General features: G+C 68.6%; 49 protein-coding genes and 1 riboswitch (2 of these 50 only partly in view). Of the genes, 20 read left to right on the top strand and 29 right to left on the bottom strand.

The window, feature by feature from the left end; translation table 11 throughout:
• The 10 genes from ACWF0M_RS19405 to ACWF0M_RS19360 form a co-directional block, all read right to left on the bottom strand.
• Window positions 1-1,192: the 5' portion of an amidase family protein gene (locus ACWF0M_RS19405; protein WP_452237064.1), read on the bottom strand. It extends 107 nt beyond the left edge of the window; the window shows 1,192 of its 1,299 coding nt (coding positions 1-1,192); its start codon is at window positions 1,190-1,192; the stop codon falls past the left edge of the window.
• A gap of 33 nt (window positions 1,193-1,225) precedes the next feature.
• Entirely contained in the window at window positions 1,226-2,377 is a 1,152-nt protein-coding gene (locus tag ACWF0M_RS19400) for an amidohydrolase family protein (protein WP_452237063.1), read from the bottom strand.
• Between the two features lie 305 nt (window positions 2,378-2,682).
• On the bottom strand, window positions 2,683-3,975 hold the full coding sequence (locus ACWF0M_RS19395) for a M20 family metallopeptidase (RefSeq protein ID WP_452237062.1): 1,293 nt from the start codon (window positions 3,973-3,975) through the stop codon (window positions 2,683-2,685).
• A gap of 323 nt (window positions 3,976-4,298) precedes the next feature.
• Window positions 4,299-5,882, bottom strand: a complete 1,584-nt coding sequence (atzF, locus tag ACWF0M_RS19390; protein ID WP_452237061.1) for an allophanate hydrolase — start codon at window positions 5,880-5,882, stop codon at window positions 4,299-4,301.
• Entirely contained in the window at window positions 5,879-7,831 is a 1,953-nt protein-coding gene (locus ACWF0M_RS19385) for a 5-oxoprolinase/urea amidolyase family protein (protein WP_452237060.1), read from the bottom strand. The genes atzF and ACWF0M_RS19385 overlap by 4 nt, the downstream gene beginning before the upstream one ends.
• A 2-nt stretch (window positions 7,832-7,833) precedes the next feature.
• Window positions 7,834-8,451, bottom strand: coding sequence for an urea amidolyase associated protein UAAP2 (locus tag ACWF0M_RS19380; RefSeq protein WP_452237059.1), 618 nt, complete (start codon window positions 8,449-8,451; stop codon window positions 7,834-7,836).
• A complete protein-coding gene (locus ACWF0M_RS19375; protein WP_452237058.1) occupies window positions 8,448-9,083 on the bottom strand; it encodes a DUF1989 domain-containing protein in 636 nt (211 codons plus the stop codon). The genes ACWF0M_RS19380 and ACWF0M_RS19375 overlap by 4 nt, the downstream gene beginning before the upstream one ends.
• Window positions 9,080-10,645: an amino acid permease gene (locus tag ACWF0M_RS19370; RefSeq protein ID WP_452237057.1), complete on the bottom strand. Its 1,566-nt coding sequence runs from the start codon at window positions 10,643-10,645 to the stop codon at window positions 9,080-9,082. Before ACWF0M_RS19370 ends, ACWF0M_RS19375 begins: the two co-directional genes overlap by 4 nt.
• Before the next feature lie 57 nt (window positions 10,646-10,702).
• Window positions 10,703-10,817, bottom strand: a riboswitch (guanidine-I (ykkC/yxkD leader).
• 97 nt (window positions 10,818-10,914) lie between these two features.
• Window positions 10,915-11,853 (bottom strand): NAD-dependent epimerase/dehydratase family protein, encoded by a 939-nt coding sequence (locus ACWF0M_RS19365; RefSeq protein WP_452237056.1) that lies wholly within the window; start codon window positions 11,851-11,853, stop codon window positions 10,915-10,917.
• Window positions 11,854-11,900: 47 nt separating this feature from the next.
• Entirely contained in the window at window positions 11,901-13,316 is a 1,416-nt protein-coding gene (locus ACWF0M_RS19360) for a serine hydrolase domain-containing protein (protein WP_452237055.1), read from the bottom strand.
• A 37-nt stretch (window positions 13,317-13,353) separates the two neighbouring features.
• On the opposite strand from ACWF0M_RS19360, the gene ACWF0M_RS19355 reads away from it, so the two are divergent.
• Window positions 13,354-14,247 (top strand): diacylglycerol/lipid kinase family protein, encoded by an 894-nt coding sequence (locus tag ACWF0M_RS19355; RefSeq protein WP_452237054.1) that lies wholly within the window; start codon window positions 13,354-13,356, stop codon window positions 14,245-14,247.
• A gap of 25 nt (window positions 14,248-14,272) precedes the next feature.
• Here ACWF0M_RS19355 and pulA read toward each other — a convergent pair whose 3' ends face one another.
• The 5 genes from pulA to ACWF0M_RS19330 form a co-directional block, all read right to left on the bottom strand.
• Window positions 14,273-19,924, bottom strand: a complete 5,652-nt coding sequence (gene pulA / locus ACWF0M_RS19350) for a pullulanase-type alpha-1,6-glucosidase (protein WP_452237053.1) — start codon at window positions 19,922-19,924, stop codon at window positions 14,273-14,275.
• A gap of 75 nt (window positions 19,925-19,999) precedes the next feature.
• A complete protein-coding gene (locus ACWF0M_RS19345) occupies window positions 20,000-20,722 on the bottom strand; it encodes an SIR2 family NAD-dependent protein deacylase (protein WP_452237052.1) in 723 nt (240 codons plus the stop codon).
• A complete protein-coding gene (locus tag ACWF0M_RS19340; RefSeq protein ID WP_452237051.1) occupies window positions 20,719-21,273 on the bottom strand; it encodes a GNAT family N-acetyltransferase in 555 nt (184 codons plus the stop codon). The genes ACWF0M_RS19345 and ACWF0M_RS19340 overlap by 4 nt, the downstream gene beginning before the upstream one ends.
• 13 nt (window positions 21,274-21,286) lie before the next feature.
• Entirely contained in the window at window positions 21,287-21,499 is a 213-nt protein-coding gene (locus tag ACWF0M_RS19335) for a sulfurtransferase TusA family protein (protein ID WP_452237050.1), read from the bottom strand.
• Window positions 21,496-22,611: a cysteine desulfurase family protein gene (locus ACWF0M_RS19330; RefSeq protein WP_452237049.1), complete on the bottom strand. Its 1,116-nt coding sequence runs from the start codon at window positions 22,609-22,611 to the stop codon at window positions 21,496-21,498. Before ACWF0M_RS19330 ends, ACWF0M_RS19335 begins: the two co-directional genes overlap by 4 nt.
• Window positions 22,612-22,705: 94 nt before the next feature.
• Here ACWF0M_RS19330 and ctaC point away from each other — a divergent pair, with 94 nt between their 5' ends.
• From ctaC to ACWF0M_RS19310, 4 genes are all read left to right on the top strand, one after another.
• Window positions 22,706-23,590 carry an aa3-type cytochrome oxidase subunit II gene (gene ctaC, locus ACWF0M_RS19325; RefSeq protein WP_452237048.1) on the top strand — a complete coding sequence of 295 codons (885 nt, stop codon included), beginning with the start codon at window positions 22,706-22,708 and terminating at the stop codon, window positions 23,588-23,590.
• A gap of 26 nt (window positions 23,591-23,616) precedes the next feature.
• A complete protein-coding gene (ctaD, locus tag ACWF0M_RS19320; RefSeq protein ID WP_452237188.1) occupies window positions 23,617-25,362 on the top strand; it encodes an aa3-type cytochrome oxidase subunit I in 1,746 nt (581 codons plus the stop codon).
• Complete coding sequence (locus ACWF0M_RS19315; protein WP_452237047.1) at window positions 25,359-25,754, top strand: cytochrome c oxidase subunit 4; 396 nt, start codon at window positions 25,359-25,361, stop codon at window positions 25,752-25,754. Before ctaD ends, ACWF0M_RS19315 begins: the two co-directional genes overlap by 4 nt.
• 229 nt (window positions 25,755-25,983) lie before the next feature.
• Window positions 25,984-27,234: a L,D-transpeptidase gene (locus ACWF0M_RS19310; protein ID WP_452237046.1), complete on the top strand. Its 1,251-nt coding sequence runs from the start codon at window positions 25,984-25,986 to the stop codon at window positions 27,232-27,234.
• 139 nt (window positions 27,235-27,373) lie between these two features.
• On the opposite strand, the gene ACWF0M_RS19305 is transcribed toward ACWF0M_RS19310, so the two are convergent.
• The gene (locus tag ACWF0M_RS19305) at window positions 27,374-27,742 is read right to left on the bottom strand and encodes a nuclear transport factor 2 family protein (RefSeq protein WP_452237045.1); all 369 of its coding nucleotides are present in this window, start codon (window positions 27,740-27,742) and stop codon (window positions 27,374-27,376) included.
• Between the two features lie 77 nt (window positions 27,743-27,819).
• Between ACWF0M_RS19305 and ACWF0M_RS19300 the strand changes: the two genes are divergently transcribed.
• The gene (locus tag ACWF0M_RS19300; RefSeq protein ID WP_452237044.1) at window positions 27,820-28,398 is read left to right on the top strand and encodes a sigma-70 family RNA polymerase sigma factor; all 579 of its coding nucleotides are present in this window, start codon (window positions 27,820-27,822) and stop codon (window positions 28,396-28,398) included.
• A gap of 28 nt (window positions 28,399-28,426) precedes the next feature.
• Here the strand turns inward: ACWF0M_RS19300 and ACWF0M_RS19295 are convergent, their stop codons facing one another.
• Window positions 28,427-28,777, bottom strand: coding sequence for a hypothetical protein (locus tag ACWF0M_RS19295; protein WP_452237043.1), 351 nt, complete (start codon window positions 28,775-28,777; stop codon window positions 28,427-28,429).
• Window positions 28,778-28,946: 169 nt separating this feature from the next.
• Here ACWF0M_RS19295 and ACWF0M_RS19290 point away from each other — a divergent pair, with 169 nt between their 5' ends.
• Both ACWF0M_RS19290 and ACWF0M_RS19285 read left to right on the top strand, forming a co-directional pair.
• Window positions 28,947-29,264, top strand: a complete 318-nt coding sequence (locus ACWF0M_RS19290) for a MarR family winged helix-turn-helix transcriptional regulator (RefSeq protein WP_452237042.1) — start codon at window positions 28,947-28,949, stop codon at window positions 29,262-29,264.
• A gap of 193 nt (window positions 29,265-29,457) precedes the next feature.
• Window positions 29,458-30,765, top strand: a complete 1,308-nt coding sequence (locus tag ACWF0M_RS19285; RefSeq protein WP_452237041.1) for a serine/threonine-protein kinase — start codon at window positions 29,458-29,460, stop codon at window positions 30,763-30,765.
• Window positions 30,766-30,813: 48 nt separating this feature from the next.
• Here the strand turns inward: ACWF0M_RS19285 and qcrB are convergent, their stop codons facing one another.
• From qcrB to ctaE, 4 genes are read right to left on the bottom strand one after another with little or no spacing between them, the layout of a single operon-like run.
• The gene (gene qcrB, locus ACWF0M_RS19280) at window positions 30,814-32,487 is read right to left on the bottom strand and encodes a cytochrome bc1 complex cytochrome b subunit (RefSeq protein ID WP_452237040.1); all 1,674 of its coding nucleotides are present in this window, start codon (window positions 32,485-32,487) and stop codon (window positions 30,814-30,816) included.
• A complete protein-coding gene (gene qcrA / locus ACWF0M_RS19275; RefSeq protein ID WP_452237039.1) occupies window positions 32,484-33,530 on the bottom strand; it encodes a cytochrome bc1 complex Rieske iron-sulfur subunit in 1,047 nt (348 codons plus the stop codon). Before qcrA ends, qcrB begins: the two co-directional genes overlap by 4 nt.
• Entirely contained in the window at window positions 33,527-34,393 is an 867-nt protein-coding gene (gene qcrC / locus ACWF0M_RS19270; protein WP_452237038.1) for a cytochrome bc1 complex diheme cytochrome c subunit, read from the bottom strand. The genes qcrA and qcrC overlap by 4 nt, the downstream gene beginning before the upstream one ends.
• Window positions 34,390-35,052, bottom strand: a complete 663-nt coding sequence (gene ctaE / locus ACWF0M_RS19265; protein ID WP_452237037.1) for an aa3-type cytochrome oxidase subunit III — start codon at window positions 35,050-35,052, stop codon at window positions 34,390-34,392. Before ctaE ends, qcrC begins: the two co-directional genes overlap by 4 nt.
• Window positions 35,053-35,134: 82 nt before the next feature.
• Here ctaE and ACWF0M_RS19260 point away from each other — a divergent pair, with 82 nt between their 5' ends.
• Genes ACWF0M_RS19260 through trpD form a run of 3 tightly spaced genes read left to right on the top strand, consistent with a single transcriptional unit; the run spans window position 35,135 to window position 37,567 of the window.
• Entirely contained in the window at window positions 35,135-36,052 is a 918-nt protein-coding gene (locus ACWF0M_RS19260; protein WP_452237036.1) for a cytochrome c oxidase assembly protein, read from the top strand.
• 46 nt (window positions 36,053-36,098) lie between these two features.
• Window positions 36,099-36,518, top strand: a complete 420-nt coding sequence (locus tag ACWF0M_RS19255) for an Rv3143 family two-component system response regulator (RefSeq protein WP_131342165.1) — start codon at window positions 36,099-36,101, stop codon at window positions 36,516-36,518.
• 5 nt (window positions 36,519-36,523) lie between these two features.
• Window positions 36,524-37,567 carry an anthranilate phosphoribosyltransferase gene (gene trpD, locus ACWF0M_RS19250; protein ID WP_452237035.1) on the top strand — a complete coding sequence of 348 codons (1,044 nt, stop codon included), beginning with the start codon at window positions 36,524-36,526 and terminating at the stop codon, window positions 37,565-37,567.
• Window positions 37,568-37,618: 51 nt separating this feature from the next.
• Here trpD and ACWF0M_RS19245 read toward each other — a convergent pair whose 3' ends face one another.
• On the bottom strand, window positions 37,619-38,197 hold the full coding sequence (locus ACWF0M_RS19245; RefSeq protein ID WP_452237034.1) for a hypothetical protein: 579 nt from the start codon (window positions 38,195-38,197) through the stop codon (window positions 37,619-37,621).
• An 882-nt stretch (window positions 38,198-39,079) separates the two neighbouring features.
• Between ACWF0M_RS19245 and ACWF0M_RS19240 the strand changes: the two genes are divergently transcribed.
• Window positions 39,080-39,424, top strand: coding sequence for a hypothetical protein (locus tag ACWF0M_RS19240; RefSeq protein WP_452237033.1), 345 nt, complete (start codon window positions 39,080-39,082; stop codon window positions 39,422-39,424).
• 547 nt (window positions 39,425-39,971) lie between these two features.
• On the opposite strand, the gene ACWF0M_RS19235 is transcribed toward ACWF0M_RS19240, so the two are convergent.
• The 3 genes from ACWF0M_RS19235 to ACWF0M_RS19225 all read right to left on the bottom strand — a co-directional run bounded on the left by ACWF0M_RS19235 (window position 39,972) and on the right by ACWF0M_RS19225 (window position 44,556).
• Window positions 39,972-43,313 carry a hypothetical protein gene (locus ACWF0M_RS19235; protein ID WP_452237032.1) on the bottom strand — a complete coding sequence of 1,114 codons (3,342 nt, stop codon included), beginning with the start codon at window positions 43,311-43,313 and terminating at the stop codon, window positions 39,972-39,974.
• Between the two features lie 128 nt (window positions 43,314-43,441).
• Window positions 43,442-43,729, bottom strand: a complete 288-nt coding sequence (locus tag ACWF0M_RS19230) for an Lrp/AsnC family transcriptional regulator (protein ID WP_130380065.1) — start codon at window positions 43,727-43,729, stop codon at window positions 43,442-43,444.
• 29 nt (window positions 43,730-43,758) lie between these two features.
• Window positions 43,759-44,556: an MmyB family transcriptional regulator gene (locus ACWF0M_RS19225; protein ID WP_452237031.1), complete on the bottom strand. Its 798-nt coding sequence runs from the start codon at window positions 44,554-44,556 to the stop codon at window positions 43,759-43,761.
• An 85-nt stretch (window positions 44,557-44,641) separates the two neighbouring features.
• On the opposite strand from ACWF0M_RS19225, the gene ACWF0M_RS19220 reads away from it, so the two are divergent.
• Window positions 44,642-45,061 carry a hypothetical protein gene (locus ACWF0M_RS19220; RefSeq protein WP_452237030.1) on the top strand — a complete coding sequence of 140 codons (420 nt, stop codon included), beginning with the start codon at window positions 44,642-44,644 and terminating at the stop codon, window positions 45,059-45,061.
• A gap of 8 nt (window positions 45,062-45,069) precedes the next feature.
• Here the strand turns inward: ACWF0M_RS19220 and ACWF0M_RS19215 are convergent, their stop codons facing one another.
• The gene (locus ACWF0M_RS19215; RefSeq protein WP_452237029.1) at window positions 45,070-46,875 is read right to left on the bottom strand and encodes a DEDD exonuclease domain-containing protein; all 1,806 of its coding nucleotides are present in this window, start codon (window positions 46,873-46,875) and stop codon (window positions 45,070-45,072) included.
• A gap of 183 nt (window positions 46,876-47,058) precedes the next feature.
• Between ACWF0M_RS19215 and ACWF0M_RS19210 the strand changes: the two genes are divergently transcribed.
• The 7 genes from ACWF0M_RS19210 (at window position 47,059) to ACWF0M_RS19180 (ending at window position 55,295) form a co-directional block, all read left to right on the top strand.
• Window positions 47,059-48,366: an NYN domain-containing protein gene (locus ACWF0M_RS19210; RefSeq protein WP_452237028.1), complete on the top strand. Its 1,308-nt coding sequence runs from the start codon at window positions 47,059-47,061 to the stop codon at window positions 48,364-48,366.
• An 81-nt stretch (window positions 48,367-48,447) separates the two neighbouring features.
• The gene (locus tag ACWF0M_RS19205) at window positions 48,448-48,723 is read left to right on the top strand and encodes a hypothetical protein (RefSeq protein WP_452237027.1); all 276 of its coding nucleotides are present in this window, start codon (window positions 48,448-48,450) and stop codon (window positions 48,721-48,723) included.
• A 213-nt stretch (window positions 48,724-48,936) separates the two neighbouring features.
• The gene (locus tag ACWF0M_RS19200; protein ID WP_452237026.1) at window positions 48,937-49,998 is read left to right on the top strand and encodes an NlpC/P60 family protein; all 1,062 of its coding nucleotides are present in this window, start codon (window positions 48,937-48,939) and stop codon (window positions 49,996-49,998) included.
• A gap of 109 nt (window positions 49,999-50,107) precedes the next feature.
• On the top strand, window positions 50,108-51,592 hold the full coding sequence (locus tag ACWF0M_RS19195; protein WP_452237025.1) for a hypothetical protein: 1,485 nt from the start codon (window positions 50,108-50,110) through the stop codon (window positions 51,590-51,592).
• A complete protein-coding gene (locus tag ACWF0M_RS19190; protein ID WP_452237024.1) occupies window positions 51,585-52,829 on the top strand; it encodes a M48 family metallopeptidase in 1,245 nt (414 codons plus the stop codon). Before ACWF0M_RS19195 ends, ACWF0M_RS19190 begins: the two co-directional genes overlap by 8 nt.
• The gene (locus ACWF0M_RS19185; RefSeq protein WP_452237023.1) at window positions 52,826-53,935 is read left to right on the top strand and encodes a glycosyltransferase family 4 protein; all 1,110 of its coding nucleotides are present in this window, start codon (window positions 52,826-52,828) and stop codon (window positions 53,933-53,935) included. The genes ACWF0M_RS19190 and ACWF0M_RS19185 overlap by 4 nt, the downstream gene beginning before the upstream one ends.
• Window positions 53,936-54,131: 196 nt before the next feature.
• A complete protein-coding gene (locus tag ACWF0M_RS19180; RefSeq protein WP_452237022.1) occupies window positions 54,132-55,295 on the top strand; it encodes an alanine--tRNA ligase-related protein in 1,164 nt (387 codons plus the stop codon).
• On the opposite strand, the gene ACWF0M_RS19175 is transcribed toward ACWF0M_RS19180, so the two are convergent.
• The 3 genes in view from ACWF0M_RS19175 to ACWF0M_RS19165 are tightly spaced (at most 45 nt apart) and all read right to left on the bottom strand, a layout consistent with a single transcriptional unit that may run on beyond the window.
• The gene (locus ACWF0M_RS19175) at window positions 55,288-56,253 is read right to left on the bottom strand and encodes an EamA family transporter (RefSeq protein ID WP_452237021.1); all 966 of its coding nucleotides are present in this window, start codon (window positions 56,251-56,253) and stop codon (window positions 55,288-55,290) included. The two genes, ACWF0M_RS19180 and ACWF0M_RS19175, sit on opposite strands and share 8 nt — an antisense overlap.
• A 45-nt stretch (window positions 56,254-56,298) precedes the next feature.
• A complete protein-coding gene (locus ACWF0M_RS19170) occupies window positions 56,299-56,970 on the bottom strand; it encodes a hypothetical protein (protein WP_452237020.1) in 672 nt (223 codons plus the stop codon).
• Window positions 56,971-56,996: 26 nt separating this feature from the next.
• Window positions 56,997-57,671, bottom strand: partial view of a DUF5937 family protein gene (locus ACWF0M_RS19165; protein ID WP_452237019.1) — the 3' portion only. It continues 303 nt past the right edge of the window; the window shows 675 of its 978 coding nt (coding positions 304-978); the start codon falls outside the window, past its right edge — the gene reads right to left on this strand; the stop codon is at window positions 56,997-56,999.

Here is a 57,671-nt window from a genome sequence, read left to right as displayed (position 1 = left end):
TGCTGAGCGCGGGATGACCGGTCAGCGACGCCTGTGCGATCCAGAACGCCTGCGCTTCGTAGGGTTGCCCGTCGATCGTCGTCGAACCGTGCGGGAACGCGACGGTGAAGCTCGTCGGGCACAGGAAGACGTCGACGTCGTCGAAGTACAGCTGCCAGCGCGCACGCGCCTGCATCCGGCGCCGCTCGAGGTCGCGTACGTCCGTGGCGGTCAGATCGCTGTCCGAGTCGCCGTGCAGCGCGAAGAACAGGTCGACCTGGCGGCCGAACTCCTCCGCCTGCTCGTTCGCGTCCACCCCGTCGGGCCAACCGTTGACGATCTTCGCGCCGCTGCGGGCCAGGCGGTCGATCGTGTCGGACAGCGCATCGCCGACTTCGCTGGTGACGGGCGCGGAGGGGTGATCGGTGACAACACCGACGCGGTAGTCCTGCAGGCGGTCGTGCCGGGGCAGGCGGAAGTTGTACGAGTAGGGCGCTTCGGGGCCGGCGGTCACGCGTAGTGCTGTTCGCAGGTCGGCGGCGGAGCGGGCGAGTGGTCCGATCGTTGACAGAGTGGGCAGTTCGCTCGGGAGGTACGGCGTACCGGGGATCTCGAAGCCGCGCAGCGGGACCAGGCCGTTCGTGGGCTTGAGTCCGTACACGCCGCAGTACGCCGCCGGGAGCCGGATCGAGCCGGCGAGGTCGGAGCCGTACTCCAGGTAGGTGAGGTCGGCCGCCAGCGCTGCCGCTGCGCCGCCACTCGATCCGCCCGGCGTACGGCCGAGGTCGGCGGGGTTGTTGGTCCGCCCGTAGATCTCGTTCGCGGTCTGGCCGAAGTCCGCGAGCATCGTGTGCACGTTCGTCTTCCCGACGACGATCGCGCCGGCGCGCTGCAGCCGCTCCACGACAGACGCGTCGCGGTCGGCGACGTACTCCGCGAACGCCGGATTGCCCCACGTGGTGCGCATCCCGGCGACGTTGAAACAGTCCTTGATCGTGATCGGTACGCCGTGCAGCGGCCCGATCGCCCCGCCCCGCCTGGCCATCAGCGCGTCGGCTCGGGCCGCTTCAGCCAAGGCGTGCTCGCGCCGTACCTCGACCACCGCGTTGACCTGTGTGTCGTCCGCGATCCGCGCGAGGAGCTCCTCCGTCACCTCACGCGACGTGACCTGACCCGTGCGGATCTGCTCCGCGACCTCTCCTGCTGTGAACATGCGCCCTGTCTATGGTCTGACACCGTGTCAGAGTCAACGCCCGACTTCGGTTCCGTTGTGGAAGACCCGTTGGACGCGCGTCTCGAGCGAGCTGCAGTCGAGGTCGACGCCCTCCAAGAGAACCAGGTCCGCCCGCTTACCGACCGCGATCTCACCGCGGTCGTCCGCGAGTCCCAGCAGCGTCGCCGCGTCGATCGTGGCCGCTCGCAGCGCGCCGGCGTCACCGAGTCCGGCGGCCGCGAGATGCCTGAGTTCCCACAGCACCTCGGTGTGCGGCCGGACCGGGTTGTCGGTGCCCATCGCGATCCGCACACCTGCGGCGATGGCGAGCCGCATGGATTCCCGATGGGCCTCGGCGGCGCCCTCCGGCGTGGATGACGGATCCGACTGCGTGACCGAGAGGGTCGGCACGTAGAAGGTCCCGTGGTCCGCCATCGCCTGTACGGCGGCCTCGTCGAGGTAGGTCCCGTGCTCGATGCTCCCCGCACCGGCGCAGGCGGCGAGTTCCGCAGCCCGGGCTCCGTGCGCGTGCACCATGACCCGCCGGCCTCCGCGCCGCCGCGCCTCGTCGACCAGCGCGGTCATCTCGTCCTCGGTCAGCTCGAGGTCCGCAAGGCCCTTCCCGAGCGCAAGGGACCCGGTGACAGTCACCTTGATCCAGTCCGCGCCGGCCCGAACCATCCGCCGTACGACGGCCCGCGCCTCGTCGGCGCCGTTGAAGATCGGATCCGGCAGCGAAGGATCCTCGAAGAAGTCGAGCGGCCCGGTCCGCGGCGCCCACAGGTCGCCGAGGCCACCCGTCGTACCCACCTGCCGCAGGCTGAGCAGCACCTGCGGCCCGTCGACCCAGCCCTTCTCGACCGCCATCCGCACGCCGGCGTCCGCGCCCCACGCATCGCGCACCGTCGTGACGCCGAGGCTCAGGAGGGTGCGCAGCACGGGTACGGCGGACAGCGGGCGCACCGATCGCGGCAGCCCGAACGGATCGATCCGCGTCTGCGCGATGCACAGATGCGTGTGGCAATCGATGAACCCGGGGACAAGCAACCCGCCGTCGCATTCGATCGCGTCGTCGCCGTCCAGCCCGATCCCGACCTCGACGATCCGGTCGCCTTCGAGTACGACGTCCGCCTGCTGCACGGCGCCGGACCCGACGTCGAGCACCGACCCATTCCGAAGCACCACCCGCCCGCTCACGGCACGGCCCGCCCGCTCACAGCACTACCCGCCCGCTCACAGGACCACCCGCCGCTCACAGGACCAGCCGCCCGCTCACGGCACGGCCCGCCCGCTCAGGGCACCAGCCGCCGGCTCAGGGCACCAGCCGCCGGCTCCCAGCACCATCCGCCCGGTCACAGCACCACCCGCTCGCTCACAGCACCACCCGCTCGCTCACAGGAGCAGCCGCCCGCTCACGGCACCAGCCGCCCGCTCCCAGCACCAGCCGCCCGCTCCCAGCACCAGCCGCCGGCTCACAGCATCCTCGCCGTTCACAGCAGCCGGAGTGCGGTGAGGGCGTACGCGCGCGCCGCGGTGACCAGTTCCGCGACGGCGACCGATTCGTCCGCGCGATGCGCCTGGCTGGTGACCGAACCGGGGCCCAGGACAACGACCGGTACGCCGAGGTCGCGCGCGACGTACCCGCCGTCGCAGGCCGCGGTCCACCCCGCGAGCGGCATCGGCGGCCCGCCGGCATCGAAGCGCGCGGCCTCGGTGACGCGGACCAGTTCTGCGTCCTCGGGGGTCTCGAAGGCGGGCATCTCCATCGGCATCGCGAGCTCGACGGTCAGGCCGCGGTCCTCCAGGTGCAGCGCGGCGATGCGGTGGTCGAGGTCGGCGAGAACCTCGGCGGGTGACTCGCCGGGAAGCAGCCGGCGGTCGGCGACGATCATGCAGTCGGCGGGAACGATCGAACCACCGGTGCCGCCGTTGATCTGGCCGACGCTCCAGGTCGCCGGGCCGAGCAGGGGATGGGGTGCGGCCGCGAGCTCCTGGTGCAGGCGTTCGATCTCGGCGACGACGGCGGCCGCGCCGTAGATCGCGTTGGCGCCGCCGTCCGGGTTGCCGGCGTGCGAGGCGCGACCGTGGACGGCGACCTGGAGGTACGAGTCACCGCGCGCCGCGACGATCGTCTGCAGGTCGGTCGGCTCGGCCGTGATGCACCCGACGTACTGACGGGACGGGCTGCTGGAGGGCGGGTTGCGGTCTGAGTCACCCCTCGCCCCTGTCCTTTCCGCTTCAAGTCTATCGAGGAACGGCTCGGCAGGTCCGGAGTTATCCACAGACGGCGGGCGCTGGTTGGCGGCGATGTAGGCGCGGATGCCCTTGCCGGTCTCTTCCTCGTCGATGACGGCGGCCAGTTCGACCGGACCGCTCAGCGTGCTGCCGCGGAGGGCGGCGAGTGCGACCAGGGCCGCGGCCAGGCCGCCCTTCATGTCGGACGCGCCGCGGCCGAAGATCCGGCCGTCGCGCAGGAGCCCGCCGTACGGGTCGACCGTCCAGCCGTCGCCGACCGGGACCACGTCGGTGTGACCAAGCAAGAGCAGGCCCGGATCGTTGCCACCGGCAAGTGTGATGCTGACGTTCTCCCGCCCGGGCTCGACCGCCGTGGTGGCGATGTCGAGCCCGAGCTGACGACCCGCCGCGGCGAGGACGGCCACCGTGGCGGCCTCCTCACCGGGCGGGTTCTGCCCGGGCGCCCGGACGAGATCCTGCGTGATTTGTACCAGCAGGTCCTCGTCGATGCGGTCCAGCACCTTCTGTTCGGCGGGCGTCAGGCTCATACCCACCAACCCTAGGCTCAGTCCCCGGCCACGAGCGCTCCCCGCCGCGTCGGCGGGATCGGTCGGGTGGGGAGTTCTGCTGGTCGTCTCAGGTGGGTAGGACTCCCCAGTCACCGAAATTGTGCGTGCACCGGAGCGATCGCGCCGTCGAGGGCGAAGCGGGGAAACTGATGGTCGTTGGGTGACGATTTATTACCCCACCGCGCTGTCTCGCACGGCCGGTGGTGCTGGTCGCCACGTCGAGCAGGCCGTGCCGGGATGGAGCAGGCCGTGCCGGGGCGGGAGGAGCTGCCGACCCCGGTGCACGTACGGCGCGGTCCAGCTCAGTCTCCGGCCAGGTACGCCCGCCAGCCGCCGGATGCGGTGATGTCACGCGCGGGGTCCGCGGCGTCCGCCGTACACAGGAAGCCGAGGACCTGTTGTCCGTCCGAGAGTTCGAGCGGCCCGATCGCCAGCGGAGGATCGATGGTCGCCGCGAAGCCGCCCAGTTCGGCGGCCGGCATGCTCCACACCTCGACTTCGATCCCCGGGCCGTCCGCACCCGTCAGGGTCCGGGTCAGTCCGGGACGCGGCCCGTCGACCAGATACATCCGGTACGACGACGCGGTCCGTGCGGTGCGGGCGAGCCGGGCGCCGCGCCGTACCAGCTGATCGTTGAGTGGCTGACCGGACAGGTGAGCGCCCGCTACCGCGAGCAGGATGTCGGAGGCCGGCACGTCCTCACCACACCAGAGAGCTGCCAGATCGATCACCGAGAGGTCATGGCCGGCCGGCGCCAGGAGCTGGATCCCGAACGGCAGACCATCGGCCCGATCGGGTCCCGGGAAGGCGACCGCGCACAGGTCGAGCAGGTTGACCATGTTCGTGAAGCGACCGAGACGACTGTTCACGCCGATCGGATCGGCCGCCACCTCGGCCAGCGTGGGATGCCCGGGCGTCACCGGCAGCAGGAGCGCGTCGAGCTGCGTCCATAGTTGCTCACTCGCACGCTTCAGTGTCGCGAGCCGGTCGAACCCCGCGAAGGCATCGGCCGCAGTCAACGCCGCCCCGCGCCGCACAATCGTCCGCACAGTCGGATCGACCGCCGAAGAGTCGTCCAACTTGTCCCCGAACGCCAACCAACGTTCAGCGAGCCACGGCCCGGAGTACAGCAGGTCGGCAGCTTCGAGCAACGGCTGTACGTCGACCTTCACCACGTCGCCGAGGCGATGCGCCTCATCAAGCGTTGCCTGCCACGCCAGCTCATACTCCGGATCCAGACCCAGCCCGACATCCGGTACGCCGATCACCGCCGCCGCCCCGGCGACCCGGCCCGGCCGCTGATGGGGGAGTGACGACGCTCGCCGCGACCAGGCGTCCTCGGGGTCGAAGGCGACCATCACGTCGAAGGCGCGGCGCGCAGTCGCGACCGAGCGGGCCATCACGGTGACGCAGTCGAGCGATCGGCATGCCGGTACGACGCCGCGCGCTGAGACCAGGCCACGACTCGGCTTGATACCAACGAGCCGGTTGAACGCGGCCGGAACACGCCCGCTCCCCGCGGTGTCAGTGCCGAGCGCAAAGTCGACCTGCCCGGTGGCGACCGCGACCGCGCTGCCCGAACTCGAGCCGCCCGACACATGCTCGGACGAGAAGACCGAGTGACAAGCGCCGTACGGTGATCGCGTGCCGACCAGACCGGTCGCGTACTGATCCAGGTTCGTCTTCCCCAGCGGTACGGCGCCTGCGGCGATCAGCTGCTCGACCACGAACGCGTTGTCCTTCGCGGGTTCCGTGGTACGCGGGTCGCCTGCGGTCGTCGGCACACCGGCCAGGTCGATGTTGTCCTTCAGCGCCATCGTCAAGCCGTGCAACGGTCCGGGTCGTGGCTCGATCGGGTTGACCCGGGTGATCCACTCGTTGTTCATGCGCCCCACCGGGCCCGCTCGGCCTCGAACGCGGCGCGGCGTCTGGCGCGCAAGGTCGCGATGTCCACAGGTGCCTCCTGCTCGATCCGGCGTACGTCGGCGATCGAGAACGTCGCCGGTGCGGTCTTCAGCTCGGCTCGCCCGGCCGCGATCTCGGCCCGCTCGTGGGCGAGTTGCTCCGCGCTCACCGGCGCGAATCTGATCAGGTCGAACTGTCTCAGCAACCAGGGCTGCTCGTCAGCGGGGGAGAGCCGCCAGACCGGGACCGTGCGTCCGACGAGCTGGTACCCGCCGGGGCCCTCCATCCCGTACACGCACAGGTAGATCCCGCCGATCCCAACCGCGTTCTGGGGCGTCCAGGTCCGCGCCGGGTTGTACTTGGTGGTGACGAGCCGATGCCGCGGATCGACCGGTACGGCGACCGGCGCACCGAGGTACACGTCGCCGAGACCGACCACCAGGTACGTCGCGGCCTGCACGATCTCGAAGACCTCGTCGCGCGTCTCGAGATCGTTGACCCGCCGGATGAACTCGACGTTGTCCGGGCACCACGGCGCGTCCGGCCGGACCGACGTGGCGTAGCGGCGCATCGCCTCGTGTGCCGCCGGATGATCGAACGCGATCGGCAGCACCACCTCCCGGGACGGCAGCACCACGGTCTCGGGATCGCCCAGGCCGGCGGCCAGGAACGCGAGCCGCTCGGCGAGTTCGGTGAGCACGAGCCGGGCTGAGTCGACCGCGACGAGCAACGACCGCACCCCCTCGACGATCTCCGTGATCCCGGTCGGCCGGTCGTCCCGCAGGGCCTGGGCCAGCAGGTGGATCCAGACCCGGACCGTGAGGTCCAGTTCGGCCGGCCCCGCCTCGACCAGCACGTGCCGCTCGCCTGCGCACCTGATCGTGTACGACGGTGCCGTGCCGGCCTGCTCGCCGTGGTGCAGGACCTTCGGGCGATGCGGCGTACCGGTCGAGACGGGGACCGGTGCGGGCTCTTGGCGGAGATCGGTCAGCCAACGACGGCGGTCCTCGATCGCCTCGCTAGCTGCAACTAGTGTCACTGGAACTAGTTGCACTGAATCGCCGGCGCGCAGCTGGCCGAGCATCCATCGGTCGGCCTCGATCACGACGGCGGGTACGACGAACCCGCCGAGTGACGGGCCGTCCTTGCCGACGATGACGGGGGTGTCGCCGGACAGCATGATGCCGCCGACCGGGTACGCGGAGTCGTGCACGTTCGACGGATGCAGACCAGCCTCGCCGCCGTCGGTCCGTGCCCAGCCGGGGTTCGGCCCGATCAGCCGGACGCCGGTGCGATCGGACCGATGGTCGACGATCCACTCGTTGGCAAAGAACGCCTCGACGCCCTCGGCGGTGAGATGTTCCGGCGCTCCGTGAGGCCCGGGGATCACGCGCACTTGCCAGGAGTCCGACATCGCCGGCAGCTCCACCGACAACGGCGTGAGCAGGTTCTCCTGCCGGCCAAGCGGAACCTGGTCGCCGGCCGCGAGCGGCTTGCCGTCGTGACCACCGAAACCGCCGAGGATGAACGTGGACCGACTGCCCAGCACCCGCGGCACGTCCAGTCCGCCTTGGATCGCGACGTACCCGCGCATCCCAGGACCGTCGAGCGGGCCGACGTCCAGCACCGTTCCAGCCGGCCATCGGACGACCATCCCCGGTCTGAACGGCACGTTGTCGACAGTCGGATGGCGGGCAGCGCCTCCCACGCAGATCAGCCGATCCTCGTCACAGGTGAGAACCGGTCCGTTGAGGACGCATTCCAGCCCGGCGGCACTGTCCGGATTGCCGACCGCGGCGTTGACCAGCGCGAACGTGAGCTCGTCGGCCGCCCCGGACGGCGGTACGCCGACGTCCCACAGCCCCGGCCGGCCGGCCAGATCCTGCACCGTCGTTTGGATGCCCGGGGCAACAACTGTGACCACGGCCACCGTCACCACCGGCCCAGGAGCTGGATCGGCGTCGGATCCCAGCCGTTACAAGGATTGTTGACCTGCGGACAATTGCTGATCAGCACGAACAGATCGCGGCTCGCGGTGATCTCGACGTACTTGCCCGGGGCGGACAGGCCGTCCTCGAACGTGAGTCCGCCGTTCGACGTCACCGGCACGTTCATGAAGAAGTTGACGTTGTGGGTGAGCTGACGCTGCCCGATACCCGCCTTCACTCCGTAGCGCAGGAACGTCTGCCGGCACGCGTGCTGATGGCGCGTGAACTCGCCGTACCGGATAACGTTGCTCTCCTGCGAACACGCGCCGCCGACGGTGTCGTGCCGGCCGCAGGTGTCGTCGGTGATGACGGCGAGTTCGTCGAGCCTGGTCGATACCAGGCGCGAACCGGTGGTGAGGAACACGGCCCGCTGCTCGCGGATCGTGTCGAAGGCGGAGTACCGGTTGTCGATGTCGTGGGCGTCGTAGAACAACGTGTCCACGGCTTGATTGCCGTGCAGGTCGACGATCCGCAAGCGTCCGCCCGAGGGCACGGTCACGAGGGCGCCGTCACCGGCTTCGACGACGGTGTCGAGCGCGACGGTCGTTGCCGTGATGGTCATGCGATCAGCTCCCGGGTCAGGCGCAGCGCGCGGATCGCTTCCTCGCGGAGCTCGGGATCTTCTGTGTCATCTGGTGTTTCGAGTTGTACGGCGACGCTCGCGGCGGGGCCGTCGGACAGGGCGTGGGGTGCGGTCGAGATGAAGACCAGGAGGTCTTGGTCGGCCCGGAGGGTGACGGTGTCGCCGGTGTGGGCGTGGTCGGGGACGAAGGTCAGGGAGGCGCGCGGGTCGTCGGCGACGGAGACCTTGCTGAAGAAGTTGATGCAGGCGTGCAGATCAGGTTCGCCGAACCCGTGCTTGGTGAGTTCGAGCAGGAGGAGTTGGTCGGGGAGGGCGCCGGTGAGGCAGTCGTGCCAGTCGAGGGTCGAGGCGATGACAGTCGCGAGCGCCAGGCCGCGATCCGACATCAGAACCATCCCTGGCTTGATACGGGCCGACATCTGGGACTTCAACGTGTCCGGGATGTTCAGGCGATCGAGGCGGTCGGCGCCGATGATCAGCATCGTCGCGTTCGCACCGTCGCCGAGCGCGGTCAGGGTGATCGTGCGTCCGGCCCGCACCAGCACAGACCACGCCGCGGCGGCCGGGATCTCGTGCTTGTGAGCAGGCGCGGATGTGGCAGCCGGGGTCATGCGCTGGCGCCTTCGACGGCTGGTGTCGTGGTGGGCAGGGGTACGCCGATCGAGGCGTAGTACGCGGTGCGCTGGGCGCGGTAGGCGAGGAGACCGCCGACTGCGACGACGGCGAGGGTAATCAGCGGGAGGTACTGCAGGTACCAACCGTCACCCGCCGGGTCGTACACGTCGGCGCGTGGCCAGCCGAGATTGATCGCCATCGCGAGTCCGTAGGCGACCGCGACGATGTTGACGATCAGACCGAACCGCCCGAGCGAGAACAGCGGCCGCCCGTTCTCGTCCACGCCGCCAGGCAGTCCGTTGCCGGTCAAACGCCGTACCAGCAAAGGCGTCGTGACCATCAGATAGGCGACGTACAGCAGCATGATGCAGACGCTGGCGAGGCCCAGGAACAGGCCCGCGTTGCCCACGTTCACGACCAGGCAGACACCGGCCAGCACACCGGGCACCACCGTCGCGGCGACTGGCGTGCCGGTTCGCGTCGACACCTTGCGCAGCTGCCGTGATCCCGGCAGCACGTTGTCGCGCGCCATCGAGAAGATCATCCGGGCCGCCGCGGTCTGGATCGCCAGCGTGCACACACAGACCGCGAGGGCGACGTCGAGGAGCAGCAGCTTGCCGGGCGTCGTACCGAGCCGGCTCGTCAGCACGTAGGGGAGACCTTGGGTGGCGAGATCACCGTCGGTCAGCGACGGCGCGGCCATCAGCGCCGCGACGATCAGGAACGCGCCACCGATGCCGGAGGCAACGACCGCGCGGATGATCGTCCGGGGCGTCGTCGCGCGCGGCTTGTGCGTCTCCTCCGACAACTCGCCCGCGCTGTCGAACCCGACCAGCACGTACGCCGCCATCAACGCCGAGATGAGCAGCGGTCCGACGTACCCGGTCGTGCTGTCGAGGTTCGTCGTGTGCAGTACGACGGAAGGACCGCGCTCGGCGCGGGTTGTCAGCAGAACGACGATCAGCACGACGCCGACCAACTCACACGTCACACCGACCGAGTTCACGAGCGAGGTGATGCGGACGCTGGTCGCGTTGAGCACCGTGGTGGCGACGAGCAGCAGACAGCCGAGCAGTACGGCGTTCGCCGCGCCGTCCTTCGACGCGAGAGCGGGGTCGCTGCCGACCAACTGGAAACCGGGCCAGACCGCGGGCAGTACGACCTGTAGCGCGATCGCCGCCGTCGCCAGCGTGATGATCTGCGCGATCACCATCGTCCAGCCCGCGAACCACCCGACGACGGCGCCGCCGAGGCGACGCGCCCACTGGTAGATCGCTCCGGACAACGGGTACCGGGCGGCGAGCTCGGCGAAGCACAACGCCACCATCAGCTGGCCGGCGAGGACGATCGGCCAGGTCCAGAAGAACGCCGTACCGCCGAAGCCGAAGCCCAGACCGAACAGCTGGAAGACGGTGGTGAGGATCGAGACGAACGAGAAGCCGGCCGCGAACGACGCGTAGCTGCCGACGCGGCGCGAGAGCTGCTGGGCATAGCCGAAACCACCCAGGTCTCGCGCGCCCAATTGATCCGTGCTGAGAGTTTCAGGGGATGCTGACATTCAGGGCCTCCGCTGCATCGGGCCCAGGAACGCACACGGCAGCCCGGGGCCATCAAGGCCTCCCGGGCTTTTGTCCCGCCGTGGAGCGGTGCCGTGGTGCCGGCACCGCCTCCCCTCTCGGACCAGTCCTGCCGTCAGCTCGACCAGCAGCGGAACCCTAGGGGCGCCCCGCCGTCCCGGCGGGTCTGTTCCAGTTCAGGGCGTACCGGTTTCAGCGGTCGTCCTCGCGTGTAACAGCGAAGTAAAGGAATCCTCTCACCGGTCCCGCCTCACAGCCCGTCGCGGAAACCTTCGCGCCAGGACGCGTAGCCGGGCTGCCAGTCGAAGGTCTGCTTGGCGAGGGTGTTGTCGGCGCCGCGGATCTCGGTGAACGCGGCGACTCCGACATCGCCCACCGCGAGCCGGCCCAGCCAGGCCGGGATGTGCCGCGGCGCCTTCGCCCCGAGGATGCGCGCGAACTCGGGCAGCCAGACCGCTGCCTGCGCCGGGTCGTCGTCCGCGACGTGGAACACGCCGGTGACGTCGCTGTCGATCGCCTTCACCGTCGCCGCGGCCGCGTCGTCGTAGTGGATGAAGGACCAGACGCCGGTGCCGTCGCCGATCAGCGGGAGCCGGCGCTTCTGGATCAGTTCGACCATCGAGCCGCCCTTGCCGATGTCGCCGGTCGGGCCGTAGAAGCTCGCGTACCGGAGTACGACGCCTTCGATCCCGTCAGTGTTCAGGGCCGCCGACTCGAGGTGCTTGATCGCGGCCAGCGTCTGCCGCTGCGCGGGCACCGGGTTCGGGTCGAGCGGGTCCGCCTCGGTCTTGGCGGCGGACCCACCGTGCTGCAGGTTCCACCCGGCGTACGACTGGACGACGAACCGTCGCACGCCGGCCGCCTGGGAGGCCGCGAGCAGGTTGTCGGTGCCCTCGGTCCGCAGCCGGTTCGTCATCGCGAAGCTGTCGTCGAAGTGCTTGAAGTCGATTCCGCCCTTGAGCGCCGTCATCTGGTGTACGACGACCTCCGGGCGGACCGACTCCACCGCGGCCCGTACCGCGGCGGCGTCGAGGCCGTCCGCGAGTACGGCGTCCGCGCCGAACGCCCGCACGCCGGCCGCGCCGGACTCGGACCGGGTCATCCCGGTCACCTCGTGTCCGGCCGCGATCAGCTGCGGTACCAGTGACCGGCCCAGTCCGCCGGTCGCGCCTGCTACCAAAACCTTCATGTCATCCTCCGTCGTCGGTGCTTACGACCCGGAGGACACGCGCCGCCTCAGCTCTGTGACATCTCCTCCGAAGTCAGCGTGAATTCGGTCGGGCCGAAGGAGACGTTGAGCTTCCCGTCGATGGTCATCGTGTCGCCGTCGGTCCGGCAGGTCGCTGTGGCGGCGAACGGGGTCTCGACCCAGCGGAACGTCGCGACGAACGCATCACCATCGCCGTACGCGCTGGTCACGACCCGCTCACTGGTCTCGGGGACGGAGGCGTCGTAGACCGTGCTCACCGCGGTTTCCTCCCGCCAGCCGCCGGCGGCGCAGACGATCTCGTGCACACTCCCGCTGCTGAAGTCACGGAAGCTGAACGTGCCGGTGCCGTCGGCATCCAGCCGTACGGCGGTCAGGCCGGTCGGGTTGTCCGCCGCGAACCGGTACGTCTGCCCGTTGCCCGGTGCAGGCGCGGGACCGCTCGGCGGCGCAAGCTCGAGCCGCTCCGGGCGTTGCGCCTCGGGGACCTCCTTGCCTTCGAGAGCCGGCAGCAGGTAGTCCCAGGCTGTGTTGAGGATTGCCTGCATGTCGCCGGTCGCGCTCGTAGTGATGAGCACCGCGTCGTACTCCGGGAAGACCACAATGAACTGGCCGAACGCGCCGTCACCGCGGTACGTGTTGTGGCGACCGCGCCAGAACTGGAATCCGTAGCCCTGTTTCCAGTCCGGGTTCTCCTGGTTGTCGTTCGGGACCTGCTTCGAGGTGGCGGCCTCGTACCACTCGGCCGGGACGACTTGCTCGCCGTTCCACTCGCCGTGCTGGAGCAGGAGCTGCCCGAAGCACGCCAGAGACTCGGTGTTGAGGCTCAGACCCCAGCCACCGACGACGATGCCTTCCTTCGACACCTGCCAGGTCGCCTCGGTGGCGCCGAGCGGCTCGAACAGCCTGGGGCGCAGGTAGTCGAGCAGGCTCTCGCCGGTGAGCCGCTGCAGGATCGCCGACAGCATGTACGTCGCGCCGCTGTTGTACACGAACACGCTGCCCGGCTCGTGCTCCACGTCGAGACCGAGGAAGATCTTCACCATCCGGCGGTCCCGGCTCAGCGCCTCGACAGTGTCCTCCGAGTGCCCGGTCGTCATCGTCAGCAGGTGCCGGACCTTCATCGCGGCCAGGTTGTCGCTGACCGTCTCGGGCAACTCATCCGGGTCGAAGAACGAGATCACCTGGTCGTCCAGCGACAGCAGCCCCGCGTCGATCGCCAGTCCGACGCCGGTCGACGTGAAGCTCTTCGACACCGAGAACAGCAGGTGCCGATCCTCCAGCCGGTACGGCGCCCACGCCTCCTCCAGCACCACGTGTCCGTGCCGCACCAGCATCACGGTCTGGATCTCCGGCTGCCCGGCGTCCAGCGCTCCGACGAAACTGTCGAGCGCGGCAACGGTCAGGCCCTGGGCTTCTGGCGTACTCCGTGGAAGTCTGCTCATTCTCAGCACGCTATCTCCCCGAACGGACAAATATCAGGTGAGTTCTGCCAGGCGGGCAGCCGTGATCGTGAACCCGGTGAAGGTCGGCGGCGACTTCCGCCGTACCGTCGAGAAGGCGCTGGCCGCCCGGAGGTTCGCGGAGCCGCTGTGGCTGGAGACGACCGAGCGCGACGCCGGCGTGACGATGACCCGGCGTGCGATCGACGATGCGGTCGACCTGGTGCTGGTCGCCGGCGGCGACGGGACCGTGCGGGTGGCGTGCGCCGAACTCGCCGGGACCGGCATCCCGGCGGGCGTGCTGCCGGCCGGAACCGGGAACCTGCTCGCCCGCAACCTCGGGATCTCGCTCGAGCTCGACACCGCGCTGGCCGAGGTGCTCGACGGCTCGGATCGGCGGATCGACAGCGTGCTGGTCGAAGGGGATCAGCTGCCGGCCGACCGCTTCGTCGTGATGGCGGGCCTCGGGCTGGACGCCGAGATCATCGCGGACGCCCCCGACGAGCTCAAGAAGCAGGTCGGCTGGGCGGCGTACGTCGTGTCGACGCTCAAGAACCTGAACCACCCGTCCGTCCGGGTCGAGATCACCGTCGACGACCAGCCTGCTGTACGCCGTCGCGCGCGCACTGTGGTGATCGGCAACGTTGGCACGCTGCAGGCGAACATCCCGCTGCTGCCGGACGCGACCCCCGACGACGGCCGGATCGATGCGGTGGTCCTCACGCCGCGGCGGATCAGCCAGTGGCCGCGGCTCGTGCTCGGCCTCGTGCTCAAGTCCTGGCGTGAGGAACATCTCCAGCGCTTCACAGGCCGTCGCATCCAGGTCCGGGCGGAGCGGACGGTACGGCGTCAGCTCGACGGCGACACCGTCTCCGACGGCACGTCGTTGACCGCGGAGGTCGACGCGTCAGCTCTGCTCGTTCGAGTGCCCTGACGGTTGCAGGTGGGGTCAGCGGCTCCTAGTGCTGGACGAGTACGGCGACAGTTCGCGGTGGGACTGTTGCGGTGCCCGTGGCTGAGGTCCAGGTGGTCTGCTTGACCACCGCATCGGTGCCGTTGGACTGGACGGGGGACAAGGTCAGGTTGGCGCCGGTCAGACCGGGGACCTGCTGGGTGACGGTGGAGCCGGTGGAGTTGAAGACGACCACAACACCCTTGAGGGCCGGGTCGACGTTCGGGCCGACGGTGTCGTCGATGCGCATCGTGATGACGCCGGGAGTGGTGCCGCTGGCCGGGAACGTGAGTTTCTGGTTGATGAGGTCGGCGGTGCCCAGGCGGAACAGTGGCGTGGAGAAGCGCAGCTTGAGGAGGTCGGCTGCGGCGGTGGATGCGGTGGCGACGTCGGCCGCGGTCGGTTTCAGGGCCGGGTTGCCGAGGAGCGGCTTCATGTAGGTCCACTTGGCCTCGTTGTCGGTCTTCGGCGGCAGGCCGTGACCGAAGCCGTTGTCGGCGCCGGTCCAGTCGAGCGTGTTGAACCAGTCACCGGAGTCGTACGAGTTGCGGTCCAGCGACTTGCTGCGCAGCAGGTCCGCGCCGGCATGCCAGAATGACGGCGTCTGCGCCAGCGCGGTCGTTGCCAGTGACAACGTGTTCATTCGGATCCGGTCCGGCATCGGCAGGTCCGTCGGGAGTTTGTACGTCAACGTGTCCCACAACGTTTCGTTGTCATGGGCATCGACGTACGTGATCACCTCGTCCGGCTGGTCGGCGTACCCGGCCGGTGAGCCGTTGTAGTCGACCTGATCGCCACGGACGTCCGCACCCGACGACACCGACTTGAACGTGAACGACCGCAGGTTGCCGGCCAGCCCGAGCTGCACCAGGTCCGTGTCGTGGGCGAGCCGCTTGGCGCGCTCGTCCGGCGTACCGTTGATCGGGTCACCGTTCGGGTCGCTCGCCTCGCCGGAGCCGAAGCCCTGGATCCGCGGGTTGCTGTCGAACGGCCCGCCGCCCCGCACCGCGTCCCGCAGCCGGTCGGAGAACGTGCCGATCCCGGTCCCGCCGAGGTTTCCCTGCCGGGCCTGGACGAACAGCGCGTCGTTCGCGACCTCGCCGAAGTTCCAGCCCTCGCCGTACAGATAGATCGACTTGCCGTCGACGCCGTCCTTGGCGAGCGTCAGCTCGTCCAGCGCGGCCCGGACCTTCAGCATGTTCGCCTTGGAGTGGTGACCCATCAGGTCGTACCGGAAGCCGTCCACGTGGTAGTTGCGCGCCCAGCTGACCGTGCCGTCGACCATGATCTTCTCGGCCATCGCGTGCTCGGTCGCGATGTTGCTGCAGCAGGTCGAGGTCTCGACCTTCCCGGTGGCGTTGAGCCGCTGGTAGTACCCGGGCACGATCTGGTCCAGCACCGACGTCGGCGCCTGCCCTGCGGCCGGGGTGTGGTTGAAGACCTGGTCGAGGACGACGCGCAGCCCGGACTTGTGCAGCCCGCCGACCATCGTGCGGAACTCGGAGACCCGCGCCAACCCGTCCTTCTGGGTCGCGTACGACCCTTCCGGCGCGAGCCAGTGGAACGGGTCGTAGCCCCAGTTGAACCCGTCCTTCGCGGCCACTGCTGTCACACAGGCTTGCTGCTGGTCGGAGTCGGCCGGCAGCGACTTGAGATCGCAGGCGGGCGTCTGCTGCCCGGTCTCGGGGATTGACGCGATGTCGAAGGTCGGCAGCAGGTGCACGGTGTTGAGACCGGCTGCCTTGAGCGCCTGCAGATGCTTGGTCCCGTCGCCGTTGTCGGCAAAGGCCAGATAGGTACCGCGGTGCGAGGCCGGCACCGTGCTGTCGTTGATCGAGAAGTCCCGCACATGCAGCTCGTAGATGGTCGAGTCGACACCCCGGGCGAGCTTCGGCGCGGCACTGGTCGACCAGAGCGTCGGCTTACCCGCCGGGTCGTTCAGATCGGCGGCCACGGAGTACGTCGAGTCTGTGGTCAAGGCAACCGAGTACGGGTCCGTGACGACGTTCGTCTCGACCTTGCCGGTGCTGGGCGCGTACACCGTCACCTGATAGCGGTACGACGCGTTCTTCCACGACCGTGGTCCGCTGACCGACCAGGAGCCGTCGCCGTTGGTGCGCATTGGGATGGTCGACGATCCGATCATCAGCTGCACGTTCTGGGCGGTCGGTGCCCAGAGGGTGAAGGTCGGCTTGCCCGCTTGCCATGTGACGCCGTACGAGCGTCCGGTCGCGTTTCCGTAGACGTCGTCGAGCACACCCGGGATCTGTACGCCGGTAGCGTCCAGCAGTCGCCCTGCGTCGTCGTACTGCGCCAGACCGAGCTGACCGGTGAGGATCTTGCGAGCGTCCGCATGGTCGAGCCGGAGCGTGGTGTACCCCGGTTTCACCTCAGTGGGGTCGTAGCGCAGGCCGGCCGACGAGCCGCCGATGTCGTTCGCGTCGACCTTCAGCGAGCCGGTGTCCGACCAGTGCAGCCGCCACCGGTACCTCTCCGCGTGGTCGACCGCGGGTACGGCGAGGGTGTCGCGGCTGAGCCAGTACGCCTTCGCCTGGCTCAGGTCCGGCTGTGCACCGGGCTTGGCTGTCGTCACCGTGAACTGGTGGGTCGCGAGCACGTACGAGAACGTGACGACCAACCCGTCCGATGGCACCGCGACCGGTACGTTCTGAGCCGGGTAGCTCTCGTCCCAGGACAGGTTGTGCGCCACCTTCGCCTCATAGTTGCCCGCCTTCAGTTCGCTGGTGGACCACGTGTAGGTCCCGTCGCCGTCCTCGTCGGTCAACCAGGGTCGCATGCAGGAGGGATCCCAGTCGGTCGGGCAGCCCAGTGCGGTCTGGAACGACCCAGGCACCGTGATGATCGGCCCCTGTGCGCTGGACGTGACGTAGTGCCGCCCGTGCTCGTAGTAGAACGTGACGGGTGTGGTCGGTGCCGTGTAGGAGATGTTGGCGCCGTTGGGGACACCACCCGCTCCGTAGTTCTCGGTCCAGCTCTTGTTGATGGCTGCCTTGTACGCGTGCTCGCGGGCCGGCAGCGTGTACGTGCCCTTCCAGACCTTGTCCTTCGGGTCGAGCTTCAGCTGAGCCTGCTCGCAGTCCGGCGCCCAGTCCGCGCCGCAACCCATGTCGACGTTGTGGTCTCCCGGGACGGACACGTTGGCCGGCTGTACGACGGGACCTGTCCCGCCACCGCCACCACCCGGGGCAGCAGCGTCACCAACTACGCCGTACGACCCGGACACCGAGTAGTTGCCCGAGGCATCCCGCAGTACGGCGCGGTACTCGAGCAGCGTGCCCTTGGCGAGTCCGGACACGTCGTGGAACACGCGGTACGGCGCGTTGTCGTCGGCGCCGAGCCGCTTCCACGCCGTCGTACCCACAGGTCGGTAGCCGAACGTCACTGTCACCGGGGTGTTCTCGGGGACCGCAGCAGCGATCTCCGCACGCCCACCGACGGTGGCACCGGCTTCTGGTGAGCTCATGTAGACGTTGGGCGCCTTGGCGCGCGGCGAGATCTTGGTCTGGGCCTGGTACACCGTCACGGACAGAGGAGCCTGGCTGACGGCCACCCTGCCCTCACGGTCGGTCTTCACTGGCTTGGAGCCGCCGTAGACCGGCTTGAGCCAGGTGTTCGGTCCGTACGTCGCCACCGTGGCAGCGGCCGCTGTCTTCGAGTTGTTCGCGACCACCAGGTACTCGACGTTGTCGCTGCCGAGCCGGCTGAACGCGTACAGGCCGTTGGTCTTGGACGCGTACCGGTGCACCTGTCGCCCGTCGGACAGGGCCGGGTACTTGGCACGCAGCTTCGCCAGTTCCGCGATGTGCTTGTACATCGGCGAGTTGACGTCGTACCTGTCCTGCTTACCGATCGTCGTCGTACCTGTGCCGTCGACGACCTCGTCGTCCGCGTACTCGTCGGTCTGGGTCGCGAACATGTCCTGCCGCGCGTCCTTGTCACCACCAGGACCTGTGAAGCCCTGCTCGTCGCCGTAGTAGACGACCGGCTGGCCGCGGGTCAGGTACATCAGCGAGTGCGCCAGCTCGTCCCGCTGCAGCAGCTCCTGGCCGTTCGCGCCGCCCTGCTTGAGGAACGTGCCGACACGCCCCATGTCGTGGTTGCCGAGGAACGTCGGCAGCTCGTACGCGTTCGAGTCCGTGTCGGTGTAGTAGTCGTCGTCCGCGTAGAAGTCCTGCAGCTTCGTACTCGGGTCGCCCTTCGCGTACGCGACCGCGCTCTGCTGGAACCCGAAGTCGAGCGTGGCCTGCAGCGCGCCCTTGGTCGTGTACGTCGACATGAACTGCGGGTTCGCGTCGAAGACCTCGCCGAACATGAAGAAGTTCTTCGTGCCGGCGTTCTTCGCCGCCGCCAGGATCGCGGGCGAGAACTTCTGCCAGAACTCGATGTTCACGTGCTTCACGGTGTCGATCCGGAACCCGTCGATGCCGAGCTCGGCCCACGTCTTGTAGACGTCGATCATCCCGTCCCGGACCTTCGGCTGCTCGGTGAACAGGTCGTCCAGCCCGACGAAGTCGCCGTACTCCGCACTCTCGCCGGCGAACGTCGAGTCGCCGCGGTTGTGGTACAGCGTCGGGTCGTTCAGCCACGCCGGGACCTTCACGGTCGCGTCGGCCGGCGTCCGGAAGACCGGGATGTTGGGGAAACTCACGTTCTTGTCGAGCGGTGGGAAGGTGTCGCCGCCCGCGTACGCCTTGTCGTCGAAGACGTTGCCGGACGCATCCTTGTACGGCGAGGTGGCCTTCGAGATGTAGCTGTACTGGCCGGACTGGTAGTCGATCACGTCCGCGGTGTGGTTGGTGATGATGTCGAAGAAGACCTTCATGCCCTTGCGGTGCGCGAGGTCGATCAGCTGCTGCATGTCGGCGTTGGTGCCCAGGTGCGGATCGATCTGCGTGAAGTCGGTGATCCAGTACCCGTGGTACCCGGCGCTGACGTTCGCGCCGGAGCCCTGCACCGGGCGGTTCTTGAACGACGGGGTCAGCCAGATCGACGTCGTACCCAGGGACTTGATGTAGTCGAGCTTCTGGATCACACCGGCCAGGTCGCCGCCGTGGTAGAAGCCCTTGTCCTTCGGGTCCAGCCCGGTCTGCAGCCGGTCACCGGTGAGTCCGCCCGCGTCGTTCGCCTTGTTGCCGTTCGCGAACCGGTCCGCCATCAGGAAGTAGAACCGCTCCTTGGTGAGGTCCGGTCGCAGGCTCGGCGTCGCGAGCGACTTGTCCGCGGCGGTCACCGCCGGCCCGGCAAGATCCACCGGCGTCACAGTGACAATGTGACTAGTGTCGTTGTAACTGAACTGGAGCTTCGCCGGGCCCTCGATCCGCAGCGGGATGTTCGCGCCGTCCCGCACACCGCCGGCGCCGTAGTTCTCGTCCCAGCTCTTGTTGACCGTGATCTTGTACTCGTACGACCCCGCCGGCACGTCGAACACCTTCGTGTACGGCGCACTCGCACCCAGACTGGACGCGTCACAGCCCGGATCCCAGTCGGCCGCGCACCCCAGCTCGCTCTGCAACGAGCCCGTGACGGTGATCACCTTCTCCGCCGTCACCTGAGCCGGAGCCGGCGCCGCCGTACCCAACCCCAGTACGACCACTGCGGCCGCGGTGAAACCTGCTGTCAAACGCCTGAACCCGTGCATGACGTGCCCCTCCCCGGCGACTCACCCTGCCGGGGACGCTAGCCGCCGACCTCTACCGTGAGGAGGGCTCGAATGTCACGGTAAGGTCACGAGGTCCGGCAGGGTGGTCTCGATCGGTGTGCGCAGCACAGTCGTCGCCTGCTCGTCGTACGGTGTCGGCTGTGCATTCAGGATGACGAGAGGCTTTCCGGAGTTCAGGGCGAGGTCGCAGAGACCAGCGGCCGGGTAGACCTGCAGTGACGTGCCGATGGCCAGGAACAGGTCGGCTGCCTCGGTGGCTGCGACAGCTCGGTCCAGCACGGCTCTGTCGAGGGACTGGCCGAACGAGACGGTCGCAGACTTCAGTACGCCGCCGCACACCTCACAAGACGGGTCGTCGTCGCCTGACCCGAGCCGGGGGAGTACGTCGGACATGGGGATCCGGCGCTCGCACTGGAGACAGTCGACATACCAGACCGTTCCGTGCAGCTCGTGGACCAGCTCCGGAGACGAGCCGGCCCTCTGATGTAGTCCGTCGACGTTCTGTGTGATCAGACCAGTCAGACGGCCCTGCCGCTCCAGCTCGACCAGAGCGAGATGGCCCGGGTTCGGCTCGACCGCCCACGCCGGCACTGCCAGCCGGTGCTTCCACGTCGCCACCCGCACCTCGCGACTGGCGACGTACTCCTCGATATCGAACATCGCCTCCGCGGCCGGGTCCTTCGTCCACAACCCCTGCGGCCCTCGAAAGTCCGGTATCCCCGACGCAGTCGAGATCCCGGCCCCGGTCAGTACGGCGATGCGTTCGGCCTTGATCACACCTCTGACGGTATCCATTCGCGGGCCAGGACCGACATCACGACCTCGTCCACCCATTCACCGTCCCAGAGGAGGGCGTCGCGCAGGACGCCCTCGGTGGTGAAGCCGGCCTTCTCGTACACGCGCTGGGCCCGCGGGTTGAACGCGTACACGCCGAGGCTGATCCGGTGCAGGCCGAGCTGCTCGATGCCGTAGCCGACGGTCAGCCGCGTCGCCTCGGTCCCGAGGCCGCGGCCTTGGCCGGCCGGGCCGATCAGGATCCGGAAGTTGCAGCACTGGTTGTCCGGGTCCCAGTCGTTCAGCACGGCCTCACCCACGACGACACCTGACGCCCTGTCGACGATGGCCAGGTCCAGCCGGTCGGTCTGGTCCTTACGGGTCCGCATCCACTCGCGGGCCCGCTCCTCGCCGATCTCGCCGTGACTGCCGGTCAGGCGGACGACGTCCGGGTCGTCCATGGCGGCCTTGAGGGCGTCGTAGTCGTCCTCGTCCAGCGGGCGCAGGGTCACCAGGTCCCCGGTGAGCGTCGGCTTGTACGCGAAGTCGGTCACGTCGCGCAGTGTGTCAGCTGACCCGCCGTACGACGTACTGGTTTTCACCGGCCGACACCAGCTCCTGAGAGCGCATCCGGCACCACGCCGGGATGTCTGTCGCAGCGGCCGGGTCGTCGGCTAGCACTGTCACCGTGTCGCCCACGGCAACAGTCGGTAGCGTCTGGGCCAGTTTGATCACCGGGAGTGGACAGAGCAGGCCACGGCAATCCAGGTCGACGTTCACATCCCGACCTCCGCCCGGATTCGCTGCACCAGTCCTGGTAGCACAGCACAGAACCGCTGGACGTCGTCGTGGGTCGTGTCGCGCCCGACAGAGACACGGACGTTGCCGTGGGTCAGTACGCCCATCGCTGCCAGCACGTGCGAGGGCCGGAGCGTGCTCGACGTACAGGCGGAACCACTGGAGACAGCGAACCCCTCAGCGTCCAGTGCAGTCACCAGCGCCTCACCGTCCACGTAGAGGCAGGAGAACGTGAGGATGTGGGGCAGGCGGTCGTCCGCATCGCCTACTACCTCGACATCGGGGATGTCCGCGGCCACACGGCGGCGTACCTCGTCTATCCAGGCCCTGTGCTGCTTGTCGAGCTCCGCTGCCTCGGCCAGCCGCGCCTGCAGCGCAGCGGCCGCGGCGAGCGCATTGGGGACGTTCGGGAACCCGGGGGAGAGGCCGTCCTCCCGCTCGTCCATCGGCCACGCCGGTGTGAACCGCGTGCCCTTCTTCACAGCCAGTAGCCCGACACCAGGCGGTCCGCCCCACTTGTGGGCGCTTGCCGCGAGCACCGACCAGCCCGCGGGTACGGCGTCATGGCCGACCGACGCGGACGCGTCAACCAACAGCGGTACGTCGCCTGCGGCCGCCGCAGCGGCCTCGACCGGCTGACGCGTCCCCACCTCGTGGTTCGCCGACTGCAGCGCAGCCACAGCCACACCAGGTCGCCGTACTGCGTCTGCGAAGGCAGCTAGCTCGACCCGCCCCAGCCGGTCCACGCCGACCTCGACAGCAGCCTCGCCAGCCGTGTGCAGTACGGCGGAATGCTCGACGGCACTGTGCACGATCGTTGCCCCGACCCGGTTGCGCGCGGCCCGTACCGCGGTCAGGCCGGCCTGGATCGCCGCCGTACCGGACGTGGTCAGGTACAGCTCGTCCGGCCGTACCCCGACCGCGTCCGCGAGAACCGCGCGGGCGTTGTCCAGCAGCAGTCTCGCGGTCCGGCCCTCGTGGTGCAGCCGCACCGGATCGGCCCATCCGGAATCCACTGCCGACAGCAACATCTCCCGTGCCGCAGGGTGCATCGGCTCGGCCGACGCGGCGTCCAAATACGTACGCTCGCTCACACGGGAAACGCTAGACCCTACCTATGCGCGGGACGGCGAATGGTGTCCAGTAGTGTTTGGTCGTCAGTCTCACTTGGGAAGGGAAAGGCGCCCCGTGGGTTCGAACGGCACGCCCGGAGTGGAGGAGCGACCGGCAGGTTCTGCCGGCGCCACACGGCCGGCGAAGCGTCGCCTGCTGGTCGGTAGTGCAGTGGTGCTCGGCACCCTGCTGCTGACCGGTTGCTCGACGGCGACCACTGAGCAGTGGAAACGACTCGGTCTGCCCGAGGGCGCATCGGACCGGACCGAGGCCATTCGCAGCCTCTGGATCGGGGCATGGATCGCCGCCCTGATCGTCGGCGTGATGGTCTGGGGCCTGATCCTGTGGGTCGTGGTGCGGTACCGCAAGCGCAACGACGACGCACCCCGGCAGGTGCGGTACAACCTGCCGCTCGAGGTGCTTTACACCCTGGCCCCGTTCGCGATCATCGGTGTGCTGTTCTTCTACACCGTCGAGCACGGCAACCGGGTCACGAAGATGGACGCCAGCCCGCAGCACACGGTCAACGTGGTGGGCCAGCAGTGGCAGTGGACCTTCAACTACAAGGACACCGTCAACGGGCAGCAGGGCGTCTGGGAGACCGGCACGATGGACAAGCCGGCCACCCTGTGGCTGCCGGTGAACGAGTCGGTCCACTTCGACCTGACCTCACCGGACGTCATCCACTCGTTCTGGGTGCCGTCGTTCTACTTCAAGCTCGACGTGATCCCGGGCAAGACGAACAAGTTCGAGCTGACCCCGACCAAGACCGGCACCTTCGCCGGCAAGTGTGCTGAGCTCTGCGGTCTCTACCACAGCCGGATGGTCTTCACGGTCAAGGTGGTCTCCCGCGACGAGTACGACGCACACCTGCGCGAACTGGCCGCCAGGGGCCAGACCGGCGCCGCAACCGGTGGCGCCGACGCCACCACCATTCCCGGTACAGGGGGCGAGAAGTGACCGACTTCGCCGAGCGCACCGGCGCTATCGGTAGCACCACCAGCGCGCTGCCCCGGCGGCGCACCAAGGGCGAGTTGCTGGTCAAGTACCTGACCACGACGGACCACAAGCTGATCGGGCACATGTACCTGATCACGTCGTTCGCGTTCTTCCTGATCGGCGGCGTGATGGCGCTGCTGATCCGCGCCGAGCTGGCCAAGCCGGGCCTGCAGATCGTGAACGAAGAGGTGTACAACCAGCTCTTCACGATGCACGGCACGATCATGCTGCTGCTGTTCGCGACGCCGCTGTTCGTCGGCTTCGCGAACGAGATCATGCCGATCCAGATCGGCGCCCCCGACGTCGCGTTCCCGCGGCTGAACATGTTCAGCTTCTGGCTGTTCCTGTTCGGCGGCCTGATCACGATCAGCGGCTTCTTCACCCCGGGCGGCGCGGCCGACTTCGGCTGGTTCGCCTACGCCCCGCTGTCGAACGCGGTCCGTTCGCCGGGCGTCGGCGGCGACCTGTGGATCATGGGTCTGTGGATGGCCGGTCTGGGCACGATCCTGGGTGCGGTCAACTTCATCACCACGATCATCACCATGCGCGCTCCGGGTATGACGATGTTCCGGATGCCGATCTTCTGCTGGAACATCCTGGTCACGTCGATCCTGGTCCTGATCGCCTTCCCGATCCTGGCGGCGGCGCTGCTGGTGCTGGAGGCGGATCGAACACTCGGGGCCCATGTCTTCGACGCAGCCAATGGTGGGCCGATACTTTGGCAACACCTGTTCTGGTTCTTCGGGCATCCAGAGGTCTACATCATCGCGCTGCCGTTCTTCGGCATCGTGACCGAGATCCTGCCGGTCTTCAGCCGTAAGCCGGTCTTCGGCTACATCGGTCTGGTCAGCGCGACCCTCGGTATCGCGGTCCTCTCGGTGGCGGTGTGGGCACACCACATGTTCGTCACCGGCGCGGTGAACCTGCCGTTCTTCTCGTTCATGACGTTCCTGATCGCGGTCCCGACCGGGGTGAAGTTCTTCAACTGGATCGGCACGATCTGGGGCGGGTCGGTGTCGTTCGACACCCCGATGCTGTGGTCGGTGGGCTTCCTGACCACCTTCCTCTTCGGCGGTCTGACCGGCGTCATCCTGGCCTCGCCGGCGCTGGACTACCAGCTGTCCGACTCGTACTTCGTGGTCGCGCACTTCCACTACGTCGTCTTCGGCACCGTGGTGTTCGCGATGTTCGCCGGGTTCTACTTCTGGTGGCCGAAGTTCACCGGCCGGATGCTCGACGAGAAGCTCGGCAAGCTGCACTTCTGGCTGCTGTTCATCGGCTTCCACACGACGTTCCTGGTGCAGCACTGGCTCGGCGTCGAGGGCATGCCGCGGCGCTACGCGTCGTACGGTCCCAACGAGGGCTTCACCACGCTGAACGAGGTCTCCAGCGTCGGTGCCTTCATCCTGGGCGCGTCGATGCTGCCGTTCTTCTACAACATCTACAAGTCCCGCAAGTCGCCGCCGGTCGGCGTCGACGACCCGTGGGGCTGGGGCCGTTCGCTGGAGTGGGCGACCAGCTCGCCGCCGCCGCGGCACAACTTCGAGAAGTTGCCCCGGATCCGTTCGGAGTCCCCGGCGTTCGACCTGCACCACGCCGACCTGGCGCTGGCGGAGTACCCGGACAACCGGGCCGGCAAGGACAACCTGCTGGACGCGGGCGAGGACGAGGGCCGGGTCGGGCATCTCGAGGAGATCGTCGACGGCGGGACCGACGGGAAGGACAAGGCGTGAAGGTCGAAGCCTGGGTCTTCGGGATCCTGAGTGTGTTCGTGCTCGTCGTCACGCCGATCTACTGGCTGATGTCCGAGGACCCCACCGGCACCACCGCTTTGGTGATGACGTTCTTCCTGTCGCTGCTGGTGGCGTTCTACCTGAGCGTCACCGCCCGGCGGATGGACCCCCGGCCGGAGGACCGCAAGGAAGCGGACATCGTCGAAGGGGCCGGGGAGCTCGGCTTCTTCCCGCCGTACTCCTGGTGGCCGCTGTGGTGCGCGCTGACGCTGGCCGTGGTCGTGCTCGGCATCGTCTTCGGCTGGTGGCTGTTCATCGCCGGCTGCGGAATCGGCATCGTCACGCTGAGCGGCTTCATCTTCGAGTACTACCGTGGTGACCACGCTCACTAAGGTCCTGTCTGGCAATCCAGACAGGACCTAGTTGAGAGTCGTACGAAAAACGCCGTCCGGGAACGAACCGGGCGGCGTTTTCGTGCGTCTGTAGTAGTGCGAACCGGTATGGAGCGTTGTGGACCGTACCAGATCGGCCTGAGCGGATGCAGGGAAATGTCGCCGCGGCAGGTTACCCTTACCGCGGTCTGACTAAACAGGGGAGAACTGGGGAATGGTGAGCGGTTCGGTGAGGAAGCACGGCCTTGCCGTGGCGGGGATCTGCGTCCTGCTGCTGGCCGGCACGGCCTGTAGTGACACGGAGGCCGGCGGCGGCAACGGGGGCGGCGGGCAGTCGACGCCCAGCACATCCACGTCGGAGAGCAACTCGCCAGGCGCCTCCAGCACACCAGGGGGCTCGACGACTCCGTCGGAGACCCCGGGATCGGCCGACATCGCGATCGTGCCCGCCAAGGGCGCGTCGTCGGTGCAGCCCGACAAGCCGGTGACGGTGACCACCACGGCCGGCAAGCTGACCGCGGTCACGCTCAAGGACGACGACGGCGACAAGGTGACCGGCAACTTCAACGCCGACAAGACCCAGTGGACGTCGTCGCCGCAGCTCAAGCCCGGCGCGTCGTACACGGTCAGCGGCACGGCCGAGGGTACCGACGGCGCCTCTGTGCCGATCAGCTCTACCTTCAAGACCCTGAAGGCGTCGAAGAGCCTGAAGGCCTCGGTCGTCCCGCTGAACGGTGAGACCGTCGGCGTCGCGCTGCCGATCCAGATCTTCTGGAACAACCCGGTCAAGGACCGCGCCGCGGTCGAGAAGCGGCTCTCGGTGAAGACCTCGGTCCCGGTCGACGGCAGCTGGCACTGGGTGAACAGCAAGCAGGTCAACTACCGCCCGAAGAACTACTGGCCGGCCGGCACCAAGGTGGCGGTCGACATCGGCACCCTGGGCGTCAACGCCGGCAACAACACGTGGGGCACCGCGAGCCGGACGATCGCGTTCAGCATCGGCAAGTCGGTCGTCACCAACGTCAACGTCAAGAAGCACACGATGACGGTGACGATCAACGGCAAGCTGGCCCGGACCATCCCGATCACCGCCGGCAAGGACGGCTTCACCACCCGCAGCGGGGTGAAGGTGATCATGGAGAAGTTCACGGTCAAGCGGATGGATGCCGCGACGGTCGGCCTCAAGCCCGGCGACCCGGAGTACTACAACATCCCGGACGTGAAGTGGGCCCAGCGCGTCACCAGCTCCGGCGAGTTCCTCCACGGCGCCCCGTGGTCGGCCGGCAGCCAGGGCAGCGCCAACGTCAGTCACGGCTGCGTCGGCATGAGCCTCAAGGACGCCCAGTGGTACTTCAACCAGACCCTCCGCGGCGACCCGGTGATCGTCACCGGCACCACCCGCCACATGGAGCCCGGTAACGGCTGGACCGACTGGAACACCACCTGGGCCGCCTACAAGGCCGGCTCCGCCCTCTCCTGACACACCAACACGCAACAGCCTCCTCCCCGCATGCCCGCGGGCAGGAGGCTGTTGTGTTTCACCGCGGCTGATTCAGCCCGCTGGTACAAGAGGCAGACGCCCGACCCCCGGTGAGCTTCCGGTGGAGCTCGCTCGTGCTTCAGAAGAAGGCGTTCGGGTTGACCGGCTGGTCGACGAGCTGCTGGATTACGTCCCAGTGTTCGACGATGCGGCCGTTGTGCACGCGGAACAGATCGATGGTGGCCAGGCCGGGTCCCTGGCCAACGTCGATGTGCGTGTGTACGGCCACGTGGTCGGCGTCGGCGACGACGCGCTTGACGGTGATCTCGCTGGTGCGTAGCCAATCGCTGCCTCGCAGGTACTCGCCGAACGCCGCGCTGCCGGGACCGCGGACGCCTGGGTTGTGCGACACGAAGTCGCCGTCCAGTAGTTCCAGGAAGGCGTCGACGTCACCGGCGGAGAAGCGCGTGACCGCCTCCATGACGAGATCTCGGTTCGAAGTTGTCATACTCGTACGACGGATTGCCGCAAGGTCGGCGTCACACGTGTGACGCCGGGGCGGCCAGGATCGTCTTATGAGAAACCATGAATGAGTTCGAACGACACCACACGTCGCTGTTCGCGGTCGCCTACCGCATCCTCGGTCAGCACGCCGACGCCGAGGATGTGCTGCAGGACGCCTGGCTACGCTGGCGGCACGTCGACTCCAGCACAATCGAGAATCCGCGCGCGTATCTGCACCGGCTGGTCGCGAACCAGGCAATCGACCAACTGCGCCGTGTCAGGGCGCGCCGCGAAGACAGCACCGACGTACCCGAGACTGTGGCACCGGGCAACGATCCCGGTGAGACCGAGGCGGTGTCGGCAGCCCTGCGCGTGATGCTCGAGACCCTCGACCCGGTGGAGCGGGTGGTATTCCTCCTGCACGAGGTGTTCGAGCTCCCCCACGCCGAGATCGCCCCGGCCGTCAACCGCACCGAGCGGGCCGTGCGGCAACTGGCATACCGAGCCCGGCAGCGGATCAACGCCGGACAACCACGGCATCGGCCGACCAGAACCGATCACAAACGCACCACCGAACGCTTCCTGCTCGCCACCGGCACCGGCGACCTGATGGCCTACGCGACCTCCTGCACCGACCGGTCCGCCGACAGCCGTCGATGATGCCGTCGAGTGACGAACCAGAATCCCCTTATTTTGTGGGCAGTCCGTCGGCCCACGCAGCCCACAGCTCCTCAGCGTGGAGGGACGGGAGGGAGTGGTGGGTCGCGGTTCCGAGTTGTACGACGGTTGCGGCGGGGGAGAGTGTGGTGACTCGGTGGGTCAGGTGAGCTGCGTTGTGGCTCTTGCTGCGGGCGGCGACGAAGACCAGGGGAGCGAGGTCTCGCAGCTGGTCGTCCGTGGGGCGTCTGGTGCGGACGAACGGGGTTGACGGCTGCTCCGCGGCCAGGCCGGCCAGCTCGAGGATCTGGGGATCGAGCGGGAGGCCCTGCGTCTCCCAGCGCAGGAACGAGACCGTCCGCTTCCCGGACGGCCTCAGCAAGCTAGGTAAGGCCCGAAGGACGAACGGGACGCGCAGCCCGACGTAGCAGTCCGTCGGATCGATCAGATCATCGCGTACACGCGGTACCGCTCAGCAAGCCGCGGCGCCATCGTGAACCACACGGCAGAGGTCCCCCCATGGCTCGGCCGCGTTGGACGTGGTGCACCTGTTGCGGGAGGTTGCCCTGAGGCTGGACCTGGCGGTCGGGGAGTTCGCCCGTACGACGGGCTTGCACAGCACCGACGTACGCGCGCTGGTACGCCTCCTGGACGCCGAACGCGCCGGACTGGAGGCCACGCCCAGCTGGCTGGCGCAGCAGCTCGGAATGACCTCTCAGGCGACGACAGCTGTCATCCACCGTCTCGAGGCCGCCGGCCACGTAGAACGCCTCAGAAGCCGCACCGACGGACGCAGCACCCACCTCCAGGTCTCCGACACCGCCGTAGCCCTCGGCTGGCAGTTCTTCGGCCCCTCCTGGACCGCCTGATCGCGGTCACCAGCGCACTCACAGCCCCCGAGCGGACAACCGTCGGCGACTACCTCACCGAGGTCACCGAAGCCCTCGGCTGACCGCTTGCGGTCACACCGCAGCAGATTGCGGTCATGACCGGTCGACCGACCCTCCGCGCCACTACGGTCGGTTCGGTTTCGCTGGCCGGGGGCAGAGCTGTGAGGTGATAGTGGCTGAGGAAGTCGGGCCGGGGTACTTGGTCGGCGGGCAGTACCGGTTGGTCGAGCTGATCGGGTCCGGTGGCTTCGGCCGCGTCTGGAAAGCGGTCGACGAAACGCTCGAGGTCGACGTCGCGGTCAAGCAGATCTGGCTACCACAGAGTCTCTCGGCGGACGAACGCGCCGACGCGTTGCGCCGCGCCACCCGAGAGGCCCGGAACGCGGCCCGGCTCCGGGATCATCCGAACATCGTCACCGTGCACACGGTCGTCGTCGACGGCGACTCGCCCTGGATCGTGATGCGCTGGGTCGACGGACACTCACTCGACCGCTGGATCCGCACCGAGGGCCGGGTGCCTGCCGCCGACGTACGGCGAATCGCGGACGGGCTCCTGTCCGCGCTCGAGGCGGCGCATACCGCGGGCATCATGCATCGGGACGTGAAGCCGGCAAACGTGCTGCTCGGCCAGCACAACGAGGTGCTGCTGGCTGACTTCGGGATCGCGGTGCACCCGACCGACACGACGGTGACGGCGACCGGGATGTTCATCGGGTCGGCGGAGTACATGGCGCCCGAGCGGCTGCGTGGGTCGGACGAACCCGCCGGCGACTTGTTCTCGCTGGGTGTGACGCTGTACCACGCGGTCGAGGGCGTCTCGCCGTTCCACCGTACGACGGCGGCTGCGACGATCACCGCGGTGATGTTCGACGACCCACCGGACCTGCAACACGCGGGCGACCTGCGACCGCTGATCACCGCCCTGCTGGCGAAGAACCCGAAGGACCGCCCGTCGATCGGCGCCGCCCGCCAACTGCTCAACTCCGCGACCGAGGTGATGACCCGGTCCGCCCCGACGAGGAAACTTCCAGAACAAAGGAAGCCGTCCGCGCCGAGCAAGCCGCCGGCGGCGACCAAGAGCACGAAGGACGAGAATGTCCCGCTCACCGTGTTCAAGTTCGCCGTCTTCCTGGCTCTGATCGTGTACGTCGGCCCACAGATCATCATCCCGCGCGTTGCCGATGCCATCGGCCCGAATGCGCCGGCCTCGGCTCCGTCGATCACCGAGGGACACGTTGGCGACTGTGCGGCCGCCGCCCAGGAACTGCCGTCGTACCGGAAGGTCCCGTGCTGGTACCGATCGGCCGGCTACAAACTGCTGTCGACCGAGCAGGTCACACCCGAGTCGGGCATGCTCTTCCAGCTTCTCGACGACAAGGCAGAGGCCGCTTGCGCCGGCGTCCCGGGCTGGGACGCTGGAACGACCGACAGCGTGAAGAGTGGCGACCACTGGCTGGTGTTCTGTCTCGGCAAGAAATAGCAGAAGGGGCCTCCGGCGAGTGCCGGAGACCCCTTCTGGTGCTTGACGTCAGGAGCGGTCGGACGTGACCTCTCGGTACGTCTCCGTGTCCTCTGTCAGCTCGTGGATCTCGTCGGCGTCGTGAGCGTGCTCGTGCGCCTCCTCGATCTCCTGCGTGGTCGGCTTCTGCACCGCGTCGGCGAAGTAGAAGCGGGACAGCGCGGCGCGGGCCTTGTGCAGCGCGCGACGTGGGGCGCGGACGCCGTTCTCGTCGGTCTCCGGGCCGATCTCGTGGGGCACGAGCCGGTCCCGCGCGGTGAGCGAGTACGCCTCGTACGTCGAGATCGGCTGGTGCTTCTCGGTGTACTTGCCCTCGGGGGAGCGCACGATCACACCGGTCTCGAGGCCGTGGAGCAGACGCTCCTTGTCGGCCCGCTGCAACGAGATCGCCCAGCGGCGTGCGATCCAGAAGCCCAGGATCGGGCCGAGGATCACCGCGAACCGCAGGAACCAGGTCACGTGGTTGAGCGACAGGTTGAAGTGGGTGGCGATCAGGTCGTTACCACCACCGATCCACAGCAGCGCGTAGAACGTGATGAACGCGACGCCGATACCGGTCCGGGTCGGGACGTCCCGCGGGCGGTCGAGCAGGTGGTGCTCGCGTTTGTCCCCGGTGATCCAGCCCTCGATGAACGGATAGAGCGCGACCAGCGTGACGAACGCCGGCGGGATGATCAGCGCCGGGATGATCAGGTTCCAGCTGAGCGTGATGCCCCAGAAGTGCGACTCGAAGCCGGGGAATATTCGCACCGAGCCTTCCAGCCAGCCCATGTACCAGTCGGGTTGCGCGCCCGCGGTCACCTCGGCCGGGTTGTACGGCCCGTACAGCCAGACCGGGTTGATCTGCATCAGTGCGCCCATCAGCGCGGTGATGCCGAAGACCACGAAGAAGAAGCCGCCGGCCTTGGCCGTGTACACCGGGAACAGCGGGTAGCCGACCACGTTCTTCTGCGTCCGGCCGGGACCGGCGTACTGCGTGTGCTTGTGGTACACGACCAGGAACAGGTGGGCCGTGACCAGCGCCAGGATGATGCCGGGGATCAGCAGCACATGGACGATGAAGAATCTGGAGACGAAGTCGTCGCCGGGGAACTCACCGCCGAAGATGAAGAAGTTCATGTACGTGCCGACCACGGGTGACGCCTGGATCATGCCGTTGGTGATCCGCAGACCGGTGCCGGACAGCAGGTCGTCGGGCAGGCCGTAGCCGAGGAAGCCCTCGATGATGCCGAGGAACAGCATCCCGAAGCCGATCAGCCAGTTCAGCTCACGCGGCTTGCGGAATGCGCCGGTGAAGAACATCCGCAGCAGGTGCACCATCATCGCGGCGATGAACAGTACGGCCGCCCAGTGGTGGATCTGCCGCATCAGCAGACCGCCGCGGACGTCGAACGTGATGTCCAGCGTGGAGGCGTAGGCCTCCGACATGTGCAGACCCTTGAGCAGGCTGTACGAGCCCTGGTACTCGACCTCGGTCATCGAGGGCTTGAACCAGAACGTCAGGAAGGTGCCGGTCAGGATCAGGATGATGAAGCTGTAGAGCGCGATCTCGCCGAGCATGAAGGACCAGTGGTCCGGGAAGATCTTCCGCAGGTTCTTCTTCCCGATCTTCGCGATGCCGAGGCGATCGTCGACCCACTTGACCGGTCCAGGGAACTCTGTGCTTGTTGACACTGTTGTCACCCTCGTTCGAAGAAGCTCGGGCCGACCGGCTCGTGGAAGCCGCTCTGCGCAACCAGGTAGCCCTCGCTGTCCACTGCCAACGGTAGCTGAGGCAGCGGGCGGGCAGCAGGGCCGAAGACGACCTTTGCGCTGTCGGCCAGGTCGAAGGTCGACTGATGGCACGGGCAGAGCACGTGGTGCGTGGTCTGCTCGTACAGCGAGATCGGGCAGCCGACGTGGGTGCAGATCTTCGAGTAGCACAAGATGCCGTCGATGCCCCAGTTCTCCCGGCCCGGCTTGGTGCGGATCTCGCTCGGCTTGATCCGGACCACGATCACCGCGGCCTTGGCCTTGGCGTTCTGGTACTCCGTCGCGTTTTGCTCCTGCAGCGGGGCCAGGTTGGCCGGCGCCGCGTTCACCAGCTGGCCGACGACCAGGTCGGACGGCTTGATCGGGCGGTCGGTGACGTCGTTGACGACCCGGATGCCCTTCGCCCAGATCGTGTTGTACAGCGACCGGCCCGGCAGCGGACCGAGGTCGCGGAGCAGGATGATGGCCGGCAGGCCGAGGACGCCGAGCGCGCCGATCAGCGAGTTGCGGATCATCTTGCGCCGGCCGAAGCCGGACTCCTCGGCACCTTCCTTGAAGGCCTCGGTGATCTCGGCGATCTGCTCCGGCGAGGAGTGCGCGGCGTGCCGGTCTTCGGCGATCTCCTCGTCGACCATCAGCTTCTTGGCCCACTGGATCGCGCCCGCCCCGATCAGGAACAGCGCGAGCCCGATGCACAGGCCGATGACCATGTTGTTCGCGTTGCCGGACAGCGGGCCGAACTCGAGGATCGAGTCCCGCGGGATGGCGAAGTACGCGACGCAGGACCCGATGACCAGCAGCGTCGCCAGGCCGAACATCCCCGACACCTGACGCTCGACGCGGTCGGCCGCCTTCGGGTCGATGTCGGTGATCCGCGGCTCGTGCGCCTCGATACCGGGGTCCGGGATCGGTTCGGCCACCTCGACGGTGCCGTGCTCGTCCTCCGCCTTCACCGGCAGTTTGTCGTTGCTCATTCGGCCTTCGCTCCCTTGGCCTTGACGCCCTTGGCGCCGATCCAGACCGCCACGACCACCAGCAGGCCGATCCCGACGAACCAGCCCCACAGGCCCTCGGACACCGGGCCGAGCCGGCCGAGTCCGAAGCCGCCCGGGTCCTTCTGGTTCTGCAGCGCCTTCAGGTAGGCGATGATGTCGGCCTTGTCCTGCGGCTGCATGACCTGGTCGGAGAAGACCGGCATCTGCTGCGGGCCGGTCAGCATGGCCTCGTAGATGTGCTTCTCACTGACGCCCATCAGCGACGGCGCGTACTTGCCGTTCGGCAGTGCGCCACCGCGACCGGCGAAGTTGTGGCAGGCCGTGCAGTTGGTGCGGAACAGCTCGCCGCCGCGGGTGACCTGCTCGTCGGTGGCCTTGCTCACGTCGTACGACTCCGAGGCCGGGACCGAGGGGCCGGGGGCGAGCGAGGCGACGTACGCGGCCAGGGCCTCGATCTCCTTCTCCGAGTACGCCGGTGCCTTGCGCGGGATCTGTGCGCCCGGCTGCATCGCGGGCATCCGGCCGGTGCCGACCTGGAAGTCGACCGCGGCCGCGCCGACGCCGATCAGCGACGGGCCGGCCATCTTGCCCTCGCCGTTCCCGCCGCCCTCGGCGTTCAGGCCGTGGCAGCTGGAGCAGCCGACCGCGAAGAGCTTCTTGCCCTCCTCGATCTGCTGCGACTGGGCGGAGTTGTCCGCCACCGCGTTGTCAGGGGCGAAGGCGGCGTAGGCCGACCCCACTGCCAGGAGGCCGAACAGGAGCACGACGAGGCCGGCGGACCGGTGCCGTCGTCGCGCGGAGAGAAAGCGCGCCGGTGACAAGGAAGGTCTCTTCTCACTCATTTGAGCAGGTAGATGGTCGCGAACAGGGCGATCCAGACCACGTCGACGAAGTGCCAGTAGTACGACACGACGATCGCCGAGACGGCCTGTTCGTGGGTGAACTTACGAGCCATGTACGTCCTGGCCAGGACGAACACGAAAGCTATGAGGCCGCCGGTCACGTGCAGCGCGTGGAACCCGGTGGCCAGGTAGAACACCGAGCCGTAGGCGGTGGACGAGATGGTCAGGCCCTCCTGCACCAGCCCGGTGTACTCCGTCACCTGGCCGGCGACGAAGACCGCGCCCATCAGGTACGTGAGGATGAACCACTCGCGCATGCCCCAGTTCCGCGGGTTCGCCAGCGGGCCGGACCGGCCCACCTTGCCGTGCTCGGCGGCGAACACGCCGGCCTGGCAGGTGAACGAGGACGCGACCAGGATGAACGTGTTCACCGAGGCGAACGGGACGTCCAGGAGATGCGTCGAGACCTGCCAGAGCGTCTCCGTGCCCGGAGCGGCTGCGGCGGTCGTCACCGACCGGATCGTGAAGTACGCCGCGAACAGGGCGGCGAAGAACATCAGTTCGCTCGAGAGCCAGACGATCGTGCCGACACTGACCATGCTGGGACGGTCGTGGTGTCCGTGTTCACGAGACGCTGGGAGCGCGGTTGCAGTGGCCACGCGGTCATTATGTCGGTCCTCGGATCAACTGACACGACCACCCCCATGCATGTCGGGAACTAATGGTTTCTACTGTGGAAGCGTGCTTCCCCTTCACGCCACGCCCGGCGACCGGATCGAGCCGCTGACGCCGGTCCGGTTGCTGACGGCATGGACCTTCGAACCGGTGTTACTCGCCGTGATCGTCGTACTGGCCGCGGTCTATCTGTACGGCGTCCACAAGCTGCGCAAACGCGGTGACAAGTGGTCCCGCGGCCGCACGTTCTCGTTCGTCGGCGTCGGGCTGGGAAGCGCCGTGATCGCCACCCAGTCGGCGCTCGGCACCTACGACACGGTCCTGATCAGCGTGCACATGGTCCAGCACATGATCCTGTCGATGCTGACGCCGCTCGCGCTGGCGCTCGGCGCGCCGGTCACGCTGGCGCTGCGGACACTGCCGGGACAGCCGCGGAAATGGTTGCTCTCCGTATTGCACTCACGGTTCGCGAAGGTGGTCTGCTTCCCGCTGATCGGCTTCACGCTGTTCGTCCTGAGCCCCTGGGCGCTCTATTTCAGCGGCTGGTACGACGCCACGCTCCGGTCGACCGCGCTGCACGACCTGCTGCACCTGCACTTCATCCTGGTCGGCTCGCTGTTCTTCTGGCCGCTGCTCGGGCTCGATCCGGTGCCTGGACGGGTCATCTACCCGTTCCGGCTGATCCTGACGTTCCTGACGTTGCCGTTCCACGCGTTCCTCGGCATCACGATCATGTCCGCGAACAAGCTGATCGCCGAGGACTGGTACACCAGCTTCGGTCGCTCCTGGTCGCCGTCGCCGCTGCGCGACCAATACATCGCGGGCGGTCTGTTGTGGGGCTCCGGCGACATCGTGGGACTGGTGTTCTTCGCCGTACTGTTCGTCCAATGGGTGCGTGAGTCACAGCGTGAGGCGCGCCGTGAGGACCGGCGCCTGGACCGGTTGGAGGAACAGGCTCGCCGGGCCGGACAGGCGCCCCGGTAGCATTCCGCATGTCCAGTCGTCTTTTGAACAAGCTTGGGATGGATCGATGAGTTCAGAGCGTCCGCTGAAGGTCCTGGTCTACAGCGACGACCGTACGACGCGGGAGTCCGTCCGGCTGGCCCTCGGCAAGCGGCCGGCGGCCGATCTGCCCGAGCTCGAGTACGTCGAGTGCGCCACCGAGCCGGCCGTCATCAAGATCATGGACAAGGGCGGGATCGACCTGGCCATCCTGGACGGCGAGGCCGTTCCGGCCGGCGGCCTGGGGATCGCCCGGCAGCTGAAGGACGAGATCTTCCAGTGCCCGCCGGTGCTGGTCATCACCGGCCGTCCGCAGGACGCGTGGCTGGCGACCTGGTCCCGGGCCGAGGGCGCGGTCTCGCACCCGATCGACCCGATCAAGCTGGCCGAGGTCACCGCGGACCTGCTCCGGCAGCGGCTGGCCAAGCTCCCCGCCACCACAGCCTGACTCTCATGGGGTCCTACACCTGGCCCCAGGTGCTCAATCCGCTGCTGCGGCGTGAGGACCTGGAGGCATCCGCCACCGCGTGGGCCATGGAGCAGATCCTGTCCGGTGCGGCTTCGCCCGCGCAGCTCGCCGGGTTCGTGATCGCCCTGCGTTCCAAGGGCGAGACGGTCACCGAGGTCGAGGGCCTGGTCGCGACGATGCGCGACTTCGCCACCCGGATCTCGGTGCCCGGCCGGACGCTGGACGTCGTCGGAACGGGCGGTGACCAAGCCCACACGGTGAACATCAGCACGATGTCCGCGATCGTTGCCGCAGGCGCCGGCGCGAAGGTGCTGAAGCACGGCAACCGCGCCGCGTCGTCGGCCTGTGGTGCAGCCGATGTACTCGAGGAGCTGGGCATCCCGCTCGATCTCACCGCGGACCAGGTGGCCGAGGTGGGGGAGCGAGTCGGGATCACGTTCTGCTTCGCTCCGGCGTTCCACCCCGCGTTGCGGCACGCCGCCGTACCGCGTCGTGAGCTCGGGGTGCCGACGACGTTCAACTTCCTTGGTCCATTGGCCAATCCGGGGAATCCATCGGCGCAGGCGGTCGGCGTCGGCGACGGCCGGATCGCCGGGCTGATGGCCGGTGTACTGGCGCGGCGCGGGATCGACGCGCTGGTGTTCCACGGCGACGACGGGCTGGACGAGTTGACCACGCGTACGACGTCGCAGGTGTGGATCGTCGGCGGTGGTGAGGTCGAGGGTCCGATCACGCTCGACCCGCGGGAGCTGGGCATCGAGCCGGTGTCCGCGGATGCGCTGAAGGGCGCTGACGCGACGTTCAACGCGAAGGTCGTGCGCGCACTCGTCGACGGCGAGCCGGGGGCGGTGCGGGACGTCGTACTGCTGAACGCCGGCGCGGCGCTGGCGGCGTACACGCCGGAGGCAGGCAGCGTGACCGAGCGGATCCGGACCGGGATGCACCGCGCGGCCGAAGCGATCGACTCCGGGGCGGCGAAGGACGTGCTGGACCGGTGGATCGCCGCCTGCGCCGAGGTGCGCGGCTGATCTTGGTTTGAGCAAAAGGGCCGGCGGGGGTGTTCCCGTCGGCCCTTTCTTCTACTTGCTCAGCTTGATCTGGGAAACCTTGTAGCGCCAGACGTTCTGCCAGGCCGGGGTCGAGCCGGCGATATCGGCGATCGAGACCGCCGCCGTACCGTCACCGCGGTCGACCACGGCGATCATCACCGTGGAGAACGTCTCCGGCAGCTTCGGGACCTTGACGACTATCCTCGCGGTGAGCTCGTGGCCCGGATGGCCGTTCACCGTGATCGCCTTGTGGGTGGCGCTGCCCTTGATGACCTGCGTGTCCTTGTCGTACAGGTTGTAGATCATGCGGCCGCCGACCTGGATCGAAGCCGCTTTGAGGCCGGCCGCAGTGTTCGTGTACGCGATGTCCGGCGGGAGCTGACCGAACGCGACGTAGTTGCCCCAGCTCTTGGCCTTGTCGTAGTTGCTGTGCACCGTCAGCCAGACCGCGGCACCGCCCCACAGACCGGCACGCTCGGACGTGTTACCCCAGGCCGAACTCATGATCGGCATCGAGTCGTTGTTGGAAGCAACCATCTCGGTACCGATGACCTTGCCGAACGGCGTCGGCGTCTCCGAAGGCTTCACCGACGGACTGACCGTCTCCATCGGCTTCCCCACCGTAGGCAACGGCACCGGAGAAACAGCCTCGGCCTTCGTCCAGACCCACCCCACACTCAACCCGGTAGCCGCCAAAGCCGCCAGCACCAACACCACAGCCCCAATAGCCCGAGCCCGCCCATTCCCCCCCAACCCGCCACCCACATACCCAGCAGCCCGCCCCGACTGCGCCCCACCCACACCATGCCCACCAGAATGCGCACCGCCCGTACCCGCGCCGTGCCCACCCGAATGCGCCCCAGCACCATGCCCGCCAGCCTGCGCACCCGCCGACCAAAGCCCCGGCCCACCCACACGCCCATCACCGGAACCCGGCCCAGCACCCTGCCCGCCTACAGCGGCACCGTGCCCACCGACCTGCCCAATACCTTGCCCAGCACCTTGCCCACCGGACGCTCCAGCACCCTGCCCGGCCGCGCCAGCCGCGTACGGCCCAGCCGCCCGCGAGATCACCTCAGTAAACGCCAACGGCCCACCCTGAGCCCCACCCCGCTGCCCACCCTGCCCGCCACCAGCGGGCTGCCCGCCCTGCGGCCCACGTTGCTGAGGACCCTGCGCCCCAGCCTGCTGCCCACCCTGCTGAGAACCCTGCGCCCCGGCCTGCTGCCCGCCCTGCTGAGAGCTCTGCTGACCAAACTGCGGCCGACCAGCCTGAGGCCCAGTCGCCTGCACCTGCCACCCACCAGCCTGCTGACCAGGTTGCTGCACACCCCACATCCCACCGGACGGCCCCTGCCCGGACTGCCCTTGCCCGGACTGCCCTGGAGCGGACTGCCCGGGACCCGGCTGCCCAGGACCTGCCTGTGCGGGACCCGGCTGTCCAGAACGTGACTGCGGCTGCCCTGGTTGTGCTTGCCCACCGTGCGGTTGTTGAGACGGCTGACCCTGCACCGGGCGCTGCCCGCCGTACTGCGGACCAGCCGGAGGAGCCGCATGCTGAGGACGCACCGGCTGCCCACCCGCCTGCGGCCCGGACTGCTGCCCACCGGACTGCTGCCCACCGGCCTGCTGAGGTCCGCTGTGGTGCGGGCCAGTCTGCTGCGCCTGCTGCGCACCCCACATCTGCGTCCCCGCGCCCTGCACCCCCGGCGGCTGCGCTGCACCCGGCCGCGGTACGCCGGGCTGCGGCACGCCGGACTGCTGTGCGCCAGGCCGCGGCGAGCCGGGCTGTTGCGGGCCGGGCTGTTGCGTGCCTGGCTGCGGCTGTGTGCCTGAGGTCTGCGCTGTCGGCTGCTCGGGCTGCGGGGGTTGGCTGGTCCAGTGTTGTGGGGGAGCTGCGTGCTGCGCTCGGGCCGGCGGTGGCGGAGGAGGCGGCGCCGGCGCAGGTGACTGCCCGAACAACGCATCCGACGAACCACCCTGTCCGGAACCAGAACCCGCACCAGGCGCCTGCCCAAGACCCGGCACCTGTCCCGAGCCCGGCTGCCCAAGACCCGGCACCTGCCCAAGACCCGGCACCTGCCCAAGACCCGGCACCTGCCCAAGACCCGGCGCCTGCCCAAGACCCGGCGCCTGTCCAGGAGCCGGCGCCTGTCCAGGACCCGACGGCTGTCCAGGACCCGACGGCTGGCCCGCACCCGGTGCCTGCCCCGGACCCTGTGCCTGGCCTGGGGGAGCTGGCTGGGGTGGGGTGGTTGGCCAGGGGTTGGGGGTGGGGGGTGCCTGGGGGGTGCCGGTCAGGGGGTCGGGGGATTGGGGGCGTGCCGGCGTGTCCGGCGTACCTTCCGGGGTGTTCTGGCCCGCGGGGTTCTGGTCTTCGTTCTCAGCCAACGTTGATTCCTAGGTAGGCCTGGTCCGCGGCCTTCTTCAGGTCCGGGCGGTTGTTCGGGATGCCGCTGATGTACGCGACCGCAGTCCCGTCACCGAGGTCGAAAACGGCCACCGTCAGGGTAAGCACCCGATCGGTCACCGCGGCCGTCGTCGCGGTCACGGTCTGCTGGAAGACCCAGCCCGCCTTCTCGGTCCGCTTCACGGGGCCGTTGGCCACCGTCTTGAAGGTCACCGGGATGTTCCCGTACATGTTTTCGCGCAGCTTGATCGACAGCGACGCCGCGGTCGCCTTCGGGTCGCCGTTGAACCCGGACCCGGTACCGAGACCGCCGACGAAGATGTCCGCGCTCCAGTCGTCCTGTTCGACGACGTTGTCCTTCAGGACGATGCGCTGCCCGTTCGAGTTGATCAGCTGCTCGACGAGGCGCTTGCGGTCCGACCACGGCGGGTTCCGGCGCGGGAACGAGATCGCGTCCGACGCGATCCGCCCGGCGCCCTCGTGCAGCTTCGGGTCCTTCGACTGACCGGGCTTGGTGCTGGACTGGTTCGTCGGCGAGGGCGAGCCGCTCTGCGTCGACGTACCCGTCGGATCCGGGGTGGCCGTCTTGTCGTCCCTGGTGAGCAGGACCACCCCGGCGACGATCAGCAGGACCACCGCGACACCGCCCGCGACGATCAGCGGCATCTTCCCGCCGAACGGACCACCGCCGCCGGAACTCTTGGACTTCTTCTTACTCTTGCCGTCCCGCTTGCCGACGCCGGAGCTCAGGTCGGTCTGGCCACCCCAAGCCTCGTTCCCGTCGTCACCCCAGGCACGCTGCGTCTGCTGACCGCCCTGCTGGACCCCAGCACTCTGCTGAGCGCCCCACTGCTGCTGGCCGGACTGCTGCGCCGTCCGCTGTGCGCTCTGCTGGTTGCTGGGCTGCTCCACGGGCCAGGACTGTCCGCCCCACGACTGGTCGCCACCTTGCTGACCGGGCTGGGTGTCTGCGGTTGCCTGCTGTCCCCACGGCCCTGATTCCTGTACGCCGTGCTGGTCGCCTACACCCCACCCGTTGTCGGCCGGCGCATCCGTCCCCGCCGTGCCTTGCTGCGAGCCCCAAACCTGCCCCGACTGCGCAGCTGGCGTCGCGCTCGTGCCACCGGACTGCTGCCCGTTCCAGTTCTGGTCCGGGGCGGGGGTCTGCTGCTGGGGCTGGTCGCCCCACATCTGCACCGGTTGCTCTGGGGCGGGGTCCGACGCCCCCGGCACGGTCCAGAGCGGAGCGGCCTTCTCCGGTGTCTTCAGGTCCTCTTCGTCGGAGGCCTCGACACCCCATGCCGGTACGTCGCTTGTCTGCTGAGCCTGGCCATCTCCGGACTGGCTGCCCCAGTTCGGCTGTAGTTGACCGGCCGCCTCGGCTTCATCCGCTGCCTGCTCGGCAGCCAGCTCATCCGCGGCCCGCTGGTCAGCCACCCGCGCCGCCTGGTCATCCGTCGCCCGTGCGTCGGCGGTGGTTGCAGAGGGGGCGGTTGCCGAAGAGGTGGACTGGGCGGAGGTCGGGTCGTCGGTTGCGTCGTCGGTCGGGTCCGGGGCGAGCTTGAGGGTCCAGCCGCTGGGCTGTTCCTCCGGCTGTATGTCGGCGTCGGCCGCGGCCTGTGCTTCCTCGAACGCCGAGATCTCGCGCTGGGTCCAGTGTTCTGGCGGAGCAGGCGCGAGCTCCGGCGCACCCCAGGTCGCCCGCGCACGCTCAGCCGCACTCGCAGCATCTTCACCAGAAACCGCGACCGCAGCACCAGCCTGCACAGACCCGTCAGCCTGCGCGGATGAGCCAGTCTGCGCGGACGCGGCAGCCTGTGCGGAGGTGTCAGCCTGCGCGGACGCCCCGGTCTGCGCGGATGAGTCTGGCTGTGCTGGTGAGTCTGGCTGTGCTGGTGAGACTGCGCGTAGGTGTGCGCCGCCGGGGGTAGGTCCGTCGTTGCCGGTGGACGGCGTAGCCCACAGCTGCGGGCTGGCGGCAGGCTGCCACCATCCGCCCGTTTGGTCAGCCTCAGCCGCGTCGCCGGCGCCGGCCTCCTGCACGGAACGCAAACCAGGCCCCTGCGACTGACCCCGCACAGGCTGAACGGCCTGCTGCTCTGCACTCCAGTCGTCGGCTGCACCCTGCCGCGGCTGCGTCGGCTGTCCGTCGCCGGCGGACGACTGTGCAGGGTTCGGCTGCGCCGGGTTGGACTGCGCCGAGGTCGGCTGTGCCGGGTTCGGCTGCTGCGCTGGCGGCTGTGGCGCCGGGGTGGGTTGTTGGGCGGGCCAGGGCTGTTGGTCTGTGGCCCAGTTGTCAGGTGTGGCTTGCTGCGGGGGCTGGTTGGCTGGCGTGGGGTGGTCGTACGACGTGAACTGGTCGGCTGACCACGGCTGGTCGTTGGCTGACCATGGTTGCTGTTGGGTCTGGTCTAGGTCGGGCGAGCTGGGGCTGCCCTGCTGCACAGGCTGCTGCGGCCAGGGGTCCGGTTGGGCAGGCCAGGGCTGTTGTTGGGTCTGCTCGGTGTCGGGGGTGGCCTGGTCGTAGGAGGTGAACTGGTCGGCTGACCACGGCTGCTGGTTCGCTGACCACTGCTGTTGCGTTGGATCAGCGGGGGCGGACTGCTGCTCCGGCCACTGCTGCTGTGCGGTCCACGGTTGCTGTTGGGTCTGCTCGTGGTCGGGCGAGCTCTGGCTGCCCTGGTTCTGGGGAGTGGCCGGCCATTGCTGGGTCTGCTCGGCGTTGGGGTCCGTCTGCTCGTACGAGCTGAACTGGTCCGCTGACCACGGCTGCTGGCTGCCAGACCACGGCTGCTGGGTCTGGTCCGGCGCGGAGGAGTTGTCCTGCGCAGGCTGCTGCGGCCAGGGGTCCGGTTGGGCAGGCCAGGGCTGTTGTTGGGTCTGCTCGGTGTCGGGGGTGGCCTGGTCGTAGGAGGTGAACTGGTCGGCTGACCACGGCTGCTGGTTCGCTGACCACGGCTGCTGCGTCGGCTCGGCAGGGTTGGACTGCTGAGCGGGCCAGGATTCCTGCTGCGCGGTCCACGGCTGCTGAGCCGGCTCAGGCTGCGCGTCCTGCTCCTGCGCGGGCCAGGACTGCTGTGGAGCTGGCTCGGGGGCTGGCTGAGTTGGCCAGGACTGTTGTTGGGCGGGCTCGGTTGGCTCAGGAGACGCCGGGGTGGGGGCTTCTATGGGGGTGGGCTCTTTGGCTGCGGCGGCTAGGGCTGCGGCCTCGTCCTCGTGTGCGGTTTTGTTGGTCCACTTCTCGCCGTTCCAGAAACGGATCGTGTGCGGCTGGCCGGTGGGGTCGGGGTACCAGCCGACGGGCGGGTTGCTCATCCACGTCCTCGCTTCGGCGTCGGCGCGGAGGCGCGGACCTGCTCGGCAAGAAACTGACCCCGGACGTTCATGTATTCACCGTAACTTCAGCTCGTGTCAGTCGGATCCGTCAGTCCAGTCCCGAGCACTCAGACACCGTTCTCCTCGCCGAGGCTGAAGGCGGCTTCCAGGTCGTGGCTGGAGTAGGCGCGGAACGCGATGTGCGTCTCGGTGCTCAGCACGCCCGGCACCCGGTTGACGTGCTCGGGGATGACGGTGGCCAGGTCGTCGTGCCGCGCGACCCGGACGAGGGCGATCAGGTCGAGCCCGCCGGTCACGGAGTACACCTCGCTGACGCCGTCGATCGCCGCCACCTGCTCGGCGACCTCGGGGATCCGTGCGACGTCGGCCTTGATGAACACGATCGCGGTGACCATGCCGTCCTCTCCTGACACCCATCCAGAACTCACACCTCAACGGGCTGAAGCATAGTGTGGCCGAGGCGCCGCAGTGCCTGCGCCGTAGGTTCGTCCGCGGGCAGGAACGCCTCCATCCGCAGTTCCGACACGGTCACGTCGATCGCCGTACCGAACCTGGTCAGTGTGGTGATCAACCGCAGTTCCCCGTCGGGCGACCGCAGCCGCAGCGGTACGGCGAACCCGAGGTGATCCGGCCCCGTCTCCGGACGCGGTGGAACCAGCCCGGTCAGGTCCGCGATCAGCGCGTCCGCCGCGAGGTTCGGCATCAGTGCGGCCTCCCGGATGAGCGCGTCGATCACGTGCCACGACCACTCGGCCAGGTTCACGATCCGCGGCGCCAGCCCGTCGGGATGCAGGAACAACCGCGGCACGGACACCGGGTCCTCCAGCAGGTACGGCGAGACTCCGCCGACGAGCGCGTCGAACGACCGGTTCGCGAGCACCACGTCACCACGCCGGTCCACCACCACGGCGGGGCTCGGCCGGTGCCCGTCGAGGATTCCGGCCAGCGCGGTCCGGATCGCGCCGAGGCTCGGGGCGTCGTACGGCGTCTCGTCGTACGCCGGTGCGTACCCACCGGCCACGAGCAACTGGTTGCGCTCCCGCAGCGGCACCTGGAGCGACTCGGCGAGCCGGATGACCATGTCTCGCCCCGGCACGGACCGGCCGCTCTCGATGAAGCTCACGTGCCGCTGCGTGGTTCCCGCGCGGACGGCCAGCTCCAGCTGACTCACGCGCCGGCGGGCACGCCACGACCGCAGCGCAGCGGACAGTTCGGATGCCATGCCCGTAGTTCTAACGCATGCCACCGACAGTCCATACCCAGCAAGGAATTGTCCGCCCACGGATGCCCCCGGCAAGCTCGTGGACGTGAACAACAACTCAGCAGAAGACCTCGCGAATCGCTATGTAGCAATCTGGAACGAGCCCGACGCCGACACCCGCCGGCGGGCCGTGGAGCAGCTGTGGACCGAGGACGGCGTACACCTGCTCGACCCGCCCGAGGAGATGGTCGAACGGGCCGCCGAGATCGGTGTCAGCGCGACACTCGAGGCCCGTGGGCACGCGGAGCTGGTACAGCGGGTGAGCCGGGCGTACGACGAGTTCGTCGCGCCCGGTCAGTACGAGTTCGTGCCGCACGGTGCGGCCGCTGCGATCCGCGACCTGGTGAAGCTGCGCTGGGCGATGGTCCCGGCGGGCGGGGGAGAGGCACTTGCCATCGGCATCGACCTTCTCCTGCTCGCCCCTGACGGCCGGATCCGCGCCGACGACCAGTTCATCGAGGCCTGAATCGAGGTCTAACTGGCCCGAGCAGGACCGAGCGGCCGCAGGTGGCGGCGGCGTTCGGCGGGGTGCTGGTGCTGGTCGCTGTGGGAGTTGTCGAGGCGGGTGAGGTGCCGCCCCGCGCCGCCGACCGGGCAGGTCCAGGTGCCGTCCATCTCGACCAGGCGGATGCCGGGGAGCTCGAGCCAGCGCAGGACCAGCTCGATCTCCTCCGGCGACGCCGCCGCGACCGGCCCGATCCCGGGCAGCACCGTCTCGGCCGACGCGCGCAGCATCTCCAGGTGCGGCCGCGGGTCGGTCCCGCGCGGGCTGAATCCGGCCGCCGCGAGCCGGCCGCGGCGGATCACGTGCAACTCCCAGCCGCCGTCGTCGGTCCGCCTGGCGGCACAGATCTCGGCGCACCCCGTCACCGAGGCCATCCGCTGCATCCGCGCCGAGCTCCGGACGAACGCGCTCAGCCGGTCCCGATGAACCGCGGCGTCCTCGAACCGCTCGTCCGCGGACAGTACGTCGATCCGCCGGTCGAGGGCGTCCACCACCGGCGTCGGGTCCACCGTCAGCGCCGAGCGCAGCCCGGTGACGAACTCGCCGTACGAATCCATCGAGATCCGCCCGTCGCAGGGCGCCACGCACCGGCCCATCTCGGCCAGCACGCACGGCGACAACTGCGGGTGCTTCGACATCCGCGCGGTGCACTGCCGGATCGGGAACGCCTCGTGCAGCGCGGCCATCGCCCGCTCGGCCGTCTTCCGCGAGCTGAACGGCCCGAGATACCCGGCGTCGTCGTCGCGCACTTGTTTGACCAGGGACAACCGCGGAAACGGTTCGACCGTGACCTTCAGCCAGTGCTGCCGCTCCGGGAACTTGGACCGCCGGTTGTACCGCGGTTTGTGCTCCGCGATCAGCCGCAGCTCCCGTACCTCGGCCTCCAGCGGCGTCCCGCACTCGATCCCGCGGACGGCGGTCGCGATACCGACCATCTCGCCGATCCGGTTCCTGGTCTCGGACGCGGTGAAGTACGAGCGGACCCGGGTGCGCAGATCCTTGGACTTCCCGACGTACAGCACCTCGCCGCGGTCGTCGGTGAACAGGTACACACCCGGTGCGTGCGGCAACGACTCGGCCAGGTGGCGCTTGGCCCGGACGGCCGGCGCGACCCGGGACGAGAACGTCTGCAGGTCCTCCACCGTTTGCACGCCCAACGACCCGACCCGCTCGAACAGCCCGTGCAGCACGTCGACGGTGGCGCGGGCGTCGGACAGCGCGCGGTGGTTCGGCGTGGTCGTCGTACGGAACAGCTTGGCCAGTGTGCCGAGTTTGCAGTTCGGCGCCTCGTCCGGGGTGATCACGCGGCGCGCCAGCAGGGCGGTGTCGACGACCGCGAAGTCGGGCCAGTCGTACCCGTGCACCAGGCTCTCGTGCTTCAGGAAGCCCATGTCGAACGGCGCGTTGTGCGCGACCATCACGCAGCCGTGCGCGAACTCCAGGAACGCGGGCAGCACCGACTCGATCCGGGGTGAGGTGGCAACCATCCCGTTCGTGATGCCGGTCAGTACGGCGATGAACGGCGGGATCGTCTCCGACGGGTTCACGAGCGTCTGGAACTCGCCGATCACCTCACCCGCGCGCACCTTGACCGCACCGATCTCGGTGATGCCGCCCTCGCCCGGCGGATTGCCCGTGGTCTCCAGGTCGACGACGCAGAACGTGATGTCCCGCAGCGGCGTACCCAGGTCGTCGAAGCTGTGCTGCACGCCGCGGATCGGCAGCAGTGGATGCTCCGCGGAATCCTGGGCCGGCGCATGCCCTGGGCTGGTCATGGCCACGACGCTAAGAGCCGCCACCGACAATTCCGCAGGTGACACGCCTGCGAGTCGACTAGGCTCTCTGTATGCGTACACAGGCGATCACTGCGATTCCGGGCCGGATGCCCGTTCGCTGTGGTCTGCGTCACTGGCCGAGCAGCAGTTGCCGGCTCGTCGTTCCAGGCGGACTGCGGACCGGTGACTGAGGCCGGCACCGCCGCGAGCTCCGCCGCTACGACTTTGCCTGAACCGGTCCGGCAACGCGTCCTGACCCTCGCCGCGCACGCACTCGGCCAGTTGCCCGCGACCGACATCCCGGCGCCGCTGCGCCGGTTCGCCAGTTTCGCGCCGGCCAAGCGGGCGAAACTGTCCGCGTCGGTGCTCGGGCCGATCCTGGAGACCGACGACCATTTCCGCCGGCTCGCCGCCTTCGAGGTACGGCGGGAGCACCCGGAGCTGGGCGATGCGGTGGCAGACGGTATCGCCGTACCGGCCGCGGATCCGGTGGAGGTCGCCGCGCTCGCGTACCTGCTGCGCCCGGACGACTGGGAGCAGCACGTTGCCGCGGCCGCCCAAGTCCCGGTGGAGAATCCGCGCGCAGACGAGGAAGCCGTCAACCGGCTCGCAGACCAGCTCGATCAGGCGCGCACCGAGACCCGGCAGGTCCGCGAACGGCTTCGTGAACAGGTCAACGAGCTCAAGGCCGAGAACGTCACGCTCCGGCGCAAGCTCAACGAGGCGCGGCAGCGGATCACCGGCCTGCAGACCGAGGTCGAGCAACGCACCAAGGAAGCCGAGACTGCTGACGAACGCGTCGACGCGGCGCGTGCCGACGTCGAGCGTGAGCTGCGCAAGCTCCGCACGCGGATCACCGAACTGGAAGCGGTCGAGCACGCGGCCCGGCGTACGGCGGGACAGGAGCGGGAGCTCGCGTCGACGCGCACCCGGCTGTTGCTCGACACGTTGCTCGAGGCAGCGAGCGGCCTGCGCCGCGAACTGGCGTTGCCGCCCGGGGGAGAGCTCCGCCCGGCGGACACGGTGGCCGGCTCCGAACCCGAGGCGGCCCCTGTCGGACGTACGGCACCTGAGGACGACCCGGCGTTGTTCGACGAGTTGCTGGCGTTGCCGCAGGTGCATCTGATCGTCGACGGCTACAACGTGACGAAAACCGCCTGGCCGAACTCGCCGTTGCACTCGCAGCGTCAGCGACTCGTCACTGCGCTGGGCGCACTGGTCGCGCAACGCAGGATCGAGGTCACCGTGGTGTTCGACGGCGCCGAGCTGTCGGGGCCGGTGCAGCTGAACCCGCCGCGTGGTGTGCGGGTGCGGTTCAGCCCGGCCGGGGTGATCGCCGACGACGTGATCCGGCAACTGGTCCGCGCGGAGCCGCCCGGCCGTCCGGTGGTGGTCGTCTCCACCGACCGCGAAGTTGCCGAAAGCATCATCAAACTCGGCGCCCGCTCCCTGTCCGCAAGCAGCCTGACCGCACGCATCGCACGCACCTGACGACGAAAACTGTCGGCGGGGTTCTCTAGCGTCCTTCTCAGCCGGATGCAAGTCCGGGTGCTTCCCCACTTGGAGGATGTTGTGCTGATCGACTGCGACGCCTGTGTGATGAAGGGTCCGGGATGCCAGGACTGCGTCGTCACGGTGGTGCTGGCCATCTCTGCGGAAAAACACCGTTCGGAGGGACGGTCCGGCAGCCTGCGTATCGACGACGACGAGAAGGCCGCCCTGGACGCGCTCGCCGACTCGGGTCTGGTGCCACCGCTGCGCCTCGTGCACGCGGTCAGCAGTGTCGAGCCGGACATTGCTGCCGAATCGCTTGCCGGAGAAGACGAAACGGCCGTTGGGTCGGGATGATCCTTCGTTAATTTTCGATCAAACCCGAGGGGCGAATTGCACTGGTCACGAAACGGTCACTACTGTTACGCCCGTTGCCTCAGGGTGTCGGCCGCTCCGGCCGACCGGGCAGCGGCAAGCCGAGGGAGTGATCCGGCGGATCCCGTGGACAGATGTCCACGGAAGGCCTGGTCATCGGGGACGGCGTGAGCAGAGGAAGGGACCGACCGGGCTGTGTCCATCGGACGCATCAACCGCACCAAGGGAATCGCCCTCGCCGCCATCACCAGCACGGCTGTCGCTGCGGGTGTGTTCCTGATCCAGGGAGCGGCTGACGCCGACCCCAAGCCCACCCTGGACCAAGCGAAGAAGCAGATCGCGACGCTGCAGCACGAGGCCGAAGCGGCCGGCGAGTCGGCGAACGACCTGCGCGGCCAGATCACCGCCTCGAGCGCCCGCGTGAAGGCCCTGCAGGCGGGTATCGCCAAGCAGCAGGCCCAGGTGGACTCGGTGAAGCGGCAGATCGGCTCCCTCGCGGTGGCCGGCTACCAGACCTCGGGCATCTCCACGACTGCGCAGCTGCTGCTGTCGAGCAACCCGGACCAGTTCCTCAGCCAGGCGTCCACCGCCCAGGCCTTCGCCGGCCAGCAGAACTCGGCGCTGCGTCGCTACCAGGTCGCGCAGGGCAAGCTCACCGACCTGCAGGCCAGTGAGCAGACCGAGCTGGCCGCGCTGCAGGCCGTGCAGTCCAAGCAGGACGTTTTCAAGAAGCAGATCAACACCAAGCTCGACGCCGCTCAGAAGGTGCTCGATAAGCTCAGCGAGGCCGAGCAGAAGAAGATCGAGGAAGAGGCCGCCAAGCAGGCGGAGGAGGCGCGCAAGCAGCGCCCGACCCGCAGCGGCGACCGGACCGGCAACGACAAGAACCTGCCGAACGTTCCGGCCAGCGGCCGCGCGCAGATCGCGATCAACGCCGCGCTGTCCCAGCTCGGTGACTCCTACGTCTGGGGCGCCGCAGGCCCCAACTCGTACGACTGCTCGGGCCTCACGATGTACGCCTGGGGCAAGGCCGGCGTCTCGCTCTCGCACTCGTCGAAGGCGCAGGCCAGTGAGGGCCGCCGGGTCAGCAAGTCCGAGCTCATGCCGGGCGACCTGGTCTTCTTCTTCAGCCCGATCAGCCACGTCGGCATCTACCTCGGCAACGGCCGGATCGTGCACGCTCCCCGTCCGGGCAAGAGCGTCGAGATCGCTCCGCTCGACGAGAACCCGTACAACACCGCGGTCCGTCCGGGCTGACCTGCCACGTTGACATACTCATCGGCTCCGGGGAGATCCCTCCCCGGAGCCGAGCCATTTCCCTGGTGCTGCCGTTCGACGGTGATGCCGTAGTGTCGGAGGAGGCCGGGTGTCCCGCCTGACTGGGGCAGGTGAGCAGCGAGGGGCCGAGGTGATCGACGAGCACGGCGACACGGTTCCGCTGCCGGTGGTCCCGTCGGCCGGTCACTCTGAGGAGCCGATCGACCACTTGTCGGAGTCGTACGTCGACGGTCCGCAGCGCCCGCCGTTCGCGCCGATCCTGAAGAAGGTCGCCCTCGGCGTCGCCGTCTGCCTGGTCGCCGGAGCCGGGTACGCCGGCCTGCAGCACATCGCCAACGCCCCGGCCGACCCGAACGGCGCCGGAGCGCACCAGCCGTCGCAGTCGGCGTCGGCCACCCCCGATCAGGCTCAGGCCGGCGTACAGCGGGCGGTTGCGGGCGAGGCGGTGCTGCAGAAGATGACCGACGCGGTCGAGAACGAGAACCGCACCGAGTTCCTGAACACCATCGACCCGAAGGCCACCGCGTTCCGGACCAGCGCGCGGACGATCTTCAGCAATCTCAGCACGCTCCCGCTCGGCACCTTCCAGCTACGGTACGTGAGCGACGACAGCGCAGCCCTGACCCCGGACCGGCAGGCCGAGCTCGGCGGGACGCAGTCCTGGCTGGCGCAGGTCGAGGTCTCCTGGCAGCTCTCCGGGTACGACGTGAAGCCCGCGCGCGAGTCGCTCCCGGTGACGTTCGTGGTCCGCGACGGCAAGACGTACGCCGCCTCGTTCTCGGAGCGGTTCGTGGCGGGGCAGCGACGGCCGGTGTGGGCGCTCGGCCCGATCGACATCGCCAAGGGCAAGCACAGCCTGGTGATCAGCCTCGATTCGGAATCCGAGGCGAGAAGCTACGTGTCGGTCGCCGACAAGGCGGTCGAGTCGGTGACGAAGGTGTGGGGCAAGGGCTGGCGGCAGAAGGTGGTCGTCTACCTGCCCGCGAAACAGGCCCAGATGGAAGGTGTCCTCGGCGCGCAGCCGAACACGTACACCCAGATCGCCGCCGTCACGATGGCCGAGCTGGACACGCCGGCGATCGGCGCGCCGGTGCGGATCGTCGCGAACCCGAAGCTGTTCGAGGAGCTCGGCAAGCAGGGCCGGCGGATCGTGCTGACCCACGAGACCACGCACGTCGCGTCGACGGCGACCGCCTCGCCGGTGCCGTTGTGGCTCGCCGAAGGCTTCGCGGATTACGTCGCGTTCACCGCCGTACCCGTGCAGGACGAGTCGGCGGCGAAGGAGTTGTTCAAGGCGGTGCGCGCGGGGAAGGTCCCTGCCACGTTGCCGACACCGGAGGCGTTCGCGGCGTCGGCGACCGAGTTGCCGCAGGCGTACGAGTCGGCGTGGCTGGCGTGCCGGCTGATCGCCGAGCGCGAGGGGCAGGACAAGCTCGTGAAGTTCTACCGGGCCGTGGACGCGTCGAAGACCTCGGCCGGGCTGCCGGACGCGTTCAAGTCGGTGCTCGGGATGACCGAGGCCGAGTTCGTCGCCGAGTGGCAGAAGTACCTCAAGAGGCTCGCCGGTGCGTAAGCCGGCCAGCGGCGTGGCACCCAAAGCAGTCGGCGGTCTGCTGGCGCTGGCGCTGGTCTTCACGATCGCCGTCACCACGCCCTGGCACCTGATCGATCTGCCGAAGCCGGACGCCGCGCTGGACTTCACGGCCGCCGAGATCGCCCGCCAGAACGCGTTCCGGCACGAGATCCTCCGCTGGTCGACGGCGTCCTGGGTCATCTCGGTCGTGGTCCCGCTGGTGATCGGGTTCAGCCCGCTGGGCCGCAAGCTGTACGACGGTCTGCGCATCCGCTGGTGGTTCCTCGCCGTACCGGTCGCGGTCGCCGGGATCGCCCTGATCACCAACCTGCTCACCGTGCCGACCGACGTACTCGCCGAGCGGGTCAGCCTGAAGTACGGGCTGTCCGTGGAGAACTGGCGGTTGTGGGTCTGGGACCGCGGCGTGAACTGGGTGATCACCTCACTCGGTGTCGGGGTGCTCGCGATTGCCCTGGTGGCGTTGGCGAAACGCTGGCGCCAGGGCTGGTGGTTGCCCGGGGCAATCGTTGCCGCGCTGCTCGTGCTGGGCGTGTCGTTCGCGTACCCGGTGCTGATTGAACCGCGGTTCAACAACTTCACGTCGATGCCGGCCGGTGCCCTGCGCAACGATTTCCTGAAGCTCGCGGCGCAGGACGGCGTACCGGTGAAGGATGTGCTGGTCGCGGACGCGTCCAAGCGGACCACAGCTCTCAACGCGTACGTGTCCGGCTTCGGGTCGACCCGTCGGCTCGTCGTCTACGACACGCTCCTGAAGGACACCCCGCCCGCGCAGGTCCGGCTCGTGGTCGCCCACGAGCTCGGTCACGCCGCCGAGGACGACGTACTGCACGGCACGTTGATCGGCGTACTCGGTACGGCGTTCGGCATCACGTTGCTGTACTTGTTGCTCGGGGCCCGGATCGCGGACCCCCGGCGTACGGCGCTGCTGGTTGCCCTGATCGTGGCGGGTACGACGCTGGCGAGCCCGATTCAGAACCTGGTGAGCCGGAAGATCGAGGCGCGCGCCGACTACCACTCGCTCCGGCTGACGAACGACCCGCAGGACTTCGTCGCGATGCAGCACGACCTCGCTGTCCGGAACATCTCGGGCCTCGACCCGAGCCGCTGGCGGTACTGGATGTTCGCCAGCCATCCGACCCCGCCGGAGCGGATCGCGATGGGCCGCGCGTGGGCGGCCGGGAACGGCGGTACGGTCCCACCGCTGGCCCACCGATGACGATCCTCGTCGTCACCAACGACTTCCCGCCACGCCAGGGCGGGATCGAGACGTTCGTCCGCTCGTTGTGCGACCAACTGCCTGACGTCGTGGTCTACACCTCCCGCGAGCCCGGTGACACGGTGTACGACGCGACGCTGCCGTTCCCGGTGATCCGGGACCGCACGTCGATGTTGTTGCCCACGGCCCGTGTCACGAAGCGGGCCGCCGGGCTGATGCGCGAGTACGGCGCCGACCGGATCCTGTTCGGGGCGGCCGCGCCGCTCGGCCTGATGGGACCGGCGCTGCGGCGGGCCGGTGCGCGGCGGATCGTCGCGATGACGCACGGACATGAGACCTGGTGGGCCGGCGTACCCGGGGCTCGGCAGGCGCTGCGGCGGATCGGTGATGCGGCGGACACGGTGACGACGGTGTCGTCGTGGTGTGCCGATCGGATCGCGCCCGCGCTCTCACCGGCGGCCGCTCAACGGATGCGGAGGCTGACGCCCGGGGTCGACACGCGCCGGTTCGCTCCGGGGTGTGGGGGAGAGCAGATCCGCAAGGGGCTCGGGCTCGAGGGCGTTCCGGTGGTCGCGTGTGTGTCGCGGCTGATTCGCCGGAAAGGGCAGGACACGCTGATCCGCGCGTGGTCGCGGGTCCAGCAGTCGGTGCCCGATGCGCGGCTGCTGCTGGTGGGCGGCGGGCAGGACCGCGAATACCTCGAGCAACTGGCGGTCAGCGCCGGCGTGGCGGACGCGGTGGTGTTCACGGGGCCGGTTCCGTGGGTCGAGATTCCGCCGTACGTCGATGCGGCCGATGTGTTCGCGATGCCGTGCCGGACCCGGCGGTTCGGGCTGGAGCCGGAGGCGCTCGGCATCGTCACGCTGGAGGCGTCGGCCACTGGCAAACCGGTGCTGGTGGGGGACTCGGGTGGCGCCGCCGACACCGTGATCCACGGGAAGACCGGCTACCTGGTCGACCCGTACAACCCGGCGGCCATCGCGGTGCGCATCGTCGAGCTGCTCACCGACCCCCGCGAGTTGGGTGCGGCAGGCCGGAAGTGGGTCGAGGCCGAATGGACCTGGGACCGGTCAGGCGCCACGCTGAGAGAACTGCTGGACATCTGACGGCCGGGGTCGTGTACTCTGACCGACATGCACCGAATGTTCCGACTTGCCGCAGCCGTACGAGCTTCACGCTCTCCGGCTGCCGCGGCCTGACATTCCCAAACTTCCACCGGCGACCGGAAACGGTTCGCCGGTTTCGTTGTTTCTGTAGCCCGGTGGTCTGGTTCCGGTCCTGATTTCGACAAGGACGAGAACCATGAGCATCAGCAGGACTTTCATCGACTTCTTCCTCGACCGCGACCACGTCCCGACGACCGGGTCCACGCTCATTCCGCGGCTCGGCGATCCCGTGCTCTTCACGACCTCGGGGATGCATCCGCTCACGCCGTACCTGGAAGGCGAACCACATCCGCTGGGACGCAGACTCGTGGGCATCCAGCGATGCCTGCGAACCACCGATCTCGACGAGGTGGGGGATCCGACCCACCTGACGGTCTTCGAGATGCTGGGCTCGTGGTCGCTGGGGGACTACGGGAGCAGCGAGACGCTGAAGTGGGGCTACGAGCTGCTGACCACCCGCTTCGGCCTGGACCCGCGGCGGATGTACGTGACCGTGTTCGGCGGCGACGAGCAGGTGCCGCTCGACCAGGAGTCGCTCCGCACCTGGCAGGAGCTCGGGCTGCCGATCGAGCTGACCACCGACGACAACTGGTGGTCGAACGGCCCGACCGGCCCGTGCGGTCCGGACTCCGAGATCTTCGTGTGGACCGGCGGCAGGAACGGTGACTGGGAGCCGGAGGGTACGCCGACCACCGACGACCGCTGGGTCGAGGTGTGGAACCACGTGATGATGCGCTACAAGCGCGACGAGGACGGCTCGCTCGAGGAGCTGAAGCAGCAGAACATCGACACCGGTCTGGGTCTCGAGCGGCTGACGATGCTGCTCGAGGGCAAGCGGTCGGTGTACGAGACCTCGCTGTTCGAGCCGTGGATGCGGATCATCCCGAAGCTGTGGACGCTGGACGAGCGGTCGCAGCGGATCGTCATCGATCACCTGCGGTCGAGCATCGTGATCGTCGGCGACGGCGTGCACCCGTCGAACACCGGCCGCGGGTACGTGCTGCGCCGGCTGATCCGCCGGATGCTGACGATCCTGTGGCGCAACGACGAGTCACGGTCGGTGTCCGACGTGCCGATCGAGCTGTTCGAGCACACGCTGAGCCACTTCCACCAGGGCGAGACGGTGACGCTGATCCGGCGGATCCTGATCGACGAGGAGATCCGGTTCAGCAACCTGCTCGACCGGGGCCGGAAGGTGCTCAGCCACGAACGGTTCCACAAGTCCCTCGACGACACCGACTACGAGTACCTCCACGACACCCACGGCCTGCCCCGCGAGCTGGTGGATTCGCTCAGGTAACCGGATCCAGTACGTCGGTCCGGGAAGAATCGGGAATCTCCGGAGACGCGACCTTCCCCACCGACGACTGGGCCACGAATGCTCCTACGAGGACGATGGCGCCGCCGATGATCTGGTTGGTGCGGAGCGTTTCGCCGAGCAGGATCAGTGCGAAGACGCAGGCCGCGACCACCTCGACGTACGCGACCGCTCCCGCGATCGGTGCCGAGAGTCGCTGCACGGCGGCCGCGCCGGCCAGGTAGGCGACGACCGTGCTCACCAGGATCAGCCACGCGGCCATCACCCAGCCGGGCGCGTGCCGCTGGCCGATCGCGATCGAGTCGACCAGCACGTGCCACGGCGTACCCCACGGAGCCGCGATCAGCGTCAGTACGACGGCGCCGACCACGCTGCCCGCCGCGGTCATCACGAGCGGATCCGCGGCGCCGGTCAGCTTGTCGATCAGGATGAAGTACGTCGCCTGGCACGCGGCGGCACCGAGGCCCGCGAGCAGCCCGATCAGGTCGATCCGCAATCCGGACCAGATCTCGGCCACCGTCGCGAGACCGACCACCGCGATACTCACCCCGATCGCGGCAGACCGCGGTACGGCGACCTTCTGGCCGAACTTCAGCCACGCGACGACCAGCACCGGGCCGGAGAACTCGAGCATCAGCGCGACGCCGACCGGCAGCCGGCTGGCCGCGATGAAGAACAGCGTCTGGCAGCCGGCGATCCCGGTCAGGCCGTAGAGCACGAGCGCCTTCCAGGACGCCCGCGCCGCGCGCAGCCCGGCGCTCCCACGGAAGACCAGCACCAGCGGGACGAGGACCGCGGCGGCGCCCAGGATCCGTAACCAGGCCGCCTGTTGCGGCGTGAATCCGGCGCCGATCAGCGCTTTCGCGAACGGACCTGACCCGCCGAACGTGATCGCGGAGAAGATCGCGAACCCCAACCCCACCGACTTCGTGCTGTACATGGGCATAACCGTCTCATGCCCATTACATGGCTGTCGAGTGTGATCTCAGAGGATGTTCACCGCGCGGGCCGCGATGATCGCGACGGTGAGCAGCGCGATCGCCGACTGGATGCCCATCAGCGTCTTCGTCCGGGCCGTCAGCGGCATCGTGTCGGTCGGGCTGAACGCGGTCGCGTTCGTGAACGCGACGTACAGGTAGTCGGTGAACCCGGGCAGCCAGCCCTTCCACCCGGCCAGGTCGACGGTCATCTGCGGGAACAACAGGTCGGCGCGCTCCGCCTCCCGCGCGTGCTCCGGCGCCCGCGCGAACGGCCCGCCGCGGTCGATCTCCCAGTACCAGACCGCGAACGTGACCACATTCGTCACCCAGATCAGCACAGCGCTCTTGACCAGTACCTCCGCCTCGTTCGCGTCGCCGTTGTTCAGGAAGAAGATCATCCCGGCCAGGTAGTACGCGTTCACCGCGACGAGGATCGCGTCGAGCACGATCGCGACCGGTCGCAGCCAGGGCTCGTCACGGCGCAGGTGGAACGGGTTCATGTAGAAGAGCGGCAGCAGCAGGAGCCCACCGAGCACAGGCATCAGCCAGCGCGGCAGTGCGTTGACCTGCGGCGGGACCAGGAGTTGGAGGACGAGTACTGCGACGACGGCCAGCGAGGCCGGCCAGCGCCGGGTGTGACGGGTGCTGGGCGGAGGCGCCTTCGTCGGCTTGTTCATTGCAGCATTCTCGCGCCGCGGGCCTGCTATCCGACGGAGGCGTCGACGACGGCCTGTCCGGTTTCGGTACGCCGGTAGTGGACCTGGTGGCCGGTACGCCGACGTGTCGCGAGGCCCGCGTCGTACAGCGCCGACAGGTGTTCGGCGACGGTGGCGAGGGCGAGGTCGTACTGCGCTGCGAGCGCACTCGTGGTGGCGGGCGGGTCGAGTGCGACGAGGAGGGTCGCGCGGGTGCGGCCGAGGAGGCGGGCCAGCGGGTCCGGGGGAGCGGGGGCGTCGGACCAGAGGCGGGCGGCGCCGCGGGCCGGGTAGACGAGGGTCGGGCGGTACGCCGGGTCGACGACGATCACGAGGTATGGCCAGGCGAAGGCGCCCGGGACCAGGAGCAGGCCCTGTCCGTCGAGATCGCGGTCCTCGGAGCGGTAGCGGCCGGCGATCAGGCGGTCGTCCTCCCAGGCCAGGTTCGGGTGCAGATCGTCGAACAGTCCGGCCAGGCCGTCGTCGGTCAGTTGCTGACCGCGGTACGCGATGTCGTCCTCGAGGACGCGGCTGATCAGTGGCCAGTCCGGCTTGATGAGGGTCTCCCAGGCGCCTTCGATCTCGTCGGCGAGCCGTTCGCGGGTGCCGGCCAGGTCGTCGAGCATCTTGTCGATCTCCGGCGCGCCGGGGTTCTTCAGCTCGTCCCGCGACCGGATCAGTTC

Source organism: Kribbella sp. NPDC055110 (assembly GCF_053607525.1).
Note: the sequence above shows the minus strand (reverse complement) of the source record. Positions and strands in the feature narration are given on the sequence as shown.

Excerpts from the sequence above, each read along its gene's own strand:
- qcrA (WP_452237039.1), bottom strand. The coding sequence starts at position 33,530 with ATGAGCAACGACAAACTGCCGGTGAAGGCGGAGGACGAGCACGGCACC.
- pulA (WP_452237053.1), bottom strand. The coding sequence starts at position 19,924 with ATGCACGGGTTCAGGCGTTTGACAGCAGGTTTCACCGCGGCCGCAGTG.
- ACWF0M_RS19170 (WP_452237020.1), bottom strand. The coding sequence starts at position 56,970 with ATGAACAAGCCGACGAAGGCGCCTCCGCCCAGCACCCGTCACACCCGG.
- ACWF0M_RS19395 (WP_452237062.1), bottom strand. The coding sequence starts at position 3,975 with ATGAGCCTGACGCCCGCCGAACAGAAGGTGCTGGACCGCATCGACGAG.
- ACWF0M_RS19180 (WP_452237022.1), top strand. The coding sequence starts at position 54,132 with ATGAGCATCAGCAGGACTTTCATCGACTTCTTCCTCGACCGCGACCAC.
- ACWF0M_RS19225 (WP_452237031.1), bottom strand. The coding sequence starts at position 44,556 with ATGGCATCCGAACTGTCCGCTGCGCTGCGGTCGTGGCGTGCCCGCCGG.
- ACWF0M_RS19360 (WP_452237055.1), bottom strand. The coding sequence starts at position 13,316 with ATGAGCAGACTTCCACGGAGTACGCCAGAAGCCCAGGGCCTGACCGTT.
- ACWF0M_RS19185 (WP_452237023.1), top strand. The coding sequence starts at position 52,826 with ATGACGATCCTCGTCGTCACCAACGACTTCCCGCCACGCCAGGGCGGG.
- ACWF0M_RS19380 (WP_452237059.1), bottom strand. The coding sequence starts at position 8,451 with ATGACCATCACGGCAACGACCGTCGCGCTCGACACCGTCGTCGAAGCC.
- trpD (WP_452237035.1), top strand. The coding sequence starts at position 36,524 with ATGGGGTCCTACACCTGGCCCCAGGTGCTCAATCCGCTGCTGCGGCGT.
- atzF (WP_452237061.1), bottom strand. The coding sequence starts at position 5,882 with ATGAACAACGAGTGGATCACCCGGGTCAACCCGATCGAGCCACGACCC.
- ACWF0M_RS19370 (WP_452237057.1), bottom strand. The coding sequence starts at position 10,645 with ATGTCAGCATCCCCTGAAACTCTCAGCACGGATCAATTGGGCGCGCGA.
- ACWF0M_RS19215 (WP_452237029.1), bottom strand. The coding sequence starts at position 46,875 with ATGACCAGCCCAGGGCATGCGCCGGCCCAGGATTCCGCGGAGCATCCA.
- ACWF0M_RS19175 (WP_452237021.1), bottom strand. The coding sequence starts at position 56,253 with ATGTACAGCACGAAGTCGGTGGGGTTGGGGTTCGCGATCTTCTCCGCG.
- ACWF0M_RS19255 (WP_131342165.1), top strand. The coding sequence starts at position 36,099 with ATGAGTTCAGAGCGTCCGCTGAAGGTCCTGGTCTACAGCGACGACCGT.
- ACWF0M_RS19235 (WP_452237032.1), bottom strand. The coding sequence starts at position 43,313 with ATGAGCAACCCGCCCGTCGGCTGGTACCCCGACCCCACCGGCCAGCCG.
- ACWF0M_RS19245 (WP_452237034.1), bottom strand. The coding sequence starts at position 38,197 with ATGGAGACGGTCAGTCCGTCGGTGAAGCCTTCGGAGACGCCGACGCCG.
- ACWF0M_RS19375 (WP_452237058.1), bottom strand. The coding sequence starts at position 9,083 with ATGACCCCGGCTGCCACATCCGCGCCTGCTCACAAGCACGAGATCCCG.
- ACWF0M_RS19300 (WP_452237044.1), top strand. The coding sequence starts at position 27,820 with ATGAATGAGTTCGAACGACACCACACGTCGCTGTTCGCGGTCGCCTAC.
- ACWF0M_RS19230 (WP_130380065.1), bottom strand. The coding sequence starts at position 43,729 with ATGGTCACCGCGATCGTGTTCATCAAGGCCGACGTCGCACGGATCCCC.
- ACWF0M_RS19305 (WP_452237045.1), bottom strand. The coding sequence starts at position 27,742 with ATGACAACTTCGAACCGAGATCTCGTCATGGAGGCGGTCACGCGCTTC.
- qcrC (WP_452237038.1), bottom strand. The coding sequence starts at position 34,393 with ATGAGTGAGAAGAGACCTTCCTTGTCACCGGCGCGCTTTCTCTCCGCG.
- ACWF0M_RS19365 (WP_452237056.1), bottom strand. The coding sequence starts at position 11,853 with ATGAAGGTTTTGGTAGCAGGCGCGACCGGCGGACTGGGCCGGTCACTG.